The organism is Streptomyces tateyamensis, assembly GCF_003205575.1.
GTDB classification, from domain to species: Bacteria; Actinomycetota; Actinomycetes; order Streptomycetales; family Streptomycetaceae; genus Kitasatospora; species Kitasatospora tateyamensis.
The window spans coordinates 1-48,951 of record NZ_PYBW01000039.1; the positions used below are offsets into that span (position 1 = coordinate 1).

Annotated in this window: 45 protein-coding genes and 4 tRNA genes; 16 read left to right on the forward strand and 33 right to left on the reverse strand. The window is 72.3% G+C overall.

All coding sequences use genetic code 11. From position 1 onward, the window contains the following. Positions 1 to 245 precede the first annotated feature (245 nt). The 4 genes from C7C46_RS12240 to C7C46_RS12255 all read right to left on the reverse strand — a co-directional run bounded on the left by C7C46_RS12240 (position 246) and on the right by C7C46_RS12255 (position 5,344). Entirely contained in the window at positions 246 to 836 is a 591-nt protein-coding gene (locus C7C46_RS12240; RefSeq protein WP_245984368.1) for a hypothetical protein, read from the reverse strand. A 20-nt stretch (positions 837 to 856) separates the two neighbouring features. Beyond that, positions 857 to 1,834 (reverse strand): helix-turn-helix domain-containing protein, encoded by a 978-nt coding sequence (locus C7C46_RS12245; RefSeq protein ID WP_425470059.1) that lies wholly within the window; start codon positions 1,832 to 1,834, stop codon positions 857 to 859. Between the two features lie 356 nt (positions 1,835 to 2,190). After that, on the reverse strand, positions 2,191 to 3,681 hold the full coding sequence (locus C7C46_RS12250) for an aminopeptidase P family protein (RefSeq protein WP_110668953.1): 1,491 nt from the start codon (positions 3,679 to 3,681) through the stop codon (positions 2,191 to 2,193). Positions 3,682 to 3,823: 142 nt separating this feature from the next. Continuing rightward, positions 3,824 to 5,344, reverse strand: coding sequence for a PP2C family protein-serine/threonine phosphatase (locus C7C46_RS12255; protein WP_110668741.1), 1,521 nt, complete (start codon positions 5,342 to 5,344; stop codon positions 3,824 to 3,826). Positions 5,345 to 5,717: 373 nt separating this feature from the next. On the opposite strand from C7C46_RS12255, the gene C7C46_RS12260 reads away from it, so the two are divergent. Further along, positions 5,718 to 6,437, forward strand: coding sequence for a bifunctional DNA primase/polymerase (locus C7C46_RS12260; protein ID WP_110668743.1), 720 nt, complete (start codon positions 5,718 to 5,720; stop codon positions 6,435 to 6,437). Positions 6,438 to 6,735: 298 nt separating this feature from the next. On the opposite strand, the gene C7C46_RS12265 is transcribed toward C7C46_RS12260, so the two are convergent. The 4 genes from C7C46_RS12265 to C7C46_RS12280 all read right to left on the reverse strand — a co-directional run bounded on the left by C7C46_RS12265 (position 6,736) and on the right by C7C46_RS12280 (position 10,932). Continuing rightward, the gene (locus tag C7C46_RS12265) at positions 6,736 to 7,734 is read right to left on the reverse strand and encodes a DUF5926 family protein (RefSeq protein WP_110668745.1); all 999 of its coding nucleotides are present in this window, start codon (positions 7,732 to 7,734) and stop codon (positions 6,736 to 6,738) included. 123 nt (positions 7,735 to 7,857) lie between these two features. Continuing rightward, a complete protein-coding gene (locus tag C7C46_RS12270; RefSeq protein WP_425470055.1) occupies positions 7,858 to 8,448 on the reverse strand; it encodes an ATP-binding protein in 591 nt (196 codons plus the stop codon). A gap of 217 nt (positions 8,449 to 8,665) precedes the next feature. After that, positions 8,666 to 9,502 (reverse strand): glycerophosphodiester phosphodiesterase family protein, encoded by an 837-nt coding sequence (locus tag C7C46_RS12275; protein WP_110668747.1) that lies wholly within the window; start codon positions 9,500 to 9,502, stop codon positions 8,666 to 8,668. A gap of 65 nt (positions 9,503 to 9,567) precedes the next feature. Beyond that, positions 9,568 to 10,932, reverse strand: coding sequence for a purine-cytosine permease family protein (locus C7C46_RS12280; RefSeq protein ID WP_110668957.1), 1,365 nt, complete (start codon positions 10,930 to 10,932; stop codon positions 9,568 to 9,570). Positions 10,933 to 11,312: 380 nt separating this feature from the next. Between C7C46_RS12280 and C7C46_RS12285 the strand changes: the two genes are divergently transcribed. Continuing rightward, positions 11,313 to 13,028, forward strand: a complete 1,716-nt coding sequence (locus C7C46_RS12285; RefSeq protein WP_245984370.1) for a S1C family serine protease — start codon at positions 11,313 to 11,315, stop codon at positions 13,026 to 13,028. A 50-nt stretch (positions 13,029 to 13,078) separates the two neighbouring features. Beyond that, positions 13,079 to 13,166 (forward strand) — tRNA-Ser (locus C7C46_RS12290). 136 nt (positions 13,167 to 13,302) lie between these two features. Here the strand turns inward: C7C46_RS12290 and C7C46_RS12295 are convergent. From C7C46_RS12295 to C7C46_RS12380, 18 genes are all read right to left on the reverse strand, one after another. Continuing rightward, complete coding sequence (locus C7C46_RS12295; RefSeq protein WP_110668751.1) at positions 13,303 to 14,748, reverse strand: tyrosine-type recombinase/integrase; 1,446 nt, start codon at positions 14,746 to 14,748, stop codon at positions 13,303 to 13,305. A gap of 65 nt (positions 14,749 to 14,813) precedes the next feature. Next, positions 14,814 to 15,014, reverse strand: a complete 201-nt coding sequence (locus C7C46_RS12300) for a helix-turn-helix transcriptional regulator (protein WP_110668753.1) — start codon at positions 15,012 to 15,014, stop codon at positions 14,814 to 14,816. 407 nt (positions 15,015 to 15,421) lie between these two features. After that, positions 15,422 to 16,909, reverse strand: a complete 1,488-nt coding sequence (locus C7C46_RS12305) for an ATP-binding protein (RefSeq protein WP_110668755.1) — start codon at positions 16,907 to 16,909, stop codon at positions 15,422 to 15,424. Between the two features lie 3 nt (positions 16,910 to 16,912). Further along, a complete protein-coding gene (locus C7C46_RS12310) occupies positions 16,913 to 17,767 on the reverse strand; it encodes a bifunctional DNA primase/polymerase (RefSeq protein ID WP_110668757.1) in 855 nt (284 codons plus the stop codon). An 84-nt stretch (positions 17,768 to 17,851) separates the two neighbouring features. Then, positions 17,852 to 18,118 (reverse strand): hypothetical protein, encoded by a 267-nt coding sequence (locus C7C46_RS12315; RefSeq protein WP_146259066.1) that lies wholly within the window; start codon positions 18,116 to 18,118, stop codon positions 17,852 to 17,854. Positions 18,119 to 18,295: 177 nt separating this feature from the next. Further along, positions 18,296 to 18,940 (reverse strand): DNA cytosine methyltransferase, encoded by a 645-nt coding sequence (locus C7C46_RS12325; protein WP_245984371.1) that lies wholly within the window; start codon positions 18,938 to 18,940, stop codon positions 18,296 to 18,298. Next, positions 18,937 to 19,581: a DNA cytosine methyltransferase gene (locus C7C46_RS12330; protein ID WP_110668959.1), complete on the reverse strand. Its 645-nt coding sequence runs from the start codon at positions 19,579 to 19,581 to the stop codon at positions 18,937 to 18,939. The genes C7C46_RS12325 and C7C46_RS12330 overlap by 4 nt, the downstream gene beginning before the upstream one ends. A gap of 83 nt (positions 19,582 to 19,664) precedes the next feature. Then, on the reverse strand, positions 19,665 to 19,928 hold the full coding sequence (locus C7C46_RS12335; RefSeq protein WP_110668765.1) for a hypothetical protein: 264 nt from the start codon (positions 19,926 to 19,928) through the stop codon (positions 19,665 to 19,667). Next, positions 19,925 to 20,131 carry a hypothetical protein gene (locus tag C7C46_RS12340; RefSeq protein ID WP_110668768.1) on the reverse strand — a complete coding sequence of 69 codons (207 nt, stop codon included), beginning with the start codon at positions 20,129 to 20,131 and terminating at the stop codon, positions 19,925 to 19,927. Before C7C46_RS12340 ends, C7C46_RS12335 begins: the two co-directional genes overlap by 4 nt. A gap of 17 nt (positions 20,132 to 20,148) precedes the next feature. Then, a complete protein-coding gene (locus tag C7C46_RS12345; RefSeq protein WP_110668770.1) occupies positions 20,149 to 20,337 on the reverse strand; it encodes a hypothetical protein in 189 nt (62 codons plus the stop codon). A gap of 35 nt (positions 20,338 to 20,372) precedes the next feature. After that, positions 20,373 to 20,624 carry a hypothetical protein gene (locus C7C46_RS12350; RefSeq protein ID WP_110668772.1) on the reverse strand — a complete coding sequence of 84 codons (252 nt, stop codon included), beginning with the start codon at positions 20,622 to 20,624 and terminating at the stop codon, positions 20,373 to 20,375. 139 nt (positions 20,625 to 20,763) lie between these two features. Then, positions 20,764 to 23,013, reverse strand: a complete 2,250-nt coding sequence (locus tag C7C46_RS12355; RefSeq protein ID WP_425470056.1) for a cell division protein FtsK — start codon at positions 23,011 to 23,013, stop codon at positions 20,764 to 20,766. A gap of 108 nt (positions 23,014 to 23,121) precedes the next feature. Continuing rightward, on the reverse strand, positions 23,122 to 23,394 hold the full coding sequence (locus tag C7C46_RS12360; protein WP_110668774.1) for a hypothetical protein: 273 nt from the start codon (positions 23,392 to 23,394) through the stop codon (positions 23,122 to 23,124). Positions 23,395 to 23,407: 13 nt separating this feature from the next. Then, the gene (locus C7C46_RS12365; RefSeq protein WP_110668963.1) at positions 23,408 to 23,764 is read right to left on the reverse strand and encodes an RRQRL motif-containing zinc-binding protein; all 357 of its coding nucleotides are present in this window, start codon (positions 23,762 to 23,764) and stop codon (positions 23,408 to 23,410) included. A 44-nt stretch (positions 23,765 to 23,808) separates the two neighbouring features. Beyond that, positions 23,809 to 24,156 (reverse strand): hypothetical protein, encoded by a 348-nt coding sequence (locus C7C46_RS12370; RefSeq protein WP_110668776.1) that lies wholly within the window; start codon positions 24,154 to 24,156, stop codon positions 23,809 to 23,811. Continuing rightward, the gene (locus C7C46_RS12375; protein ID WP_245984372.1) at positions 24,153 to 25,133 is read right to left on the reverse strand and encodes a DUF2637 domain-containing protein; all 981 of its coding nucleotides are present in this window, start codon (positions 25,131 to 25,133) and stop codon (positions 24,153 to 24,155) included. The genes C7C46_RS12370 and C7C46_RS12375 overlap by 4 nt, the downstream gene beginning before the upstream one ends. Before the next feature lie 97 nt (positions 25,134 to 25,230). Beyond that, positions 25,231 to 25,359 carry a hypothetical protein gene (locus C7C46_RS37295; RefSeq protein ID WP_281278538.1) on the reverse strand — a complete coding sequence of 43 codons (129 nt, stop codon included), beginning with the start codon at positions 25,357 to 25,359 and terminating at the stop codon, positions 25,231 to 25,233. Positions 25,360 to 25,489: 130 nt separating this feature from the next. Then, a complete protein-coding gene (locus C7C46_RS12380) occupies positions 25,490 to 25,774 on the reverse strand; it encodes a hypothetical protein (RefSeq protein WP_110668778.1) in 285 nt (94 codons plus the stop codon). Positions 25,775 to 26,281: 507 nt separating this feature from the next. Between C7C46_RS12380 and C7C46_RS12385 the strand changes: the two genes are divergently transcribed. Both C7C46_RS12385 and C7C46_RS12390 read left to right on the forward strand, forming a co-directional pair. After that, the gene (locus C7C46_RS12385) at positions 26,282 to 27,127 is read left to right on the forward strand and encodes a sigma-70 family RNA polymerase sigma factor (RefSeq protein ID WP_110668780.1); all 846 of its coding nucleotides are present in this window, start codon (positions 26,282 to 26,284) and stop codon (positions 27,125 to 27,127) included. A gap of 2 nt (positions 27,128 to 27,129) precedes the next feature. Then, positions 27,130 to 27,936 carry a protein phosphatase 2C domain-containing protein gene (locus C7C46_RS12390; protein ID WP_110668782.1) on the forward strand — a complete coding sequence of 269 codons (807 nt, stop codon included), beginning with the start codon at positions 27,130 to 27,132 and terminating at the stop codon, positions 27,934 to 27,936. 92 nt (positions 27,937 to 28,028) lie between these two features. On the opposite strand, the gene C7C46_RS12395 is transcribed toward C7C46_RS12390, so the two are convergent. From C7C46_RS12395 to C7C46_RS34285, 3 genes are all read right to left on the reverse strand, one after another. Next, entirely contained in the window at positions 28,029 to 28,337 is a 309-nt protein-coding gene (locus C7C46_RS12395) for a hypothetical protein (RefSeq protein WP_110668784.1), read from the reverse strand. A gap of 63 nt (positions 28,338 to 28,400) precedes the next feature. Then, the gene (locus tag C7C46_RS12400; protein WP_110668786.1) at positions 28,401 to 28,802 is read right to left on the reverse strand and encodes a type II toxin-antitoxin system VapC family toxin; all 402 of its coding nucleotides are present in this window, start codon (positions 28,800 to 28,802) and stop codon (positions 28,401 to 28,403) included. After that, a complete protein-coding gene (locus C7C46_RS34285) occupies positions 28,802 to 29,707 on the reverse strand; it encodes a hypothetical protein (protein WP_146259067.1) in 906 nt (301 codons plus the stop codon). The genes C7C46_RS12400 and C7C46_RS34285 overlap by 1 nt, the downstream gene beginning before the upstream one ends. A 606-nt stretch (positions 29,708 to 30,313) precedes the next feature. On the opposite strand from C7C46_RS34285, the gene C7C46_RS12410 reads away from it, so the two are divergent. The 4 genes from C7C46_RS12410 to C7C46_RS12425 all read left to right on the forward strand — a co-directional run bounded on the left by C7C46_RS12410 (position 30,314) and on the right by C7C46_RS12425 (position 35,270). Beyond that, the gene (locus C7C46_RS12410) at positions 30,314 to 31,678 is read left to right on the forward strand and encodes an FAD-binding oxidoreductase (RefSeq protein WP_110668790.1); all 1,365 of its coding nucleotides are present in this window, start codon (positions 30,314 to 30,316) and stop codon (positions 31,676 to 31,678) included. A 280-nt stretch (positions 31,679 to 31,958) separates the two neighbouring features. Next, on the forward strand, positions 31,959 to 32,297 hold the full coding sequence (locus C7C46_RS12415; RefSeq protein ID WP_110668792.1) for a hypothetical protein: 339 nt from the start codon (positions 31,959 to 31,961) through the stop codon (positions 32,295 to 32,297). Positions 32,298 to 32,477: 180 nt separating this feature from the next. Next, positions 32,478 to 33,404, forward strand: coding sequence for a glycoside hydrolase domain-containing protein (locus C7C46_RS12420; protein WP_110668794.1), 927 nt, complete (start codon positions 32,478 to 32,480; stop codon positions 33,402 to 33,404). A 168-nt stretch (positions 33,405 to 33,572) separates the two neighbouring features. Further along, entirely contained in the window at positions 33,573 to 35,270 is a 1,698-nt protein-coding gene (locus tag C7C46_RS12425) for a long-chain fatty acid--CoA ligase (RefSeq protein ID WP_110668796.1), read from the forward strand. Positions 35,271 to 35,332: 62 nt separating this feature from the next. Here C7C46_RS12425 and C7C46_RS34290 read toward each other — a convergent pair whose 3' ends face one another. The 3 genes from C7C46_RS34290 to C7C46_RS12440 form a co-directional block, all read right to left on the reverse strand. Continuing rightward, positions 35,333 to 35,665, reverse strand: a complete 333-nt coding sequence (locus tag C7C46_RS34290) for a PCC domain-containing protein (RefSeq protein ID WP_181442315.1) — start codon at positions 35,663 to 35,665, stop codon at positions 35,333 to 35,335. 634 nt (positions 35,666 to 36,299) lie between these two features. Then, positions 36,300 to 37,730, reverse strand: coding sequence for a recombinase family protein (locus tag C7C46_RS12435; RefSeq protein WP_181442316.1), 1,431 nt, complete (start codon positions 37,728 to 37,730; stop codon positions 36,300 to 36,302). 193 nt (positions 37,731 to 37,923) lie between these two features. Next, on the reverse strand, positions 37,924 to 41,196 hold the full coding sequence (locus C7C46_RS12440; RefSeq protein ID WP_110668800.1) for a hybrid sensor histidine kinase/response regulator: 3,273 nt from the start codon (positions 41,194 to 41,196) through the stop codon (positions 37,924 to 37,926). A 196-nt stretch (positions 41,197 to 41,392) separates the two neighbouring features. Here C7C46_RS12440 and C7C46_RS12445 point away from each other — a divergent pair. The 3 genes from C7C46_RS12445 to C7C46_RS12455 all read left to right on the forward strand — a co-directional run bounded on the left by C7C46_RS12445 (position 41,393) and on the right by C7C46_RS12455 (position 41,926). Next, positions 41,393 to 41,483: transfer RNA gene (locus C7C46_RS12445), tRNA-Ser, on the forward strand. 258 nt (positions 41,484 to 41,741) lie between these two features. Continuing rightward, positions 41,742 to 41,817: transfer RNA gene (locus C7C46_RS12450), tRNA-Arg, on the forward strand. 33 nt (positions 41,818 to 41,850) lie between these two features. Beyond that, positions 41,851 to 41,926: transfer RNA gene (locus tag C7C46_RS12455), tRNA-Arg, on the forward strand. Positions 41,927 to 42,028: 102 nt separating this feature from the next. Here the strand turns inward: C7C46_RS12455 and C7C46_RS12460 are convergent. Next, the gene (locus C7C46_RS12460) at positions 42,029 to 43,324 is read right to left on the reverse strand and encodes an MFS transporter (protein WP_110668803.1); all 1,296 of its coding nucleotides are present in this window, start codon (positions 43,322 to 43,324) and stop codon (positions 42,029 to 42,031) included. 108 nt (positions 43,325 to 43,432) lie between these two features. On the opposite strand from C7C46_RS12460, the gene C7C46_RS12465 reads away from it, so the two are divergent. The 4 genes from C7C46_RS12465 to C7C46_RS34975 form a co-directional block, all read left to right on the forward strand. Next, complete coding sequence (locus tag C7C46_RS12465) at positions 43,433 to 44,062, forward strand: ArsR/SmtB family transcription factor (protein WP_110668805.1); 630 nt, start codon at positions 43,433 to 43,435, stop codon at positions 44,060 to 44,062. Positions 44,063 to 44,217: 155 nt separating this feature from the next. Continuing rightward, the gene (locus C7C46_RS12470; protein ID WP_146259069.1) at positions 44,218 to 46,935 is read left to right on the forward strand and encodes an Ig-like domain-containing protein; all 2,718 of its coding nucleotides are present in this window, start codon (positions 44,218 to 44,220) and stop codon (positions 46,933 to 46,935) included. Positions 46,936 to 47,259: 324 nt separating this feature from the next. Further along, a complete protein-coding gene (locus C7C46_RS12475) occupies positions 47,260 to 48,300 on the forward strand; it encodes an SPFH domain-containing protein (RefSeq protein ID WP_181442317.1) in 1,041 nt (346 codons plus the stop codon). Beyond that, positions 48,297 to 48,951, forward strand: a 655-nt coding sequence (locus C7C46_RS34975; protein ID WP_220040602.1) for a hypothetical protein, incomplete at its 3' end; no start/stop codon positions are given. The genes C7C46_RS12475 and C7C46_RS34975, both read left to right, overlap by 4 nt.

A 48,951-nucleotide genomic window follows, 5' to 3' on the forward strand; every position in this document is an offset into this window, starting at 1 on the left:
CATCAACTGCGGAACGCAGGCCGTCGGCGCTGAGCTCGGCGGCCCGCAGTCCCGACCCGATCACCACCAGGGCCAGCAGGCCGGTGCCGAGCGCCTCGGCGGCGAGTCGGCGGCCGAGCGGAATGCGTAGGATCATTGGCTCATTCTTGGGGCCGCCACAACACGCCACAATGGCCCGGCGGCTGGCGGTAGCTCCAAAAACCTCTCGGCAACCACCGGCGACCCGCTGGTGGGATGGACGTCTGTCAGGGTGGGAGCAAGGGAACGGCCAGTTCCGCCCGCAGCTCGGCCAGGTGCTCGTCCGCGCTCTCGTGCGGGAGGAACTCCACCACGTCGAGGAAGCGGAACAGCACCTGGCTCGGCGTGATGCCGAACTCGTAGTCGGCGAAGCCGACCACCGCACCGCTGCCACCGCGGGCGGCGCCGCGCACCACGTGCTCGGTCAGCTCCGAGCTGCCGTCGGCGCTGCGCCCGCGCCGCGAGTTGGGCCGGGCCAGGTAGGGGCAGACCATCGAGGCGTACAGCATGCAGGCCCGGTGCCCGGGGCCCTCCAGGGTCGGTGCCATGTTCCGGTAGGGGCGTCCTGCCGCGAGCGCCGCCGCGATCGCGGCACTCTCCGAGTCGCCCACCACCCGCCAGACCGGGCCCTTGGGCATCAGTTCGCCGCAGACCGAGCAGAGCCGCCTGCGGGCGCAGTCGGCGCTGCGCCCGTAGTCGGTCAGCGCGAACTGCGGCTGCTCGTCCTGCCACGGCGTGATGGCCGGCACGGGGTAGCCGCGCGGGTCGCGCGGTCGGCTCTGGACGGTGGGCGGCACGGGCACGAGGTCGAAGCGCACTCCCCATGCATACCAGGCCGTCAGGCGACCCGGTTCGCGAAGGTGCGGCGGTAGGCGGTGGGGGAGGTCCGCATGGTCCGGGTGAAGTGGTGCCGGAAGGTGGCCGCGCTCTCGAAGCCGACCGCGGCCGCGATCTCCTCCACCGTGCCGTCCAGCGCCTCCAGCAGCGGCAGGCTGGCGGCGATCCGCTGGTGCACCACCCAGCGCATCGGGCTGGTGCCGTTGCGGGCGGTGAAGTGGCGCAGGTAGGAGCGCTCCGACATCCGGGCGGCCCGGGCCAGCAGCGCCACGGTCAGCGGGGTGGCCAGGTGGTCCAGCGCCCACTGCATGCTGTGCGCGAGGCCGTCGTCCTCCTGGGGCACCTGACGGATCGCCGCCTCGATGAACTGGGCCTGCCCGCCGTCGCGATGCGGCGGCACCACGAACCGGCGGGCCACCGTGTTGGCCACCTTGGCGCCGTGGTCACGGCGGATCAGGTGCAGGCACAGGTCGATCCCGGCCGCGCTGCCCGCGCTGGTGAGCAGCTCGCCGTTGTCCACGTAGAGCACGTCCGGGTTGACCCGCACCGCCGGGTACTGACGGCGCAGCAGCTCCACGTACCGCCAGTGGGTGGTCGCCTCCTGACCGTCCAACAGCCCGGCGGCGGCCAGCGCGAAGGCACCCGAGCAGATCGAGACGATCCGGGCTCCCCGCTCGTGCGCGGTGCGCAGCGCCCGCACCAGCTGGGGCGGGACCTCGCCGCCGAAGGCGTTCGGGACCCCGACCACGACCACGGTGTCGGCCGCGGCCAGCTCTTCCAGGCCGTGCTGTGCGGTGATCGAGAAGCCGCCGACCGCCGCCAGCGGCTCGCCGGGCACCTCAGCACAGACCTTCAGCCCGTACCAGGGCGCCGACAGCAGACCGGCCAGCTCCGGCCGGGCCAGGCCGAACACCTCGACCACCACGCCCAGTTCGAAGGGGGCCATGCCGGCGAAGGCGTACACCGCCACGGTGTGCACCGGCTCCGGCCGGCGGCCGATGGCCACCTCGACCGGGCGCGGGGCGCGCTGCTCTGCCATCGGCTCGGTCCCCTTGGTCATGGCGGCGGGATCTTCGTGAGTGTAGCCGCGGGCGCCGGCGCCTCCGGGGAGCGACCGCGACGCGGACCGGAGCGGCACCGAAGCCGACCGCGGCCGACCGTCCGGAAAAAGTTCTCGACCACCTGCAACCTCTCGGGGACGGCACCCGCAGCCGGCTGACCGCCGACACCTTCGCGCCGCCGACCCGGGCGGAGTGACCCGGCCCCGCGCCGCACGAGGGTGCCCCCGTCCCGGCCGGGACGGGGGCACCCTCGCAGCTGCGGTGCGACGCGGCGTCAGCGGGCCAGCTCGGCCATCCAGGCCTCGACCGCCTCGGAGGTGCGCGGCAGGCCGGCCGAGAGGTTCTCGTTGCCCTCGGCGGTGACCAGGATGTCGTCCTCGATCCGCACGCCGATGCCGCGGTACTCCTCGGGGACGGTCAGGTCGTCCTGCTGGAAGTACAGGCCGGGCTCCACGGTCAGGCACATACCGGGGACCAGCTCGGCGTCCACGTAGTTCTCGCGGCGGGCGTGGGCGCAGTCGTGCACGTCCAGACCGAGCATGTGGCCGGTGCCGTGCAGGGTCCAGCGGCGCTGCAGGCCCAGCTCCAGCACCTTCTCCACGTCGTACACCGAGGCGTCCAGCAGGCCCCAGGCCAGCAGGTGCTCGGCCAGCACCCGCTGGGCGGCGTCGTGGAAGTCGCGGAACCGGCCGCCCGGCCTGACCGCCGCGATGCCCGCCTCCTGGGCCTCGTAGACCGCGTCGTAGATCTTGCGCTGCAGCGGCGAGAAGGTGCCGCTGATCGGCAGGGTTCGGGTCACGTCGGCGGTGTAGAGGGTGTGGGTCTCCACGCCGGCGTCCAGCAGCAGCAGCTCGCCGGGGCGCACCTCGCCGTCGTTGCGCACCCAGTGCAGGGTGGTGGCGTGCGGGCCGGCCGCGCAGATCGAGCCGTAGCCCACGTCGTTGCCCTCGACCCGGGCGCGGCGCCAGAAGGTGCCCTCGATCCAGCGCTCCGAGGTGGCCTGGGCCTGGCTCAGCTCGCGCACCACGTCGGTGAAGCCGTTGACGGTGGCGGCGCAGGCGGCGCGCAGCTGCTCGACCTCCCAGGCGTCCTTGACCAGCCGCAGGCCGCTCAGGAAGACCTTGAGCTCGTCGTCGCGCTCCTCGTCGGTGGTCAGCGCCTCCTGCAGCGCGGCGTCGTAGCCGCGCACCAGGCGGGTGGGCACGGCGGTGTCGGCGGTCAGCTCCTCGACCGCCTTGCGCACGTCCCGGGCCGGCAGGCCGAGCAGCGCCTCGGCCTCGGTCAGGCTGTGGCGCCGGCCGACCCAGAGCTCGCCCTGGCCGTCCAGCCAGAACTCGCCGTTCTCCCGGTCGGACCGGGGCAGCCGGTAGAGCACCGCGTCGTGACCGCCGGCCACCGGGTTGAGCACCAGCAGCGCGTCCTCGGTCTGGTCACCGGTCAGGTGCACGTACTCGCTGGCGGCGCGGAAGGAGTACTCGGTGTCGTTGGCCCGGGTGCGCAGGTTGCCGGCCGGGACCACCAAGCGCTCGCCGGGGAAGGCCGCCGACAGCGCGGCGCGCCGCTGGGCGGCGTAGCCCGACTGCGGCAGCGGCTCGAGGCCGCGCAGCTCGGTGTCGGCCCAGCCGCTCTTCATGGACGCGGCCAGCTCCTCGGAGACCTCGCCGTACAGGCCGTTCTTGCGGCTCTTGATCGGCTTGTCCGCCGGCTCGTCGACGGCGGCCCCCTCGGGGTTCTCCGCCACTGCCGGGGTGCGGTCCTCAGTCACGTTCGTCGCCTCCATGAGGGTGCCCCCGGCCGGAGGCTGGGGGAGATCACTCCTGCCCGGGCGGCCGGATCGCGACCGGCACGGGACAGCTGTCGTCCCATCCTACGGAGCGGTACAAAGCGTTTGTTCGGTACCCGGTGGTTCAGTCGAACCGGGCGGCCAGCATCACCAGGTCGTCGGTCGGGGTCGGCAGCTCGGCGCACAGCTCCTGCAGGTGGGTGCAGAGCCGCTCGGGGTCGTGCCGGACCTCGCGCGGGGCGTCGGCGCAGGCCTTGCGCAGCCGGGTCTGGCCCGCGTGCAGGGTCGGGCCGAGGCGGCGGGCCAGGCCCTCGGTGTAGAGCAGTAGCAGGTCGCCGCGCTCCACGCTCAGCTCCACGCCCGGCGCCTCCCAGCAGCTGAGCACGCCCAGCGGCGCGGAGAGCGAGGTCTCCACGAAGTTGGCGCCGTACCTGGTCACCAGCACCGGCGGGCAGTGGCCGGCCCCGGCCAGGGTGATCCGCCGCTCGCCGGGGTCCACGCAGGCGTAGACGGCGGTGGCGGTCCGGGTCTGCTCGCAGGTCTTGAGCAGCAGCTCCAGGTCGCCCAGCACGGCCACCGGGTCCTCGCCCTCCAGCACCGCGTAGGCCCGCAGCGCCGCCCGGATGCGGCCCATCGCGGTGGCCGCCCCCGGTGCCGAGGCCGGGCCTGCCCCCGGTCCGTCGCCGGCCACCGAGCCGACGGTCAGGCCGAGCGAGCCGTCCGGCAGCGCGATCGCGTCGTACCAGTCGCTGCCCGCCGACTGGTCCAGCCCGGCCGGCTGCCAGCGGGCGGCCAGCCGCAGGCCGGGCGGGTGCGGCAGGTGGTCCGGCAGCAGGCCGCGGCGCAGCAGCGCGGCGGACCGCCGGCCGCGCTCGGCGGCCAGCCGGTCGGCCAGCAGCGGAGCGGCGAACTCGGCGTACCGGCGGGCCAGTTCCTGGTGGTACGCGGTCGGCGCGGTCGGCTCGGCCCAGAACCAGACGGCGGCTGCCAGCGGCCCCTCCTCCTCGGTGGCCAGCGGCAGCGCGTAGCAGGCGCCCAACCCCAGGTCGGCGGCCACCTCGCGGAACCGCGGCGCGACCTGGGGACCGGCGACCAGGTCGTGGTGGAGCACCTGCTCGGGGCGGCCGGCGGTGCGCAGCAGCCCGGCGAACGGGCCCTGCTCGACCGGCACCGTCTCCAGCGCGCCGATCGCCGCGTGGTCCAGCGCCATCGGCACCATCGGCCCGTGCCCGGCGTGGTCGGGCCAGCCGCCGCCGCGCGGGCCGTCGACCGCCGAGGCGGACCCGGGCGGCTCCGCCTCGGCGCCGTCCCGGGCCACCGGGACCAGCAGGGCCCGGCCGGCGCCGAGCAGTTCGGCACCCGAGTCGAGCAGCGTGCGCAGGGTGGCGGTCAGTCCGCGGGCCCGCACCAGCCGGTCGGTGTGCCGGCTCAGCCAGTCCAGGCCGGCCGGGTGGTCGCCCTCGGGCACCGGCGAGGTCGGGGTGGCGGGGGGCCGCGGTTCCAGGACCGGGGGCCGCAGCGGCAGGTCGAGCAGTCGGGCCAGCCGTCCGGCTGACGGGCCGTCACCGGAGTCGGCCCGGCCGTCCCCGTCGCTGCCGATCCCGGGCGTGGTCCCACTCGCACCGGACGGACGTTTGTCACTCATCCCGCGACTCCCAGCAGTGGGGTACCAAGTCGTGTCAAACCACACGCAATGCCCCACTTCTACACAGGACGGTCGTCGCCTGTCCAGGATCAGCCGCCAACCGGATGGCTGGTCCGGTCCGTGGCGTGGAGCAGCCGGGGAACGGGCAGAAGAACCGCAGGAAGCCACGCGTCGGCTGCCGGTCCCCTGCCCGGAGCGTAGGGATCCCCCCACCCGGCAACCCGGCTGACCAGATGTCAGTCACTCTTACGGTGGAACCAGTGGGTGCCGAACAGCGTCCATCTGGTCGCATGAGGGATTCTCGTTGAGCGTGCGGCTCTCCCCGGCCGCGTCAGGTCTTGATCCATCCGGTCGCGGAGAGGAACGAGTGCCCATGCCCGAATCGCGGGAGCCGTCCGGCAGAGCACGCGGCAACCGACAGGCGCTGCTGCAGGCGGCGTTGACCTGCACCGAGCGGTGGCGGTGGCCGGTGGTGCCGGGAGCCGTCTCGGTGGAGCGCCCGGGGGAGGCCTGCCCCGCCGCGGTGCACTGCTCCTGCGGCGCCGAGCAGTGCCCGGTGCCCGCCGCCCACCCGCACGAGGTGCCGCTGTTGGCGGCCACCACCGAGGCGCGGATGGTGCGTTGGTGGTGGCAGCGGCACAGTCCGCAGGCGCCGGTGCTGGTGGCGACCGGGCGTCGGGTCGCGGCGGTCAGCCTGCCGGCCGCGGCGGGGGCCCGGCTGCTCGGCTACCTGGACGCGGTGCGGGTGGTGCCCGGGCCGGTCCTGGCCGGGCCGACCCGCTGGTCGCTGCTGGTGGCGCCGTACGGGTATCCGGAGTTGGCGGAGCTGCTGGCCGAGCAGGAGCGCGGACTGCTGCCGGGCGGCGGGGCCGGGCAGGTGCCGAGCTCGGTGCGGTACCACGGGCCCGGCGGCTACCTGGTGCTGCCGCCCTCGCGGGTGGGGCTCGGTGCGGGCGCGGCGGGGGTGCGCTGGGTGCGCCGGCCGGTGGTGCTGCCCAGCGGCGGGGTGCGGTTGCCGGCGGTGGGCACGCTGCTGGAGGCCTTGGTGGCGGCGGGGTCGGCGGTGCCGGACGGGAGCCGACTGGCCTACTGAGCCGGGCGGTCTGCCGACGGGGCGGCCTGCTGGATCGGGTGGGCGTGCTGGATCCGGTGGGATGTGCCACTGGCAAGCCGGAGCCCGGCAGGAGGTCAACTCCACTGCCGGATATGGAAGATCCGGCCGCTGGCGACGGGGGATGCACCAGCGACCGGACTTTTTAAACAGTAACAAGGATTGGCGGCTTAGCCAAAGCCCCTGGTCGGGCCGGTCCGGGTTTTCCGGCCCCACCGGGTCGATTGTGACCGGAGTCACGTGCCTGCGATCGTATTCAGTCACGCACGGCCAGGAACGGTCAGTTCAGGGTGACCTGACGGCTCACCAGGTTGGCGCGCGCCCGGCGCTCCTCGGCGCTCAGCGGAGCGTCCACCGCCAGCGCGCCCGCCAGCCGCTCCGCGAAGGCGGCGGCCGGCTTCTCGCAGTCGGCGGCGGTCATCGCCACCGGCAGGTCCCAGACCGGCACGGTCAGCCCGTGCGCGCGGAACGAGCCGACCAGCTTGGTCCCCTCGCCCAGCGAGGCCTCGCCGGCCGCGGAGAGCCGGGCCAGCGCGTCCAGCAGCTGCTCCTCGGGGACCGGCATCACCCAGCGCAGGTGGTTCTTGTCCGGGGTGCCGCACCAGTAGGCGCTCGGCACGCTGGTGACCTTCTCGGTCGGGATGGCCGAGGCGTTGGCCCGCTCCAGCGAGGCGGCCACCTCGCCGGTCGCGGACTCGGCGTCCTCCAGCCAGAACTCGAAGCCGGTGTGCACCTCGGGGGCGAACGGCGCGGCGGCGTCCAGCAGGTCCTGCAGGCGCGGGCCCTCGGCGCCCGCGCGGCGGGTGGGCACCGGGTTGCCGGGCTCGGTGGCCAGCGCCGCCACCAGTGCGTCGGCCAGGTCGCGGCTCAGGTCGCCGGAGGAGGACTGGGTCTGCAGGCCCAGCAGGATCGAGCCGTCGGCCCGGCGCAGCGCCGGCCAGGCCAGCGGCAGCACGGTGGCCAGGGTGACCGCGGGCACCTCGCCGACCGCCTGCGCGGCCGCCTGCGGAGTCAGCGTCAGCGGCACCGTCGCGGCCGGCACCAGCTCGCGCAGCGCCACCCAGTCGGCCTCCCCCGGCAGTCCCTCGAACGGGCGGTGCACCAGCTCCTGGACCGCGTGCGCGGCCTGCCGGCCGTGGCAGGCCTTGTAGCGGCGGCCCGAGCCGCACGGGCAGTCCTCGCGGGCGCCGACCACCGGGACCGTGCCGTCGGCGGCCACGGTGGGGGTGGCGGTGCTGCTGGCAGACGTGGGCGACTTCTTGGCAGCCTTCTTGGCCATGGGGCGGCTCTCCCGGAACGGTGGGTCGGTGTGCTCCGGGGCAGCCTAACGAGGTTTCGGCCCTGGTCGAGCCGACCGCGGGCGCCGGGCGACCGGTGCGCCTCGGGGCGGCTACCGGCGGGCTCAGGCCGACCGGGCGTGCTGCGGGGCGGCGGGTTCGGCGTGCTTGCGGCGGTCGGCGGCCAGCGCGGCCCACACCGTCACCTCGCCCGGTGCGTCCCGAACTCCCCAGGCCTGGGCCAGCTTTCCGACAATGCTCAGTCCGCGCCCGCCCCTGGCGGTGAGCGAGGGGCTGGCCGGCAGCGGCCGGGTGCTGGCGCCGCCGTCGGTGACCTCCAGGGTCAGCACCCCGTCGGCGCGCATCTGCCAGCGGACCAGGATTCCGCCCAGGTCCTCGGTGGCGGAATCCATCACTCGGACGCCGTGTTCCGCGGTGGACACCGGAGACTTCGTCAAATCACCCCGCCCACCCCGGAAATCCCCTTCCACCCCCCCTGCGAGAACCAGCAAAGGGGCAAGTGGCCGGGCATACCGGCAGGAATTGCTGAGTAGTTCGGAAAGGATCAGAACCGCATCATCGATGACCGCGTCGGGTACCTCGCGGTCACCCAGATCGCGCCGCAGCCGGCGCCGGGCGGCCCCGACACTGGCTGGGCCGTGCGGCACCGCCATGGTCGATGAAGTCGGCACTTCGCGCGCCACCATCAACGCCACCCCCGGACCTCCTTCAGCGTTTGCCGAGGGATGGATGCCCCGGGGGAATGGCGCGGAAACGGTCTCGGCTGTTCGAGGTGCGTCAATTGTGAAGTCGCCGAAGGATCGCCACCCGCTGTGCTCGACAGGTGATTCCGCGCTCACGCTGCGTCATTCGATCGGGCCTTTTGGAACTGGCGGGATTGTGTCACTGGCGAAACAGCGCCAACTGCGCCGGTCAGCGACCGAGTTGGTCAAGTACCGCGCGCGGGCGGTTGGTGATGATCGCCTCGACCCCGAGCTCCAGGCAGAGTTCGACGTCCTCGGCGCGGTCCACCGTCCACACGTGCACCCGGTGGCCCGCCGCGCGCAGCCGGCGGACCAGCTCCGGCCGGCGCCTGACCAGCTCGATTCCCGGTCCGGCCACCACCGCGCCGGCCGGCAGCCCGGCACCCGGCCACAGCCGCAGCATGGCCGGGTGCTCGAAGAGGAAGACCCGCGGGTACTCGGGCGCGTCGGCCTGCAGACGGCGCAGTGCCACCCCGGAGAAGCTCATCAGGCGCGCGTGCGGCTTGTCGGGCGCGCCCTGCGTGCCGTTGACCGCCCCCGCGACCCCGAAGTGCTTCAGCATGGCGACCAGTTCGGCCTCCACCTGGCCGCGCTGGCGCACCGGGTGCTTGGTCTCGACGGCCAGGTCGACCCGGCGCCCGGCGTCGGCCACCAGGGCCAGCAGGTCGGCCATCCGCAGTACCGGCTGCGGCTCGGGCGCGGCGCCGCCGCTCGCCTTCCAGGAGCCGAAGTCGTAGCGCTCCAGCTCGGCCAGGGTCATGGCGGAGACCACCCGGCGCCCGCCGTCGGAGGTCCGGGCGATGGTCCGGTCGTGGACGCAGACCAGCTGCCCGTCGGCGGTCACCCGCACGTCGCACTCGACCGCGTCCGCGCCCTCGGCCAGGGCCAGCCGGTAGGCGGCCAGGGTGTGCTCGGGCAGCGCCGCGGAGGAGCCGCGGTGGGCGACCACCTGGACCGCCCGAGCGGAGTGGTCGGCCGGGGCAGTGGAGCGGGAGGGCGTCGTCACGTCCCCAACCCTAATCCGGGCAGGTGACGGGCACGCGACGCGCCCTCGAACGCGCGGTTTCCCGGTCAGCGGCCGGCCGGACGCCGGGTCAGGCCCAGCGTGGCAAGCCCCGCGACCAGGAAGGAGAGCAGCGAGGCCCAGGCCCACGGCTGCGGGGTGTAGTGCAGCCAGCCCTGCAGGTGGGTCCAGCCGCTGGTCCACCAGCCGGCGTTCTGGGTCGGCTCGAGGAACTGGTAGACCGCGAAGCCGAGCGCCCACGGCGCCAGCAGCAGCGGCCGGGCCGGGGCCTGCTCGGACAGGTCCCAGCCCTGCCGGCCGCGGCCCAGGAAGAAGTCCACCGCCAGCACCGCGAGCAGCGGCACGAAGACCGAGCCGATCAGGCCGAGGAAGGCGTAGTAGGCGTCGGTGAACTTGGTGATGGCCAGCGCGCCCGCGGTCACCAGCACGCCGATCCCGCCGGTGAGCAGCCGCCGGTCCACCCGGGGCAGGAAGTTGTGCACCGACATCGCGGTCGAGTACACGTTCGCGAAGGACTGGTCCGCCTCGCGCAGCACCAGCACCAGCAGGAACAGCCAGCCGGCCGTCACCCCGGTGAAGGAGGTCAGCACCCGGTCCGGGTCGCCGCCGGACTGCAGCAGCGCGATCAGGCCGAGCAGGTAGCACCAGACCTGGGCCAGCGTGTAGCCGGAGAAGCTGGCCCAGAACGCGGACTTCGCCGAGCGGGCGTGCCGGGTGTAGTCGGCGGCCAGCGGGACGAAGGAGACCGAGACCGCGATGACCGCGTCGGTGGCCGGCAGGAAGCCGCGCCAGTGGCCGGCCCCCGGGTCGGGCACGCCGTGCCGGGCCAGCTGCACGGTCAGGTAGACCATCGCCACCCCGACCGCGACGGTCACGTACTTGCGCAGCGCCGCGATCGCGCCCAGCGGCCAGATGGTCAGCGCCGTGGTCAGGCCGCCGGCCAGCACCACGAAGAGCCAGCGCCAGCCCTCGGTGCCGACCACGGTCTGCGCGCCGGAGGCGATCACTATCAGCTCGAAGACGCCCCAGCCCAGGCACTGCACGATGTTCAGCGCGGTGGGCAGGAAGGAGAGCCGGGTGCCGAACAGCCCGCGCAGCACCGCCATGGCAGGCGCTCCGGTGCGGGCGCCGATCAGCGCCGCCACCGAGAGCATCGCGGTGCCGATCGCGGTGCCGAGCACGACCGCCACCGTGGCGGCGGTGAAGGAGAGTTCGCTGCCGGGGGCGCCGAGCACGGTGGCCGCGCCGGTGAAGCCGATCAGCGAGATGCCCAGATTGGTCCAGAGCGCGAACTGGTCCCTGAAGCCCAGCGTGCGCGGCGGTGCGGTGTCCAGCACCAGCGGTGCCTCGGCCCGGACCGCGGCCGGCTCCGGCGCGGCGGTGGGGACAGGGGAAGGTGGGGCAGCCGTCATGGCGGTACTCCCTACGCCGGCATTACCCGGACAGGTTCCGGCGGTCAGCGCTCCCTCGCCCGTACCGGCGTCCCCGCCATGGCGTACGGTCGACCAGCGCACTCTCAGCCTGGTGGGTCCAAGCTCCCGCGTGTCAGTTCAATGGCAGCGACAGGGTAGCTCGGGGCCCGGATTCCGCCAAGGCGGGGCAGGGCGCCGTCCAGATCGCGGGACACCGTTCGGTCGGATCCGAACGAGTGGCACCGTGACGGGGGGCGACGCTGGGGCCGTACGGTCCGCCTAAGGATTCTTACGAGTTCTTCAGGAGCCCGCTTACGGCAACCAGATCGGACATGGGAAAAACTAGGGGCCAAGGTCCTGGTCAGCAATGGAGGTCGTCCGTGAGCACCGAGCACGAGAGTGGTTCCACCGGGCCGCTGGGGGAGCAGCTCTCCAGCGGTCACGGCGAGCCGGGGGGCACTGCGGCGGTCGGTGGCGAGACGGCTGCGGCCGGGGCGGGTGCCCCGGCCGAGCAGCCGGGGTCGGCGCCCACCGTGGCGTTCGGCCGGGTGAGCGCCCCGGAGCCGGATTCCGCCCCGGAGGCCGCCGCACCGCAGTACGTGGATGCGCCGCCGCCGGTGCTGCCCGCCGCCGCGCCGAGCGCGGCCGAGCAGCCCGCCGCACCGGCCGCGCCGGCCGCACCCGGCTACCTGGACGCGCCGCCGCCGGTTCCCGCCGCGCCGGTCGCCGCCGAGCAGCCGGCCAACCCGTACGCCGCCCCGACGGCGCCGGCCGCCCCGCCGATCACCGCGGGCGTCCCGGCCGGCCCGGCGCCGCTGCCGGGCGAGCACCACCACCCCTTCGGCGCCGGCCACCCGGTCGGCGGCTGGGGCGAGGCGCCGGGCGGTCCCGGCTACCCGGGCGGCCCGGGCTACCCCGGCGGCCCGGCCTTCGCGGGCGAGCCCGGCGGCTACGGCCAGCCGGTCCCGGCCAAGAAGGGCAAGGGCGGCCTGGTCGCGCTGATCGCCGCGGTCGCGCTGGTGGCCGGCCTGGCCGGCGGCGTCTCCGGCGCCGCGCTCAAGGGCGGCTCCTCCTCGAGCGGCGTCAGCCACTCCAGCACCACGGTGACCACCGCGGGCGACAGCAAGGCGGTCAACCGCGCGCCCGACTCAGTGGCCGGCATCGCGGCCAAGGCGCTGCCCAGCACCGTCACCATCAAGGCCCAGGGCTCCCAGGAGTCCGGCACCGGCACCGGCTTCGTCTTCGACACCGAGGGCCACATCCTGACCAACAACCACGTGGTGGCCCCCGCCGCCGGCGGCGGCAAGCTGACCGTCAAGTTCTCCGACGGCAGCAGCTACCCCGCCTCGGTGGTCGGCCAGGCCAAGGGCTACGACGTGGCCGTGATCAAGCTGGACAACCCGCCGTCCGGCAAGCTGATCCCGCTGCCGCTGGGCGACTCCGACCAGGTCGCGGTCGGCGACACCACCATCGCCATCGGCGCCCCCTACGACCTGGAGGGCACCGTCACCTCGGGCATCGTCAGCGCCAAGAACCGCCCGGTGGCCTCCGGTGACGAGACCGGCGCCCAGGTCTCGTACATGAACGCGCTGCAGACCGACGCCTCGATCAACCCGGGCAACTCCGGCGGCCCGCTGCTCAACGCGAGCGGTGCGGTGATCGGGATCAACTCGGCGATCCAGTCCAACTCCTCCGGCGGCTCCGGCCAGGCCGGCAGCATCGGCCTGGGCTTCGCGATCCCGATCAACCAGGCCCAGCGGGTGGCCAAGATGCTGATCCAGACCGGCACCCCGGTCTACGCCACCCTCGGCATCCTGCGCAACGACCAGTACAACGGCGACGGCGCCCAGGTGCAGACCTCCTCGGTCCAGGGCACCCCGGCGGTCACCCCCGGCGGCCCGGCCGACAAGGCCGGCCTCAAGCCCGGCGACGTGATCACCAAGCTGGGCGGTGTGATCATCGACAACGGCCCCGGCCTGGTCTCCACCATCTGGACCCACGCCCCCGGCGACCAGGTCGACGTGGAGTACACCCGCGGCGGCCAGACCATGAAGACCACGGTCACCCTGGGCAGCCGCACCGGCGACACCAACTGACAAACCAGGTGCACCGACCCCCTGCGGACCCGTTAGGCTGACCTCCGCCTGGAGAGCTGCCCGAGCGGCCTAAGGGAACAGTCTTGAAAACTGTCGTGAGGTGACCCCTCACCGTGGGTTCGAATCCCACGCTCTCCGCTGGTGGGGAAAGACCTGATCAGGGCGGGTATCGACCAAGTGCCGATACCCGCCCTTTTCGATTCCTGTGCCAGGGTGTCCCACTGCTTCCCGATGCTGACCAGCGTGTCGGGGCCAGTTCGGGGCCAGGCCCCGGCTACTCCGACGGGGCGTCAGAGGTTCCGGCGGACTCGTTCAGCGCCCGCTCGATCTTCTCGTTGGCCTCGTCCCGCTTGCCGTCCAGCACCTTGGCGTAGAACCGGTAGAGCACAGCAACGCTGTGCCCGGCCCTGCGGGCCACCTCGGTGGGATCGACACCCGAGACCAGCCACAGGGTGATGCCGGCCTTCCGCAGCGCATACGGCACCTCGGCCAACCTCTCGTCCAAGTCCGGCTCGGGCGAGTCGACCGCGTGGGGCCCGTTCACCCGCTCGGGTACCTGTGCCTGCCACCAGGCGTCGCGGATCTTCTTCCACACCGCCGCGTACTCCTTGCTCAGCACCCGGCCCCCCTCGGCCGCCTTGAACACCCGGCCGCCGGCACCGGTGCCGTACGTGGTGAGGTGCTCTCGCAGCATCGCCACGAGCACCGGAGGGATGGGCACGTCGCGGGTGGCCTTCCGGGCTCGCCGCTTGAGCCCGCGTTCGTCGTGGGTCGTTCCGTCGTTGGTCCAGATGGAGCCGACGTTCGGCGAACTTCCGGCGAGCAGCAGGCTGCCCCAGCCGGACTCGGGCAGGGTGCAGTTCCGCTTGCGCAGGTCCGTCACCTCGGCCGGCCGCATGCCCGCGTAGTACATGCAAGCGAAGAACGCCGTGAGGTGGCGGCCACGCGGGCCCACTGTCGGGGCGGTGGCGATCAGCTCCTTGGCCTGGGTCGGGTTGGGGACGTAGCGCCAGTCCACCTCGTCATCCGTCTCCGGCGGGTCCCAGTCGATGAACTGCAAAGGGTTAGCCGCGAGTTGGCGACGCTCCACGCCGTAGCGAAGGCAGTTGTTCAGTACCATCCGCTTGCGGCGGACAGTGTTCGCGGCAGCCTCTTTGCCGTTGAGCATCAGGGTCAGCGCGGTGAGCCCGCTCCGCATCAGGTCAGCGTCTTCCTCCAGCAGACCCATGGGGACGGACTTCCGCTCGATCCATTCGAGCGCGGCGGCAACCTGCTCGGGCGGCTCGGGGAGTCGCTCGGAGAAGTTGAAAGCCCAGCCGGTCAGCGCCCGTCGGAGTACCCGCGGGGCGGGTGCCCCCTTCCGGTCGGTCACCAGCGCCGGCGTGATGGTGGCGAGCGCATCGGCGCGCGTCCCCCGGCTTTTGGCGGACGAGCGGGCCCACTTCATCTCTGCGTACTTCCGGGCGTGCTGATACCACGTGACCTGCTGCTTGGCCTTCTGGATGGCCCGCAGTTCGGAAGCTGGCAGGCCGGACTCCACGTCGAACTGCTCGCCTTTCTTCATGGCGGTTCGCAGCTCGGCCTCACGGCCCTGGGCCAGGGTCTTGGTCGCGAAGCTCTTGGAGTGCCGCTGGGGCCCGACAGTCCAGCGCAGCTCGAACGGCTTCCGGCGGCCGGCGCGCTGGCGAATCTCGTTAATCCGTACCTCGAAGGTGAGCAACCGGGTTCCTCGCAACGAAGAAGGGCCCCGGCGTCTGCCGGGGCCCTGGTGGGATGGGGTGTCGGTCAGGCGGCGGTCGTCCCGCGCGCCGCCCACCACGCGTCCAGCGCGGCACGGGTGCACCGCAGGTGGCCGCTGGGAAGCGGGACCAGTTCGGGGGCCAGGCCCTTAGCGCGCATGCGGTAGAACGCGGAGCGGGAGATGCGGGTCTCGGCGAGCACCTCGTTGAGCGTCAGGTACTCGTGCTGCGTCGGCTTCTTCGGCATTGCGGGACCTTCCTAGCCTGATGTGGTTGCTGTCCGAGCTGGGGATTTCTGCGTCATCGCGTCATCTGCGTCATTCGGGCCTGTGACCTGGGGTTTTGGGTGACGCACCGGTTGGGGTCTGCGTCATCGGTGCGTCATTGGCTGCGTCATCGGTGACGCAGGTGACGCAGGATGACGCAGCGTCCGCCGTCTGCGTCACCGCTGTCCGTGCAGGTCAGGGGTTGTTTTTCGGGCCGGGTGACGCAGGTGACGCAGCGTTTTCCTCTTAAGACAAAAAGAGGGGTGGTTGTTGTAGTTCGGCGCCCCTCACTGAGATGAGAAGGGGCCGCTTCGCGGCGCGCCTCTTGGGCGGCTTCGCCGAAGAGCAAGAGGAGCACCCCGGGCGGCGCCGGTGCTCTTCTTGCCGTTCACGTGCCCTGGTCGGGCAGCGGGGGCTGTTCGTGCGGGGGTGGGACGGCCGGGCGGGTCATTTCGAGGTAGCGGGCTTCCTTCGTGCGGCCGGAGTCGATGAGGACGCCCCGGGCGGCGAGGGTGGGTTGCAGGCGCTTGAGGCGGTCGGCGAGGACCTTTCCGGTGGTCGGCCAGCCCTTGGGCAGCGGTCGGGCCTCCTCGCCGCTGTAGACGCAGCTGAGGCAGGCCAGCCATTCGGTGGAGGTCATGCGCTGGGCCGCGCCGGGGGCGATGGTCTCGGCGTGCGTGAGGACGGTCTGCGCGAGCAGGTCGCCCTCGATCACGTCGTCGTTGAGGTCGTCCAGGCTGGCCCGGTAGGCGGCCAGCGCGCCGAAGCCGGTGGCGGCGTCGAGTTGGGCGCACAGGTGGGCGAAGTCGGCCATGCGCGGATCGGTGGGGGTCTCGGCATGGGCCTTGCGGACCTTGACCGTGAGGTCGAGCAGGGACCCGAGTACGACGGGTAGCACCTCGGCGTACTCCGCCCACAGCTCGGCCTCGGTGCGGCGCACCTTGGGCCGTTCCAGCCGCAGCGGCAGGAGCCGCTCGGCCAGGTCGGGGCGGATGACACCGACGTCGATGCCGGTCAGCAGCAGCGGTCGGCGGTAGCTGGAGCGGTGCACGTCCCCGTCGGTGAACAGGGCCCGCTTCACGGACTCGGCGCCGGTGACGATGCAGCACATGGCGTCCGACAGGTCGGGGCTCATGTGGGAGAGGTTGTCCAGGGCGGTGACCCATCCGGCGGCCACCGCCGCAGTGAGGCTGTCCTCGTCCTTGGGCGGGCGTCGCAGGTCACTGCTCATGCCTTCGACGATCCTGGTCAGCATCCGGCCGGCGGTGGACTTGCCGGCGCCTTGCGGGCCGGTCAGGAATGCTGCCGGTACCGGGACTGACGGGCCGAGGCAGCCGATCAGCCAGGCCAGGGCCAGGCACTCGGCCTGCGCGTTGGCGAAGTTGGTCAACCGAAGGAGCAGGTCGATGCCCTTGCCGTCGGTGTCCCGGGTCGGGAGGGGGAGTTCGCCGGTGAGCTGGGTGCGCTTCCAGCACACCTCGCGCGGGTCGGGGGTGCGGATGTCCCACCCGGTGGGGTGGATCCGCACGGACATGCCGTCGGCGCGGCCCAGGTCCAGCCACGTGGCCCCGTCGAAGCCGGGGGCGACGCGGATGTGGACGGGCTGCACCTGTTCGGACAGTGCGAGTGCTTCGATCAGGTCGAGTGCCTCCTTGAGTGCGGTGCCGTTGAAGACGCCGATGCCGTCGCGGTACAGGCCGACCATCAGTTCCTGGCGGTGGCTGCCGGTGGTGCCCTGGGAGCGGATGGGGCGGGCGACGGGGTGGCCGGTGCGCTGGGCGTAGACGGTGCCGTCGGCGGTGCGGAAGTACCGGAAGTGGGCTTGCGCGTAGTCGGCGATGACCTCGCGCGCCGGGGTCTTCTCGTCCTCAGCCACGGGCTACATCCCCAGTTTCGCGAGGGCGTTGGCCCACGCGTCGGCGCAGTGCCTGGGGGATTCGCCCTTGGCCTGCGCCGCGGCGAACAGCCGGGCGGTGTGGGCCTCGGTCAGGCAGCCGCACCGCCCGTGCGTGGACAGGACCGCGAGGAACGCCCCGAACACGGTGGCGTGCACCGCGCTGGCGGCCTCGCGGATGCGCTGCTCGGCCATCGCGATGCCCCGCTCCAGGTACGTCGGCGTACGGTGCGGGCACCGCCCGCCCCCGGCCGGTGCCGGCACCGTGGCGGTCACCGGGCGGGCTGGGGTGGGGTCCTTCACGATCAGGTCGCGGACGGTGTCCGGCAGGGCGGTCAGGGCGCCGGTGCCGGGGCCGAGCCACCGGGCGTAGGCCATCGTGGACTTGATGTCCACGCCGGGCCGTACCCGGTTGGCGGAGGTCATGGCGCCGCGGTAGAGCCAGTGCTCGCCCCGGGTGGTCGCCACGGTCTGGGTGGCGGGCAGGCTGGCCCGGGCCCACGCGATCGCGGCCGCGTCGTCCAGGTCCACCACGGTCAAGCCGGCGCCGCCGGGGTGGTAGCCGACCGCGGCCGCCTCACGCCACGCCGCCGCCCACTCGCGGGAGGTGATGATCTCGTGGTCGGTGGTGGCGGCGGCCCAGCCGTGGCAGGGGGCCGGGCAGGTGCAGGGGCCGGGGGTCTTCATGTTCGGTCGGCCGCCGCACCGGTTGCCGGTGCAGGCCGGGCAGTTGCCGAACGGCACCTTCCCGGCCCGCAGCGGCAGCACGGGCCAGCCGGAGGCAGCCAGGGAGAGAGCCGCGGTCAGGTGCTCTCCCCGCAGGCGGGTCGCTTGGGTCATGCTGAACATCTCCTGTTCTCACGAGGGCAGGTGAGGCGGAGCGGCCGGGGTTCCTGGCCAGGACGGCCCGGCCGCTCCGCACGGCTAGAACGGGGGCTCGGTGCTGTAGACGGGCTCGCGCCAGCCGAGCCGGCGGGCCACCAGGCGGGGCAGCCGCAGGACCCGCCGCTGCGGGAAGGAGTTCCAGCAGTCGCAGGGGTCGGCGTCGCACTCGCCGAACTCCGGGTCGCCCCAGCAGTAGGCCAGGAAGCCTTCACCACAGCACTGCGGGCAGTTCGGGTTCGGGCGCTGGGTGAGGAGCACGGCGGGCCTGGGGCCGTAGCTGAGGGTCAGGGTCCAGTACAGGTGCACGGGGTTCGTCTCCTGTCGTGGCAGGGGTGGTCTGCTGCGCTTCGGCGCAGACCTTGTGGGAGGGGCGGCGCTGGTCGTCGCGCAGCGGGGTGGGCCTGCCGCACCAGCGGCACGGCAGGTCCCGGGTGTGGTCGAAGTGCCGTGCGTCGCGCCAGTTGAGGAGCGCCACGGCCGGTCCTACGCGGCCACGTGGTCGGGGGCAGTGGCGCCGAGCAGCTCGGCGGCCTGGTGGCCGATGTGCTGGGTGTAGGCAGGCGGGATGGCCTGGCGGGCTTCGAGGTTGCTCATCCAGGTGCAGCCCATGGCGTCGGCGAAGGCGCGTTCGTCCTTGTGGGCGAACGGGATCTGACCGGGGTGGTGGTGGCAGGGGGCGGTGAGTTGGAAGGCGTGCCAGGAGGTCTCGAACAGTCGGTGCCGACGCACGCGCAGACCGAACATGGAGCCGCACAGCAGCAGGTCGGGGCGGACCGGTGAGCCGGGGACGTTTTCCATGACCCACGGCCGCCCGCTCCCGGTGAGCAGGTCCCGGGTGGGGGCGATCAGGTTCGGGTGCTGCTCGGCGCTGCCGCGCCACCTGGTCACGGCGGCATAGTGCTGGCAGGGCGGGGAGGCGTGGACCAGGTCGAAGCGGTGGGCGTGCTGGGCGGCGTACTCCAGCGCGTCCGCTTGGACGAAGGTGAACGGGTAGTTCGGCTGGGGTTCCTTGTCGACGCCGGTCACCTCGAACCCGGCCAGGTGGTAGCCCATGCCGGCACCGCCCGCGCAGCAGAACAGGTCCAGCACGGTCAGGCCGTTCGCTTGGCGGCCCGGGGCGCTGCTCACGCGGCCCATCGGACCTCCAGTCCGGCCGCGGCGGCAGCCTGGCGGCCGATCAGGCGGGTGTAGGCGGGCGGGATGCACTCGCGGATGCCGTCGCGGTTCATCCAGGGGACGGCCATCACCTCGCGGGCCAGGGCGACGCCGGAGAAGTTGCCGACGAACTGCCCGAACCAGCCCTCGGGGACGGGGCGCCCCATCTTGGCCTGCGGCGCGAGGTGGGCCGGGTGCTCCGGGACGGCCAGGACGAGGCCGCCGCCGGTCTCGAAGTAGCGGTGCCGGTAGGTGCGCAGACCGAACATCGCCCCGCACAGCATGACCGGGTCGCGCAGCTCGGGGCGGGCGCCGCCCACGTTCTCGATCACCCACGGCCGCCCGGCCCTGCTGAGGGCGTCGCGGGTGGGGGCGATCAGGTCCGGGTGGGCGTTGCCCTGGATCCGCTGGGCGTCGGAGTAGCCCTGGCACGGCGGGGACGCGTGCACGAAGTCGAACTCCGCGCCGTGCTGGGCGATGAACTCGACTGCGTCCGCGCGGGCGAACGCGAACGGGTACCGGGGCTGCGGGTCCTTGTCGATGCCGAGCACCTCGAACCCGGCCAGGTAGTAGCCCATGCCGGCGCCGCCCTGGCAGCAGTACGCGTCCAGCATCGTCAGGCCGTTCCACGGCCGGGCGGGCAGCCATCCGGCCGCCGGGCGGTCGGCCAAGGCGGCCACGGGACTCTGACGGGCGCTCACGCGGCCCGCCGCGCGGTGATGTCGGTGACGGTGGCGAGGTGCACGGGCGGGGCCGGGGCCACGTCGGGGGCGGGCTCGCGGCCGCCGGGCGGGGTGCCGTCCGCCTCGCCCTGCTGGGCGCGTTGGGCGGCGGACCAGGCGAGCACGTCCCGGTCGGTGGCGGATTCCTTGTCGCCGTCGCGCCAGGACCAGGCGCACCAGCCGCTGGCCAGCAGGGCGACGCCGCCGAACGCGACGGCCGAGATCTCGTCGAAGGTCACGGGGTTCCTCCGGTGCGGGTGGCCAGGGCGATGGCGTCCATGACGGTGGTGCCGAGTTCGGCGCAGCGCTGCTGGATCGCGGCCCAGGAGGCGGGGTCGATGCGCATCAGCGCCGCGAGGGAGGCGGCCGGGTCGTGGTCGGCGGCGGCGGTCAGGGCGTCGGTGAAGTGGGAGGCGGCCAGCGGCCGGATCGTGGGGGCCATGGTGGTCACTCCCTCGGTCAGTGGTGGTTGAGGGCGTGGATGACGGCGGCCAGGAGCTGGTTGACGGGGTGGGACAGGCCGGTGCCGGCGGTCTCGAACCCGGCGAGGAACAGCAGCAGGGCCGCGATGGGGCCCACGCGCTTGGCCCAGATGAGGACGGCGGAGCTGATGCCGAGCAGGACGGGCAGGGCGATGGTGATGTCCATGGGTGGTGCGTCCTTCCGAGCAGCAGGGGTGAGGGTCAGCGGGTGCCGGCGCGCCACGTGCGGTGGGCCAGGTTGTAGAGGTGGCGGCCGATGCGGATGCGCTTGCCGATGCCGCGGCAGCGCCGGCAGGTGCGGCCGCGCTTGGGCCGCCCGTTGCGGTCGGTGCGGACGGCGTAGCCGAAGCCCCGGCACTTGCGGCAGTTGCCGAACGGGCTCGCCGCACACAGCGCCGCGTAACCGAGGGTGACGGCGCTGGTGAGGGCTATAGCGGTGGGTATGAGGGTCACGGAGGGGCTCCCAGACGGGTTTCGGGGCGTTTGCGGGCATGCTTGCTAGCCAATAGGCGGCTGGTCAGCTGCTTTGTGGGTTGCTAGTGGGGCCGCTAGGTCTAGCGGGGGTGGCCGCTAGGCCCAGCGGCCCGCCGGGTCAGCCCGCGTCGCGGTTTCGGTCGCGCTCCGTGACGGCGGCGAGAATGTCGGTGCGGACGATGCCGCGCCGGTTGGCGCCCTTGCCGGCCTCGGTGGCGCCCCAGACCTGGACGGTGCTGATGCCGTAGGGCTTGAGCGCGGTGCCCAGCTGGTCGGGCTTGGCGCGGCCGGTCAGCTCGGCCCACGGCCCGTACACGTCCGGGCGCAGCTCGGCCAGGCGGTCCACCACGGTCTCGGACCAGACCTTCGGCTCGTCCGCGGTGGTGACCGCGAGGATGTCCGCCAGCAGGTCGTGCGAGGGGCCCGCCGGGGTGGGGGTGGTGTCGGTGCCGAGCGCGTACCCGGACAGCAGCCCCGCCCGCTCCCGGGCCACCCGGGCCCGGCCGGCGATGGCTTCGGCGGTCGGCGCGTCGACGTAGACGGAGCGGATGAGCTGGGCGTCCGCGCCCTCGCCGCCGACGTAGTAGGCGATGCCGCGGTCGGTGCGGGTGAAGGTGGTCGCCTTGACGCCGCGCTTGAACGACCCGCTGCCCAGCACCATGTCGTTCTCGGTGTGGCCCATCACCTTCAGGCACAGGCGCAGCACCGCGTTCGCGGAGATGCCGGAGGGGATGGACTTGGCGTCGGGGCGCTGGGTGGCCAGCAGCAGCACGATGCCGGTCGCGGGGCCGCGCTTGACCAGGTCGGTGCAGATCTCCTCGAACTCGCCCCCGTACTTGGGGTGCTCGAACCACACCTGGCACTCGTCCACGCCGATCACGATCGGGTGCAGACCCAGGGTCTTGTTGTTCGCCAAGTCGCTGGTGACCTTGTTCTCCGGGCAGATGTCCCGCGGCAGGGAGCGGATCGCCTTCGTGCGGCGGCGCAGTTCCTCGCGCAGCGCCCACAGGTCGGCGATCGCGTACTCGATGTCCTCCTCGTCGTCGCCGGCCCGGTGACGGTGGCTCACCTGGTTGCCGACCGGGTCCAGGTCACCGGTGCCCTTGAGGTCGTAGGTGTGCAGCTCGGCCCGCGGGTCCAGCGCCGCGATCAGAAGGAGCAGGCGCAGCAGGAACGTCTTGCCCATGCGCGGCACGGCGCCGATGATCCCGGCCATGAACATCAGGATGATGGTGACCCAGGCACCGCGCTGATCGGTGGCGAAGTTCACCGGCTCGAACAGGTCGACCGTGCCTGCCTTGGCCAGTGGCCAGGCGGGCTGCTTGGACTTGGACATGTCCTGGTCCCCCACCCACAGGATGAGCCGGCCCGGGTGCTCGTCGGGCATCGGGGAGGGCCACACCGTCCCCAGCGGGCGTCGCAGGCCGGAGGCGAGGCGCTCGCGGCGGTCCATCACGTCGGCCACGGTCACGCCCTCGGGCAGTTCCACGTCCGCCCGCCAGCCGGGCCCGTCGCGGGTGATCGGGGCGGGGAAGGTGATCGCGGTCCCCTTGGTGCGCGCGGAGGTGATCCCGGCCAGCCCCAGCGCCTCCAGCGCCCGCACCACCATGTCCGAGGTGAGCTTGGGGGCCTTGGCCTTGACGACCGAGCGGGAGATCAGCGGCTCGTCCGCCGGGGCACCGGCCCAGCCCAGCGCCGCCACCACGGCCGCGGCGAGCAGGACCAGGGTGGTCACGTCGGTCATCACCAGCAGCACGATCGTGGCGGCGAGGCCGAACAGCGACCCGAGGAACATCACCAGACCCCGCAGCCGGACCCGGGCGTCCCGCTGGCGGGTGAGCTTCAGGTACATCGCGGCGTCCTCCGTGCGCGCCGCCGCGGCCCGCAGCGGCGCACCCTCGGCATCGGAGGACCAGCGGCCCAGGAACGTGGCCAGGCGGGCCGCACCGCGCGGCGCACGCCCGGCGAGCCTGCCCGCGTACAGCGGGGACCGGACCGCGTGGAACGCCACCGTGTGTCCCACCTGCCGTGTGGCCCAGGTGAGCTGGGTGCGCAGCTCCGTCTTGGACAGCAGCCAGGCGGGCAGGATCGGGCGCCGCACCGGCGGGCCGGGCAGCGGCAGCGGACCAGGGGCGGGCTGGTCGACGTAGAGCGGGCCGGTCCCGTCCTCCTCCTCGTCGTCCGGGACCGGGCCGGGCGCCGTGGTGGCGGGGCGGCGGGCGGTGCGGGCCCGGTCCAGGTCCACCACCCCGGCCGGCACCGCGTCCATCACCGGCTCACCGTCGGTGAACGCGGCCTCCAGCAGCCGGAACAGCTCCTCGTCGGACCCCTCGTCGGGGCCGGGCAGGGGCGATTCGTCGTGGTTCACTTGCAGTCCTTCCACACAGCTCAACAGGTTGGGTGGTGCAGGAAAGGGACCCGGGACGGCCGACCGCGCCGGCAAGCAAGGGGCGGCCGTCCCGGGCCAGGTGCACGGTCAGGGCCGGGGCAGGGCCCGGCACCGCTCGGCGTGGGCCTGCGCCCACTCGCGGGCGGCGCCCTGGTTGGCCTTGAGCGCGGTGGCCGGGCCGCCGATGCAGGTGGCGGAGACGTGGTCGCACTCCTGGGCGTCGCCGCAGCCCAGGCAGGTGGCGGTGAAGTCGACACCGGAGCCGCGGGTGATGTCGACGGTCGCTCCGCCCGCAGTCAGGTAGCGGGCAAGGACACCCTCCGGCCACACGGGGACGGTGTCGGTCTCGGGAATCGTCATGGTCAACGCCCTTTCAGGCAGCGAAGTCGAGCGGTTCGTAGTCGGCAGGGGTCCAGCCGTCTGCGCAGGGCACGCACGTGCCGATCGCGGCGGGCAGGACATAGCCGGCGTCCCGCCCGCAGGCGGGGCACAGGCGGCGGGCGCGGTTCGCGCAGTCGAGCGCGGCGCGTTTGGCCTCGCTCATCGGCCGCACCGGGCGGGCCAGGTCGAGGCGGTACAGGTAGGCGAAGACGGGGGCGCCGCGGCTGAGCCGGGAGCGCCAGCCGACCTGGGCGACCACGTCCTGACCACCCGGCCGCAAGCCCCGGGCGCGCAGTTGGCGGCGCGTCAGCAGCCCCTCAGGGGCGAGCTTGCGCGGGTAGGTGGGCATGCCGCCGTGTCGGGACCCGGACGGGTCCCAGAAGTGGCCGCGGCTCACCGGGCGGTGCCCTCGGGCGTCGGGGGGTCGTAGTCGGCGAACAGCTGGACCCTGACTCCGGCGAACGTGCCGTTGGCGAGCAGCATGCCCGCCCCGGTGCTGGACTCGACCGACCTGACGGCGGCCGGGGCGATACCCACTGCCTGGCGCCACTTCTCGAAGTCCGCCGTGTTCTTGCGGAACGACAGGCACACGCCCCACTTCGGGTCGCGCCACTCGTCGTCGCGGACCCAGTCCAGGGACACCTCGGGGGCTGGCAGGGTCGTGAAGCGCGTCAGCATGCCCAGCAGGGCTCCGGCAGCAGGGATCAGCTCGGCCGTGCTCACGGCGGTGTCGCTGGTCATGATGCGATCTCCTCAAGCTCCTGGGCCGCGGGGAATGCGGCCAGCACGATGTGCGGGTGCTCGGCCTTGGGCAGGTCCTGGTATCGGGCCGCGACCCAGCCGGCCGACCAGCCGGTCAGCTCGACCGCGGTGCGCTGCGGCAGACCGACCTGTCGGGCGGCCAGCACGATGGCCCGCGCCTTGGCTTCCGGGAGCCGTTCGGTGGCGGGGCCGGCCGACAGCAGTTCCTGCCGGACCCGCTCCAGGGCATCGCGCTCACGGCGCTCACGCTCGCTCACCTCACGCTCACGAGCCTCCCGCGCGGCCCGCTCCCGGGCCTCCCGCTGGGCCTGCTCGGCCCGCTCAGCAGCCTCACGGGCCGCAGCCGCGTCGCGCTCGTCACGAGCCAACCGCGCCTCGTGCTCACGCTGCTCACGGGCCAACACGGCTTCGTGCTCGCGGCGCTTCTCCTCGCGCCGCTCGGCCGCTTCCTGCTCGGCCAACCGGTCGGCGCGCGCCTGCCGCTGCCGCTCGGCCGCGAGGCGTTCACGCCGCTCGTGCTCGGCCCGCTCAGCAGCAGCATGGGCGGCCAGCGCAGCGGTGATCGCCCGCCGGTAGGCCAACGCGGCCTCCGCGGTGACGATCAGCAGCAGCGGCGCCACCGCATGGACCACCACGCCCACCGCATCCCGGTGCAGCGCAGACAGACCCACGTTGAGCAGCACCGTCATCACGCCCGTCATCCAGCGCAGCGCCACCGGCCAGGACCCGCCGTGCCCGCCGAGTCGGGCGAGGGTGCTGTCCATCCGGACCACGATCACCACCGCCGCGTCCACCACCAACGGAAGAATCGGCGCCGTCCACCGCCACCCGGGCGGGGTGTGAGCGGACATCAGCGGGGTCACCGTGAGCACGCTGTACAGCACCGCCCCGAACGTGATCACCCACGTCCCGACCGACAGCATCCGCTCGGCCGAGCGGACCTGATCCGGGGTCATCGACACAGTCACCGCGACCACCCCCACCGGCACCGTGAGCGAGCGATGAGCACCCGCACGGCAGCCGTGAGCAGCACCACGGACAGGTGAGCGCCGCTCACGGCCGCCCCCTCTCCCGGGCACGGGCCGCGCGGACCAGACGCCGCTCGGACTCCCCGCTCAGCCCGGCCACCGCCAGCGCCACCCGCGAACGGGCCGCCAACACCAGCCACACCACCGAGGGCATCACCGGACACCCCCGATCGAACCGGCCCGCTCACGCGCCAACCGCGCCGCCTCGGCAGCAGCCGCGGCGGCGGCCCGCGCGGCCTCTGCCGCAGCCTGGGCACGCGCCATGTCCTGTCGCGCCTGCTCGCTCATGCCGCCACCGCCGACCACGCCGGCCGCCGGCCCGACCGCTTGCCGAACGGCAGCGGCGCCGGGGCAAGCTTCATCAGCGCACGGGCGAACTCCGCCGCCTGCGGGTCCTGCTCGGCCAGGTCGGCCAGGATGTCCCGCAGCGCGTCCGTACGCGCCGCCCACTCCTCCGCACTCTCGTCCGGCACGCCGGAGAGCAACTCCGGCTCCAGCCCGAGCCCGAACGCCAGCTCGGTGAACTCCAGCGCCGTGAAAACGCGCTGTCCTGCAACAATCGACTTCACGGGTCTCACCTCTGCGTAGAAGGGGTGTGGCCCAGGGGCCGCCGCGTCTTCCTTGGCCGGAACGCGGTGGCCCCGCTTCTGGGCCTGACTACTCGTCACGAGCAGCCATGCACCCCGACCCGCCGCACAAGGCGGCCGATCGGGGCTCAAAGTCACTCGTTACGCACGGGCTGTAGTCGCAGGTGGCGCTACTAGCCCGCAGTCGCTGTCCTCTTCCGGGGGCGAGCCCCCGTTTGTAGGCGTAGACAGCTGACCTTTCGGTCTCAGCCGTCCGGCATGCCAAGGCGCCGGCTTCCTCGGCCCAGTCCTAGCCAGGCCACTTCACCCTGGACACGGCAGTCAGGCCGGTCATCCATGGGCGCATTTACGCAGCTCAAAGACAGCCCAAGGATCTGCCTAGGGGGGCTTTCCCCTTGGGGTGATACCCAAGGTAGGCAGCAGCCTGCTTGGCGTCAAGTCCCCCTCGCGGTATCTTTGCCATGCCCCCCTAGGCAGCGGAAGGAAGTCATGAACGAGGAGATCGAACGGGTCGCCAAGGTGGTCGCCCCGGTCGCCCGTGCCAAGGCCGCGATTGACCTGATGGCGGACTATCAGGCCCGCGTGGTCGAGCTGTCCCGGATCCGACGGGAGGCCATTGAGGACGCCTCAGCGTCTGGCATGAGTCAGGCCGAGATCGCAGCGCAGTTGGGCGTGAGCCGCGGCAGGGTCGGTCAGCTGGCGGCCTCGGGGCCGCCTCCTGAGCGCGCGTTCTTTGGCATCGGCCCGATGACCGTGGCAGTCGCCGGGAAGGTCGAGGCGGGCAAGTCTGCCGACGAGAACCCGAGCCAGGTTGTGACTAGGGAGGACCTGAACAACTTTGAGCACCTGCGGAAGCTGTTCGGGGGGATGAAGCTCGACGCGGGGTACGAGGTGATCCCGACCTCGGGCATCGTGAGCCTCAATCGAGAACACCTGGTGGTCATCTGTGGTCCTCGACTGTCCCCGATCGTGGCCCAAGTGCTCGAAGGGGATGACCACTTGCGCTTCGCGAAGGACCGGGCCTGGCACCTGGTAGACCTTCACACCAAGACGGAATACCGCTCCCCGCTCGACGAGGACGGGACCGCCGGTGACGTTGGCTACCTCGGTCGCCTGCCCCGTCTCGACGGAAAGGGCACGTTCCTGTACATCGCCGGCATCCATGCCATTGGTGCGAGTGGGGTCGTCCACTACCTGGAGAACCACTTGGGCGAGCTCTACCGTGAGGTGAAGACGCGCCGCTTCTCGACCCTCATCTCCTGCCGGTACGACCCCACGACGCTCGAAGTCCTCGAAAGCTCCCGCGTGACCCCGATCTACCGACACGAAGGCTAGCCATGCGCGTTTCGATCGCCACAGAGCCAGGCGGAGCGGGTCCGAACGAGGATTGGGTGGCCGGGACTCCCAGCCTCGCTGTCGTCCTGGATGGGCTCAGTACGGCCGGCCTAGAGACGGGTTGCCGGCATGGCGTGCCGTGGTACGTCGCCCGCCTCGGTGGCTGCCTCATGGCAGCGTTGGCAGACGCCGATCGGACGCTCAGCGATGGGCTGGCGCTGGCGCTGGCCCAGGTCGCAGCGCTCCACGCCGGGTGCGATCTCGGCAACCCCGGAACGCCCTCGGCGACAGTGTCGGTCTTGCGAGTAGGAAACTCTCGGCTCGACTACCTGGTGCTGGCAGACTCCCCAATCGTGTTCGAGGGGCGCACCGACTACTCCGTCGTGACGGACCTCCGGGTGGACTCCGTCGTACCCGAGCTGCGGGCTGAGACAGAGCGATTCGCCACTGGGACGCCCGAGCACGCGGAGAGTGTCCGCCGGATGGTGACCGCGCAACGGCTCACCCGCAACACGCCTGGCGGCTACTGGGTTGCGGCAGCCTCACCAGAGGCTGCCGAGCACGCGGTAACCGGATCCGTGACCCGCTCCGAGGTCACCGCTGCTGCCGTCATGTCCGACGGGGTGTCACGGCTGGTCACTGAGTATCGGACGGCCTCTTGGGCAGACGCGTTCGCCATCCTGAGAGCAAGTGGCGCAGGGGAGCTGATCGCGGAAGTGCGGAAGGTCGAAGCAACCGATCCGGACGGGAAGCGATGGCCCCGCTTCAAGTCGGGAGACGACGCGGCAATCGCATTCTGTGAGCTCTGACCGGCTTCCCCTGTGATCGCGGCTCGTAGCCATGGCAGGCCGGAGGGGGCGGGCGAGGCCGCCTTGGCAATCTCACCCGCCCCCCTCCGGCCTCACGGCTGGCTGGCCCTGTCAGTGGGCAGAAGGCCGATCGTCGGGGAACCGGCGTCCACAGCATGCAGCGCCTGCACGTCGGCGCGGTCGTGGGCGCCGGCGCCGTCCCGGAGAACGAGGATCACGACCTCACGAGCATCGCAATCCTGGTTGTCGCAGTAGAGCTCGACTCGCCCTGTGTCGCGGTCGTCGTCGTGGTCCGAGAGCATCGCGGTGTTGCTGCCGCAGAAGTAGCACGGCAGCGCCTGACTCGCCCGCTTGACCCGCTGCCGGACCCATGGCTGCTGCCCTGTTTCCCACTCACCCATTGGCGAATTCCCCTACTCGACCTGCGCGCCTGCGGGGCGCACCACCCACCGTAGCGGAGCGGGTCAGGTGATCAGGGATAGGCCAGGGAAATTTCGGAAGTGCCGTCCATTCCCGGTCAGAAGCGGGGCATCGTAGTAGATGGATGTCGCTGCGATCCACAAATCATTATTCTGATTCACCTGACCGAGCGGGTGCCCGAGTGACTGCGCTTGGCTCTTCAATTTTCCCCAGAGGCGTGCCATCTCGGTGTCATAGGGGGCCACTAGGTATCGACGGATTGCCTCTTCCAGGGCTGCAACCTTTCGCTCCCCCCAGCCAGCCTTAGAGGCCCCGAAGTAGACCTCTGCAACTGTAGTGAAAGAGAGAGTGGGAATCGTGCCGGAGAGGTGGGCCTGATAGCCGTCGATATCTGTACCCTGAAGGAGGCGCGAGAAGACGTCAGTGTCAACAACTACGTACTTCACTACCCATCCTCACGGGCCGACGAGATGGCTGCCAGGAAAGAATCAAAGTCATCGATTGGTTCGATGGAGAGATCGCTAATCGAGTCCACTGGTGCGACCATCTGCTCTGCGGCTAGCCTGTCAAGGCTCGGGGTGGTCGGGTGTCCCACTGGACTGATCTCCGAGATTCGAAGCACTCGGATCGTGGATTCATCTGGTTGCAGCTCAGCAACACCGTGTGCCATGACCAGTTCGTCCATGCAGTCCAGGACCGTGTCTCGCAGCTCTGCACCGAAGCCGCACTGGATGCTTCCGGCATAGGTATCGATTCGACAAAGCAACGACGCCGGGGAGAAGTCACCCATCTGAAGTCGGCCGACCACTGTGGCTTCGCTCTCTACAGGTGAGAGTGAGACCATCTTCAGCGCGGTCCTAAGGTCCGAGTCGAAAGCGAATTCCCTAACTACGGGCGAGGAGACGGAAATTCGGGAGATGCTCCTCTGATTGATTCCCCCAGTTAGCGACCGGAGACCGTTCAGGACCTGCGGGGTAAATCCGTCGGGCACTACTCCGGGATGCTGGTGTAGTGCCCTAATTCCATCCGCCAGGGTAGTGAAGGAATCTCTTAGGAGGTCGTCTCCGGCAAGCGAAGTCTGGCCAGTGCGGGCAATCTTCATGATGGCTGAGCCGGGTTCGAATCCCACGAAGTCCAATCGAACCGCGTCGACAATTTCACGCGGGCGTCGACCTGACTTTATCTGCGAGCCGCTAATTGACAGTGCAAGTCGCTCCAGCGTGGCTTGCAGCTCGCTGGCGATTCTCGCTAGTTCGGCGAGTGGGATTCGTCCACCGTCCGTTGAAGGTCCCACTGCGCAGAGGGTCACATTGAAGGACGCTTGATCACCCGGATTGAAGGAATTCAACATCCACACCTCCTCGCTAGATCCAGAGCTGCGCAACTAGCCCGAACTCTACTCGGAGCCCGGCTGAGCAACTAGTTATGCTGACGGGCGTCACCCTTCCGTGACCAGTGGGCGGCGGCCGAGAACAGGCGTGCGAACAAACCTGCGGAGGAACGGGGGCTTCGCTCTGGCGCGTTCTTGAGTCTGCGTTGCAGGTCAAGGCGTTTGCCCGGAAGCTGCGCTGGTGGACCGCCGTCGAGAGCATGCTTCCGAACCGCTGCATAGCCTGCTGACACCGCTTGGGCAGCGAGTGCTTCCCGACGGTCCGGGGCCAGGCCGGGGCCACTGCTATCGTCGGAGGCCAGTAGACCCGTAGCGGAGCAGGTCAGGGCACCAGCAAGCCGGAACTTGCCTTCCCCCTTGAAAACTGTCGTGAGGTGACCCCTCACCGTGGGTTCGAATCCCACGCTCTCCGCTGGTGGGGAAAGACCTGATCAGGGCGGGTATCGGCTACATGCCGATACCCGCCCTCGTCGGTTCCGGGGCCGGGGCGGGCCGGGTCGGCGGCGGACGGCCGTGTGGCAGCCTGGAGCGGTTGGCCACGCCCGCTGTGCCGTACGGAGGTTGCACATGGAGGAGTTGACGCGCCGTCTGGCGGCCGGGCTGCCGGCCGGGGCGGTGGTGGTGGACCCGGACGTGACGGCGGCGTACCGCCACGACATGGCGGGCTTCTGCGCGGCGGGCGACCCGGCCTGCCTGGTCTTCCCGCAGACCGTGGAGCAGGTGCAGCACGTGCTGCGCACCGCGAGCGAGCTGCGGGTGCCGGTGGTCCCGCAGGGGGCGCGGACCGGGCTGTCCGGCGGGGCGAACGCGGTGGCCGGGTGCGTGCTGCTGTCGCTGGTGAAGATGGACCGGATCCTGGAGCTGGACCCGGTGAACCGGATCGCGGTGGTGGAGCCCGGGGTGGTCAACGCGGTGCTCTCCCGGGCGGCGGCCGAGCACGGGCTGGCCTACCCGCCGGACCCGTCCAGCTGGGAATCCTGCACCATCGGCGGCAACATCGGCACCGGGGCCGGCGGGCTGTGCTGCGTGAAGTACGGGGTGACCGCCGAGTACGTGCTGGGCCTGGACGTGGTGCTGGCCGACGGGCGGCTGTTGCGCACCGGTCGGCGCACCGCCAAGGGGGTGGCCGGCTACGACCTGACCCGGCTGTTCGTCGGCTCCGAGGGGACCCTGGGCGTGGTGGTGGGCGCGGTGCTGGCGCTGCGGCCCGCGCCCGCGCCGCAGCTGGTGCTGGCGGCGGAGTTCCCGAGCACGGCGGCGGCCTGCGCCGCGGTGAACGCGGTGACCACGGCGGGCTTCACACCCTCGCTGATGGAGCTGATGGACAGTGTGATGATCCGCGCCGTCAACCAGTTGGCCCGGATGGGGCTGCCGGAGGCCACCAAGGCCCTGCTGCTGGTGGCCTTCGACGGGCCCGAGCAGCGGGCCGAGCTGGCGCGGGTGGGGGAGCTGTGCCGGGCGGCGGGCGCCACCGAGGTGGTCCCGGCCGAGGACCAGGCCGAGTCGGACCTGCTGCTGCAGGCCCGCCGGCTGGCGCTGACCGCGATGGACACGCTGGGCACCACGATGGTGGACGACGTGGCGGTGCCCCGGTCCCGGATGGCCGAGATGCTGGACGGGGTGGCGGCGATCGGCGAGCGGTGCGGGCTGACCGTCGGGGTCTGCTGCCACGCCGGGGACGGCAACACCCACCCGATCGTGGCCTTCGACGCCGCCGACCCGGAGCAGGTGGTCCGGGCCCGGGAGTCCTTCGAGGCGATCATGGCGCTGGGGCTGGAGCTGGGCGGCACGATCACCGGGGAGCACGGGGTCGGGCTGCTGAAGCGGGAGTGGCTGGCGCGCGAGCTGGGGGAGACCCAGCTGGAACTGCAAAAGCAGATGAAAGGATTGTTCGACCCGCTGGGAATCCTCAATCCCGGCAAGCTTTTCTAGCCATTCCCCCGGGTGGCGCGGTGGGGTGGCGCGGCCCGGTGCAGTGAATTCCGCCGCGGGGCGGCGGGCCCGCTGGCCGAACTCCGACCTGTGGATATCGGTCGTTCCGGCCCCGGGGTTTAGCGCCTGGGCATCACGCGTTCGAGGTAATCGACGCTGCGGGTCTGGCGGACGGGCGGTCGGATGCGGAGTCTTGTTCTCGGCGTCGCAGCCCGCAGGGGTTCGTCTGGCCGCGAACTCCCGCACCAGTTATTCCACTTCCAGATTCTTGGGGGATTCCATGGCTCGTATCCGTACCGCCCGCACTGCCCGCACGGTCGCCGCGCTGGCCGCCGTTCCGCTCGCCGCAGCCCTGCTGATCGGTGGCGCCGGCGCCGCCTTCGCGGACAACGGGGCCGGTGCCGGCGGCGGCTCGAACGCCTCGGTCGTCTCCAACCTCGGCTCCGGCAACATCTTCGGCTCGGTGGACGGCAACTCCAACTGGACCCAGCAGGTGGCCACCGGCAGCGGTGCCTCCAACCAGAACAACACCCTCGCCTCGAAGGACAACTCCGGGTTCATCTTCGCGGACCAGTCCAACAAGAACGTCGACATCTACTTCGCGCCCGTGATCAAGTAGCGGGCACCCGACAGGCCCGGGCGGCGGAAAGGGTCACCGCGCTCCGGATCCAGTGGGCGGCACTCCGGTGCCGCCCACTGGTGTTCCTGCCGGTGGTCCGCCTACGGCGTCCGGGTGAGCTGACGGCGCGTCGAGCCGGCCGTGCCTCGGCGCACCCTGACGGCGGGTCAGGCTCGGAGGATGGTCCGCTACCTGCGTTCGACGGCGATCTCGGCCTCCGCCCTGGTGCTGCTGCTGGCCACGGACGCGGCCGGCGGGGCGGGCCCCGCGCCGGTCATCGCGCCCGCCCCGGTGGCCGCGGTACTGCCGGGCGCCGCGCCCGCCGCCGCACCACCGCCGCTGGTCCGGGCGCTGCCGCCGACCGTGCTGCCGGACCAGGGGCGGGCCAAGCTGGCCGCCGAGCCGCAGACGGTCTTCACCGGAAGCGGCTTCGACGCCTGCAGCGCACCCTCGCTGGACGCGATGCGGGCCTGGCGCGGCGCCTCGCCGTACGGGGCGATCGGGATCTACACCAGCGGCCGGCAGCGGGCCTGCGCCCAGACCCGGCTGACCCGCGACTGGGTCCGCCAGGTGCGGGCGCTGGGCTGGCGGCTGCTGCCCACCCACGTCGGGCGCCAGGCACCGTGCTTCGCCGGAGACCACAAGCCGGACCGGATCGACCCGGCGAAGGCGGTGCAGCAGGGCCGGGAGGAGGCGGCGGAGGCGGTACGCGCGGCCAGGGCGCTGGGGCTGGGGCCGGGCAGCCCGCTCTACCTGGACATCGAGGCGTACAAGCCGGGCGATCCCGGGTGCGCCAAGGCGGTGATCGACTTCACCGTGGGCTGGACCCAGGCGCTGCACGGGGCCGGGTACTTCGCCGGCTACTACTCCAGCCTGGACTCCGGCGTCGCCGACCTGGTCGCCGCCGCCCGGGCCGGCGCGGGCCCGCTGCCGGACGCCGTCTGGTACGCCCGCTGGGACGGCAAGCCGGCCACCGACGCCCTGCCCGCCACCCTGTGGACCGAGCACCGCCGCGCCCACCAGCACGTCGGCGACCGCCAGGAGAAGTACGCCGGCCTCCAACTGACCATCGACGCCGACCAGCTCGACACCCTGGTGGCGCGGTAGGCCCCGGTGCGGCGGTCGAGCGGCCCGGTTGAGCTACTCGTCTCATTTCCGCGACGACCTGCTGACACCGACGGCCCACCCGGTCCAGAATCGGCACCGCGCCGGGTGCTACCCGCAGGTAGCAACTCGGCCGCGCAGGCAGGAAAGCCCGGTCAAGGAGGACCTCGCGTGTTCAGCACCATGCAGGACGTACCGCTCACCGTCGCCCGGATCCTGGAGCACGGAGCGAGCTTCCACGGCCGGGCGACCGTGACCACCTGGGACGGCGAGGGTCCCCGGGTCCGCACCTTCGCCGAGGTCGGCGCCCGCGCCGCACAGCTGGCCCACGCGCTCCGCGACGAGCTGGGCGTCACCCCCGACCGGCTGGTCGGCACCCTGATGTGGAACAACGCCGACCACCTGGAGGCCTACCTGGCCGTCCCGTCGATGGGCTCGGTGCTGCACACCCTCAACCTGCGGCTGCCCGCCGCCCAACTGGCCTTCATCGTCAACCACGCGGCCGACCACGCGATCGTGGTCTCCGGCAGCGTGCTGCCGCTGCTGGCCGGAGTGCTGGACCAGCTCGCGCCCACCCTCAGGCACATCGTGGTCTCCGGCCCGGGCGACCTGTCGCTGCTGGCCGGCTTCGCGGGCGGGGTGCACGAGTACGAGGCGCTGATCGCCGGCCGGCCCACCGAGTACCCGTGGCAGGACGAGCTCGACGAGCGCAGCCCCGCGATGATCTGCTACACCTCCGGGACCACCGGCGACCCCAAGGGCGTGGTCTACAGCCACCGCTCGATCTACCTGCACTGCCTGCAGGTCAACTCGGCCGCCACCTTCGGCCTGACCCAGCAGGACACCGCGCTGCCGGTGGTGCCGATGTTCCACGTCGGCGCCTGGGGCATCCCGCACGCCGCCTTCATGTCGGGCGCCAACCTGCTGATGCCGGACCGGTTCCTGCAGCCGCAGCCGCTGGCCGCGATGATCGAGCGGGTCCGACCCACCGTCAGCGCCGCCGTGCCGACCATCTGGAACGGCCTGCTGGACGAGCTGGACCACCCGACCGGCCGCGAGCAGGCCTACGACGTCTCCTCGCTGCGCCAGGTGGTGATCGGCGGCTCGGCCTGTCCGCCCGCCCTGATGCGCGCCTTCCAGGAGCGGCACGGCATCCGGGTGGTGCACGCCTGGGGGATGACCGAGACCTCCCCGCTGGGCACCTTCGGCCTGCCGCCGGCCGGGCTGGACGAGGAGCGCGAGTGGGAGTACCGGGCGATGCAGGGCGTCTTCCCGGCCTCGGTGCAGGCCCGCCTGAGCGGCCCGAACGGCGAGCGGATGCCGCACGACGGGGTGGCCGCCGGCGAGCTGGAGGTGCGCGGCCCGTGGATCGCCGGCGCCTACTACGGCGGCGCGGGCCAGGAGCCGGAGCGCCCCGAGGACAAGTTCACCGAGGACGGCTGGCTGCGCACCGGCGACGTCGGCACCATCACCCCCGACGGCTTCCTGACCCTGACCGACCGGGCCAAGGACGTGATCAAGTCCGGCGGCGAGTGGATCTCCTCGGTGGAGCTGGAGAACCACCTGATGGCCCATCCGGAGGTGGCCGAGGCCGCGGTGGTCGCGGTGCCGGACGAGAAGTGGGGCGAGCGACCGCTGGCCACAGTGGTGCTGCGCCCGGGAGCCGCCGTCGACCTGCGCGGCCTGCGCGCCTTCCTGGCCGGGCGGGTGGCCGCCTGGCAGCTCCCCGAGCGCTGGGCGCTGATCCCCGCGGTGCCGAAGACCAGCGTGGGCAAGTTCGACAAGAAGGTGATTCGTGAATGGCATAAGTCTGGCAAGCTGACCGTCATTTGGGAAGACGGCAAGGCCAGCAAGGGTGAGCAGGGCTGAGAGAGTCCTCACAGCGCCTTGAGTCCTACGGCCCCGCCCTCCAGGGCGGGGCTTTCGGCTTCTCAGAGCTGCTGGAGGTACACGTGAAGGCTGTACGGTCCGCCGACCTCCGCTGCGTCCAGGTGGCCCGCCACGGCCTGCCCGCCCTCCAGGCCGCATGTCACGTGGATGTTCACCACGCCGTCCCGGATCTCACCGTTCCCTGCGACCTCCGCCAGACGGCCAGAGGTGCGAACCGCTTCCCTGGGGTTGTCGGCCTTCATGTTGGCGACCGTGAACGACCGTGCTGCGCCCACGACTGAGACGACGGCCGCGTTCGTGATGCCACGCTCCTTCGCGATGGTCGCCAGCGCCTCTATCGCGTCGCCCTTGTCGCCCAGGATGATCAGTTCCACGGTCGCTCTCCGTTCAGCCCCAACCCAATGGCCCGCAGGTTCTCCCTGCTGGACTCCGTACGCAGAGCCCCCACAAGAAGGGCCCTGGCGGCCCCTGAGCCGCCCTCCACAGCCTCTCCCAGGAACACCGCCGCACACCAGCGGTTCGAGACGTCATGGGGGTCGTGGAGCAGTTGGCCGAGACTGCGGACTTCGGCTGCCGGGGCAGCACGTGCCGTGTAGCGCGAAGCGTCGGGCCAGGACAGCTTGAAAGCCCGTCGGGTGAAGCAGCGCATGCAGCGCTGTCGGGTCTCGTCATCACGGCTCATGGACTGCTCGTCCCTAGGCATTCACCCTGGGCGGGCCTCACGGCACGCTCTATGGACCGCTACAGGTATTCCTGTCGGTCGTTGTCAGCCAGCCTGCCGACGAAGCAGGCCTGCGGTTGCTGCAAGCGCACCGCGTCCACGGCCGCAAGCGGTTTGCGGGCCCTACGCCCCACCAGTCCGAGCGCGTGGCGGTGCCGCTTGAGCAGCTGCGCCGTGCGCCGAAGCGTGACGAGCAATGGGCTGCTGATCTGTTCCGGATTTACGGGTACAGTGCAAAGCCGAAGGGCCACCCTGCGTAGGGTAGCCCTTCGGAGGTGTCAATAGCTTTATGCCCAGACTATTTCCAGAAGCTCAGGGTTGAACTTCCTAGCACCTTTGCCGACGGGATGGACAATCACGGCCTTGACGTGCTTCATGATGACCGCCTTCTGGCGTTCAATGGGCAGCCTCTCGAAGTCGTCGGACAGATTGACGGTATCCTGGGCCCGCGCCTTCTCCACCACGAACCAATTCCGGTCCCGCTTGAGCTGCTCCTGCTCCTTTTCGAGAGGCTCAAGCAGGGCGATCAGGGTTGAGGCTGTGATCTTGTTGCTTCGCCTGGCTTCCAGATACTCGGCTTTCTCTGCCTCGATCTCGGCCAGGCGGGCCTCACCCGGAAAGGTTTCCGGCATCTCCGCATGAGGTGCGGCCAGCAACGCTGCCTGTGCATCATGCACCAGCGTGGTGATCCACGAATCCAGCGCTTCGCCCTGGCGACTCACCTTGCCGCAACCGCCCTCCGATTTGGTCGGACAGGCGTAGGAGAAGGCGCTTCTCTTGCTGCCAGGGATGTAGTCGGACCTCCGCTTCGGGACCATCCGTGTTCCGCACTCGGCGCAGCGCACCACACCAGTCAGCAAGTAGCGGTAGCCATTGGTGTTCCCCTCGTTTCGGAATTTCTCACTGCGCTCCGCGAGGACCTCACGTACTGCGCTCACGCGCTCCGGCGTGGTGATGGAGGCCCACTCGGCAATGACGGGGTTACCGTCCTTCCCGTAGTGGATTTCGCCCTTCACCGCCCGGTAGCCGCAGAGGCGCCAGTTGGTCAGGATCGCCTTCACGGCGGTCCGGGAGATGGGCTTGACGCTCTCCCGTGCTGTCTTCACCCCCAGGGCCTGCCAGCTCCTTGTGATGGTGGAGAGCCGCGTTCCCGCCAACAGGTCGTCATGAGCCTTGAGGATCAGTTCTGCCTCGTCCTGCTTCACAGTCACCCGGTCGTCGTTCCAGCCGAACGCCCGGTGGCTCCCACCGTTCTTGCCCGCGTCGGCAAGCTCCCGGTGCTTGCGTGCGATACGCCGAGAGGCGTCCGCTGATGCCTTGTTGGCCATCGTGACCATGACCCGGGCCATCGTCCGGCCGTCGGTGGTGGACAGGTCGTAGTCCTGCGTGACGGTCCCGAAGACAAGCTTCGGGTTGTCCTCGAAGATGCCGATCAGGCGCTCAAGGTCCATCGGCTGACGCATCAGTCGGTCAAGGTCGTAGGCGACCACACCGTCAAGCGCACCGGACTTCAGATCGATCAACAGCCGCTCGAACTCAGGCCGAGTGACGTTCTTCTTGTAGGCCGACACGTCGTTGTCGATGTAGTCGCGGACGATCTCCCAGCCGACACGGGCGGCCGCGTAGTACGTGTAGTCCTCGCGCTGGCGGTCAACCCCCAGCTCGTCGCCGTCCTTGTCCAGGCTGATCCGGGCGTACCCGCCGATCCGCTTCGTCACCGTCGCGGCCCTCCCCTGATCCGTGCGCGTTCCACTCCGCAGAGTAGCCGAACCTCGGTGGATCATGACACTCCTTGAAGAAGGTGATCCGCGCCGACTACACGGCGGACCAGCTCGAGGTGATCGTCCTCGGCAAGGAGTGATCAGGTGACCGCCTTCGGCAAGGAGTGATCCGGCGGCGGAGCCGCCCACCTCACTGGTGGGCGGCCTCGCTCAGTGAGCCGATCCGGCCGAGCAGGTCCACGATGCGTTCCTGGACGTCCGCGCTGGTGGACCGCTCGGCCAGGAAGAGGACCGTCTCGCCGGTGCGCAGGCGGGGCAGCTCGGCCGGGTCCAGGTCCACCGAGGTGTAGACGACCAGCGGGGTGCGGTGCAGGCGGTCGTTGGCGCGCAGCCAGTCCAGCAGCCCCGCCCGGCGCCGCTTGATCTGCAGCAGGTCCATCACCACCAGGTTGGGCTGCACGCTCGGCGCCTTGGAGACCGCGTCGTTCTCCGACTCGGCGTGCTCCACGTGCATCCCGCGCCGTTCCAGACTGCTGGTCAGCGCCGCCGCGATGTCCGGGTCGCCCTCCACCAGCAGCACCCGGGCGGCGTGGTGCTCGCTGTCCTTGGGTGCCAGCGCGCGCAGCAGCACCGCCGGGTCCGCGCCGTACGCGGCGTCCCGGGTGGCCTGGCCGAGGCCCGCGGTGACGAGCACCGGCACCCGGCTGTTCAGCGCCGCGGTGCGCAGCGACTGCAGCGCGGTGCGGGTGATCGGCCCGGTCAGTGGGTCCACGAAGAGCGCCGCCGGGAAGGCGGCCACCTGCGCGTCCACCTCCTCGCGGGAGCGCACTATCACCGGGCGGTAGCCGCGGTCCTGCAGCGCCTGCTTGGTGGACGGGTCGGGCTCGGGCCAGACCAGCAGCCGGCGCGGCCGGCCGTCGGCGGTCGGGCTGACCGTCGCCGGGTAGTCCGTGGCGGGGTAGTCGGGGTACTCGGGCACCCGGGTGCCGGCGGACGGAGTCGACTCGTCCTGGCCGGTCAGCCGGGGCAGCCCGCCGTCACCCGGATCCGACGGTCCGTCAGCCGCGGCGGGCACCGCTGCCGGGGCGGGGTCCAGTTCGGCCATCGGACGCGGCGGCGTGCGCGGTCCCTGCGGCGCGGGGACGGCCGGGGTCGGAACCACCGGTGCCGGGTAGGCGGCGGGCAGCGTGCCCGTGAAGCCGCCGGGGCGCGGCGGGGTGAGCTCGGCCAGCCCGCTGCCGACCGGCAGTTGCTGCGGCAGCGGCAGCGCCGCGGGCGGGGCGGACGGCAGCGGCGGCGAGACCGGGGTCGGCGCACCGGCCGGCACCAGCTCGGCGGCCTGGCTGCCGGCACCGGGCTGATCGGTCCGGGTGGGCTCGATCGCCATCGGTCCGCCGGTGGCGTCGGGGCCGGGGTCGGCGGCGCCGGGCAGGCCGAGCCGGCGGCGCCGGCCGGTGGGCGGCTGCGGCTCGGGCGCCTGGACGGGCGGCAGTGGGGCGCTGGGCAGCGCGTGCTCCAGGCCAGGGTAGACCGGGACGGCCGGGTCGAGCAGACCGGGCAGGCCGGGCAGCGCCGGGTCGGTGGCGGGCACCTGCGGGCGCTCGGGCAGCGCGCGGCGCCGGCCGGACGGTTTCTCGCCCTCGCCCGCGGCCGGTTCGGCGCCGGCCGGCTCCGTGGGAGCGGGGCCGAGCGCGATCGGGCCGCGCCGCTCGGCGCCGTCCTGGTCGGACCGGCCGTCCTGCGCCCGCTCGGCCGACCCGGCCGGCCGGGCGGCCCGGCGCCGGCCGGTCCGCTCCGGTGCCTCCGCGGCGGGAGCGGCGGCGGCTGACCGCTCGGCAGCAGCTGACGCCCCGTCGGCCGCGGGCGCCCCGGCCAGACCGGGCAGGTCCGGCAGGACCGCGGTGTCGGTCTCCTTGGGCACGTGCCGGCCCTCGCCGGCGGCCGCGCGCTCGGCGGCGGCCCGGGCCGCGTCCTCGTCCAGCGGCAGTTCGACCACGTAGGTGGTGCCGGCCTGGCCGGGCAGTTCGTGCGGCTGCAGGACGCCGCCGTGCCGCTCGACCAGCGCGCGGGCCATCGGCACCTTCACCCGGTCGCCGCCGCGGCCGGGGCCGCGCACCTCGATCCGGGCCACGTCGCCGCGCTGTGCGGCGGCCAGCACCACCATCGGCGGCTCACCGGTGTCGGTGGCCACCGAGCCGGTCAGCGCGACGCCGCTGACGTCGGCGACCAGGTAGGCCAGCGCCTGGGCCAGCTTCTCGTGGTCGGCGGTCACGTCCACCGCGGCGGCGTGCACCGAGAAGCGCAGCCGCCCGGGGCCGACCAGCTGGCCGGCGTACTCCACCGCCCGGGCGACCAGCTTGTCCAGCGAGGTGCGGGCCCGGTTGAGCTCCTCGGCGCCGGCCTCGCCGACCGTCTGGTGCGCCAGCACGCCCTCGATCAGCATGCCGAACCGGCGGCAGTCGTCGGCCAGCGCGCGCAGCATCCAGTTGGCCTCCGGCCACAGCTGCCCGGCCGGGTCGGCGGCCAGCCGATCGATCCGGCCGCGCAGCGCCTCCAGCGCGGTGGACACCTCGCCCTCCAGCACCGCGGTCAGGTGCTCCGCCTTCGCGGTCAGCGCCAGTTCCTTGGTCCGGTCGGTGAAGGTCATCACCGCGCCGACCAACTGCTCGCCGTCGCGCACCGGAGCGGTCGTCAGGTCGACGGTGACCGGACGGCCGTCCTTGCGCCACAGGGTGGCGCCGCGCACCCGGTGCTTGCGGCCCGAGGTGAGGGTGTCCAGCAGCGCCGACTCCTCGGCGGCCAGCGGCGTGCCGTCGGCCCGCGAGTGCTGGACCAGCGGGTGCAGTTCGCGCCCGCCCAGCTCGCTGGCCCGGAAGTCCAGGATGTGCGCGGCGGCCGGGTTGACCAGGACCACCCGGCCCTCCAGGTCGACGCCCAGCACGCCCTCGGCGGCCGCCCGCAGGATCATCTCGGTCTGCTTGTGCTGGCGGCGCAGCTCCGCCTCCACGCCCAGCCGGCCGGTCAGGTCTCGGACCAGGAGCAGCAGCAGGTCGTTGGCCGAGCTGGCCCGCGGTCCGCCCTCGCGGTACGGGTCGTAGGGGACCAGCGGGGAGAGGGTGAGGCCGCGGCTCTCGCTGTCGTCGGCGAAGTCGTTGCCGGAGACCTCGACCGGGAAGGTGCTGCCGTCGGTGCGGCGGGCGGTCATCCGGACCGGCTTGGCGGCTTCCGCAAGGTCCTTGGGGGCCGGGCGCATCGAGCCGGGGATCCGGCTCGGGTCGAAGTCCGGCAGCAGGTCGAGCACGCCGCGGCCGACCAGAGAAGTGCCCTGGGTCTGCAGCGCGCGGACCGCTGCTTCGTTCGCGTCCACCACCGTGCCGTTGCTGTTGACCAGCAGCAACGCATCGGGCAGGGCATCGAGTATCGCGGCGAGGCGAGCAGCGCCTCGGATCGGCCTGCTGCTCACGTCGACGGTCTCCTCACGACTCACGACTGCGGTCCGTGGTGCGGACCGGGCTGCCTCCGGGGGTTGGAGTATCCCATTGTTTTTGCCGAGAGGACGACCCGCCTAGTAACGTAACCAGTGGTTGGTGCCGGAGCCCAGAGCTGTGGCATCATCACTGGCACGTGGAGTGCACCGGGGACGGTGCAGTCCGGGTGATGGAGGCTTCGCCTAGTCCGGTCTATGGCGCCGCACTGCTAATGCGGTTTGGGCCTTAAAGCCCATCGAGGGTTCAAATCCCTCAGCCTCCGCCCTCAGGGCCCCACCGACTCCGGTCGGTGGGGCCCTTGGCGTTTCCGGGTACCAGGACGGGCGGGCGGGTGCCTGTCCGGGATGGTCCGGGCGGTCCGGGCCGGCCGAGGTCGACCGGCGTCGCTCCGACCCGGTCCGGGCGGCGTTTCCGAGGCCAGGCAAGCCGGGGCGGACCCGTCGGAACTTATCGATTTCACCCCAGGTCGGCGGTCATGTAATGTTGTCCCCGCAACGCCCGCCGGTCCGCCGGCAGGCAAGCGCTCATAGCTCAACGGATAGAGCACTTGACTACGGATCAAGAGGTTGCAGGTTCGAATCCTGCTGAGCGCACCAACCTACCGCTCGCGGTCCCTCGGGGCCGTCCGAGCGCTCATAGCTCAACGGATAGAGCACTTGACTACGGATCAAGAGGTTGCAGGTTCGAATCCTGCTGAGCGCACCAACCGAAGGCCCCCCGGTGGCGGGGGGCCTTCGTCGTTTCCTGACGCTTCCTCAGTCCAGTAGGTCAGTCCCGTAGGTCTGTCCGATATGTCCGTCCGGCAGGTCAGCCCGGCCAGCGGGCGGCACGCAGGGCCCGGCTGCAGCTGGCGGGCAGCAGGCCCAGGGCCAGCGCGCCGGCCAGCATCAGCAGCGTGGTCGCGGGGGAGAAGCGGTCCAGCAGCAGCCCGACCGCCAGGGTGCCGGCCGGGACGCCCGCCAGCATGGTGGTCATGGTGACGGCGATCACCCGGCCGCGCAGTTCGTCCGGGACCTGGCGGAAGATCAGCACGTCGATCATCACCCGCAGTGCGGGCATCGCCAGGTTCATCGCCGCCAGCACCAGGAACACGGTCACGGGGCCGCCGGGCAGCAGCAGGCCGACGGTGAGCGGCACGCAGAGCCAGGAGGCCGCCAGCAGCAGTCGGCCCGGGCCGGCCAGCCGGTGCAGCCGGCCCACCAGGAAGGCGCCGGCGATCGCGCCGACCGCCTCGCCGGCCAGCACCAGGCCGATCGCGGTGCTGCCGGTGCCCCGGTCGCGCAGCAGCACGATCACCGCCAGGGTCATGGCGCTGCCCGCCACGTTGAGCGGCAGCGCCGCACCCAGCGTGGCGCGCAGCAGCGGGCTCGCGAGCAGCACCCGGGCGCCCGCCCAGAGGTTCCCGTCGCCCGCCTGCCGGCGGTGCCCGGCCGGCCGGCCGTCGAAGCGGACCGCCAGCGTGGCGAAGAAGGAGAACAGCGAGCCGAGCGCGGTGCCCAGCACCGGGACGACCCGGCCGAGCGAGAAGAGCAGCCCGGCCAGCGGCGGCCCGAGCAGCGCGGCACCGCTGCCGCGCAGCTCCTCCTGGGTCAGCGCCTGCCCCAACTGCTCGGGCGGCACCACGGCGCGGACCGCGAGCGGGCGGACCGGTCCGCCGTAGGCGGTCGCGGCGCCGACCACGGCGGCCACCAGCAGCAGGTGAGCGACGGCGAGGCGGCCGAGCAGTTGGGCCGCGACCACGCCGGCGGTGGCGAGGAAGCGGATGCCGTCGGCGGCCAGCAGCACCCGCCGCCGGTCGTGCCGGTCGGCCACCGCACCGCCGTGCAGGCCGCACAGGACGGTGGCGCCCAACTGCACCGCACCGAAGGCGCCGGCCAGCGCGGCGGAGCCGGTGCGGGCGAGGAGCAGCAGCGGGAAGGCCGTGTCGGCGAGCCGGGCACCGAGCACCGAGGCGGCGGCACCGGTCCAGAGCAGTTGGAAGCGGCGGTTGCGAGCGAGAGGGAGGGGTGGGGTGAGTGAGCTGGGTGAGGTGGATGGGGATTGAGGTGCTGGCGGGGTCGGAGTCGGTGCCGGGGTCGGGGCCGGGGTCAGGGCGTCACTCATTTCTCCCCCAGTAAGCGTTCACTGATACGTGAATGGTTAATGATGAGGTGAATGATTGCCGATGGGTGAGCATGACCACAAGGCCTGAACACCTGCCAGACTGACGGGATGCGCGAGAGAGCCGAAGAACGCCTGGTAGACGATGTGGCGACGCTCAAGGCGCTGGCCGACCCGGTCCGGCTGGCGATCCTCGGGGCGTTGAACCGGCACGATCCGCAGCCGCTGTCCGCCAAGGAGTTGGCCACCGAGTTGGACGAGCCGCAGACGAAGCTCTACCGGCACCTCAAGGCGCTGGAAAAGGTCGCGCTGATCGAGGTGGCCGGCACCAGGCTGGTCTCGGGCATCGTGGAGAGCCGCTACCGGGTGTGCCAGCGCGCGCTGCGGCTGAGCGCCGGCATCTTCGCGGAGGACTCGGCGCAGCGGCCCGAGGCGCTGGCTGCGCTGCTGGCCGGACTGGACTCGTTCCGCCGCGACTTCGAGCGGGCCGTGCGGTCCGGCCGGATGGACCTGACCCGCCCCGACCAGGGTGGTGCCCCGGGAGTGTTCCGGAACAGCGTGCTCCGGCTGACCCCCGAGCGCGCCGCCCGGCTCCGCGTCGAGCTGCGCGAACTGCTGGAGCGGGCCGCGGCGGACGAGGTGGCCTCCGACGGGCCGGGCGGGACGGGAGAGCCGGGTGAGCCGGGTGAGCCGGTGGTGGACGTGAAGCTGCTCGCGCTGATGTACACCGAGAAGGACTGACGGCTCGTCACCCTGGCGGCGGGGTGGGGGTGTGGGCATGGGCGGGCTCGGTGCGGCCGGACGGGTGGACTGTGGGGCGGCGCGCCGGGCGGTGCCGATCGCGCAGCGGTAGATCGTGATTACTTCTTGTCACATCGTGTGCACAGGAGGATCTCATGACCGCGAGATCGCCACGGACCATCCGCCCCCGTCCCCGGCGGACCCGACGGCCGGTCGTGGTCGCGGCGGCCCTGGCAGCCGGTCTGACGTTCGGTTGGCTGCCGACCGTCTCGCAGGCGCAGCAGTCCCCGGACAGTTGGACCGCGGACCGGCACGCCGTGCTGCGTTCCGGCCTGACCGTCGACCTCGGCTTCGCCCCCGCCCCCGGAGTGAGCGTGCAGGCCGCCAGCGGCAAGCTGGGCGACGGCGGCTACGCGGACGGCCTGCACAGCGGCGCGCCCGCCGAGAGCTTCCGGGCCGTCCAGTCCCGCCCGCAGGCCGACGGCACCTGGCGCACCATGGGCACCCTGCAGCTCACCTTCTCCCGCCCCGTGCGCAACCCCCGACTGCACGTCAGCGGCCTGGCCGGTGGCAGTGGCGGTAGCGGGGGCAGCGGCGGACCCGGTGCGGCGCTGCGGCTCAGCGTCACCGGCGGCACCCCCGCCGGCCCCGTGCTCACCGCCCGCACCCCTTGGAAGGGTTGGACGGTGGCCGACGGCACCCTCGGCCCGACCGCCCAGGACGGCAGCACCGACGCCACCGTGGACCGGTCCGGCAGCGTGGAGCTGGACGGCACCTTCGACACCGCCACGCTGCGGGTCGAGCGCCGCGACACCATGCCGGCCGGCAGTACCGCCGCCGTCCCGGTGCTCGACCAGGCCTTCACGGTCAGCCTGGACGAGGCGCTGGGCAGCGCCCCGGCGGGCTACGGCAACGCCTCGCACGTGATCTCCGACCTGTTCCTCGGCAGTGACGCGGTCTCCCCGGTCCCCACCGCCGGCCTGGCGCACCGGACCGGCGCCGGCACCCCGCTTCCCGCGCCGCCGGAGATCCAGCCCGGTCGGGTCGAGCACACCGCCAACGACCCGACCCTGGACTTCCCGAAGGACGCGGCGATCGGCCGCTTCTACGACCTCACCGTGCCGGTCAGCCCCGGCCAGTCGCCCGCCACCCTGGCCGGCTGGATCGACTTCCGCCGGGACGGCACCTTCGACGCCGCCGAGCGGGCCCAGGTGGACATCAACCCCGGTGCCGGCAGCGCCACCCTGGAGTGGATCGTGCCGCCGGACGTTGCGGCCGGCCAGACCTGGGCCCGGCTGCGGATCGCCCGCGACCCCGCCCAGGTGGTCTCGCCGAACGGCTTCGCGGACGCCGGCGAGGTCGAGGACCAGCTGGTGGACCTTCAGGTGGGCGCGGCCAAGCCGGAGATCAGCAGTCCCGTGCCTGGCAGCTCGGTCGGCGACCCCAAGCCGCAGTTCTCCGGCGACAGCGGGGTGTCCGGCGCCACCGTGTCGGTCCAGGAGGGCGGGGTGACGCTCTGCCAGGCCAACGTGGGCCGCGACGGGGCGTGGAGCTGCGGCGCCGGACAGGCGCTGCCCCAGGGCGACCACACGGTGCGGCCGAGCGAGACCACCAGCGGCGGTCTGACGCTGCAGGGGGACCCGGTGCGTTTCACGGTGACCACCACGCCGCCCGCCCCACCGGTGTTCACGGTGCCCGAGTACACCAACGACCCCGGTCTGCTGCTCACCGGGACCGGCGCGCCCGGGTCCACGGTCACGGTGACCGAGGCGGCGAGCGAGCTGTGCCGGACCGCGGTGCGGGCGGACCGGAGCTGGTCCTGCCTGCCGGTGGAGGAGTTGGCTGAGGGAAGCCACCTGCTCACCGCGACGGCGGCGGACCCGGCTGGCAACCGCACGGCGGGCAAGCCGGTCACCCTGATCGTGCGGACCGTGCCCCCCGCCAAGCCGGTGCTGACGGTGCCCGGTCCGGGCGAGCAACTGCACCTGCTGCGCCCCCGGTTGGCCGGGCGCGGCGATCCGGGCAGCTCGGTGACCGTGGTCGCGGGCGGGGACGGGGCGCTGTGCTCCGCGGTGGTCGCGGTGGACGGCAGCTGGACCTGCAACGCCCAGCGGGACCTGGCGGCGGGCGAGCAGCTGCTCACCCCGACGGCGGTGGACCGCGCCGGGAACGTGGCCCAGGGCGAGGCGGTCCGGGTGGTGGTGGCGGGTGGGGTGAGCCCGTCCGCCACGGGTGGGGTGAGCCCGGCTCCCACGGGTGGGGCGAGCCCGTCGGCCACGGGTGGGGCGAGCCCAGCTCCCACGGGTGGGGCGAGCCCGTCCAGTTCGGGGAGCGCCAGCCCTGCGGGAGTGGCCAGCCCCTCCGCCACGGGAGTGGCGAGCCCTGCGGAGGGGGCCAGCCCGTCCCCTGCGGGAGTGGTGAACCCCGGTGCCTCAGGCAGCGCCAGCCCCACGGGAGTGGCCAGCCCGCCCCCCACGGGAGCGGCCGGCCCCTCCGCCACCGGAGTGGCGAGCGCCGACCCCCCGGTGCCGGTGCTCGAGGACGCCCCCGTGCCCATTCGGGTACCGACCGTGCGCGCGATCTACGCCCTCCAGAAGTCGGCCCCTGCGACTTTCCCCTCCAGTGACCCAGGCTCCAACACGGCCTCCAGCCCCGCCTCCCCTGGCCACACCACGCCACCCGACGAGCCCGCCGGAGCCTCCTCCTCGCAAGCGCTCGCGCCGCCGCCGGGTGATCCGGCGGCCGGGCGGCCGGGGGACCTGGGTGGCTGGCGCGCCGTCACCTGCGGGGTGTTCCTGATCCTGACCGGCCTGACCCTGGTCACCCGCCGGGTGCTGGCCCAGGGGCACGGGAGCCGGCGGCGTCCGCGCTGAGCCCGCCGATCCGGATCCCGGGGTGCCTCCGTTCGGGGTACCCGGGGCCGGATCTGGCGCACCGTCAGTGAGCTGGGCTTTTACTGCCGACGAGGCGTCAGATGCAGCCGACACGCCGACAGGTAAATGTCGCACTTGTCCCTTTATGTACTTAGCCTGACTCTGCACCGCCCGTCAGACCCGGGCCGACAGCTACCTGACTCAGCGACCCGGAGGATCCCCGTGGACGTCCCCGCCGACCACCCCGCAGTTCCCGTCCTGGCGGGAGCCACCCCGCTCCCCAAGGCTGAGAAGCCGATCCCGGCGCCCGCCCATCCACAGGCTGTGGATACTCGCGCCGAAGTGGCGGCCCGCCGGCCCCCGAAGGCCGACCCGGGGCTGCGCGAGCGGTCGGCGCTGGTGCTGCCCGGCTGGGTCGCGCTGCTGGCGCTGCTGTTCGCGCTCGGCTCGATCGCGGTGGTGCTGGTGCGGGTCGGGGTGCTCCCGCAGCTCGAACTGCCGGGGCTGCCGGACCTGCGCACCGGGGCGGTCCGCGAGGCCGGCGCCGCCGCGGTGACCGACTGGGCGCTGGCCGCGGTGACCGGCGCAGCCCTGGTGGCCCTGGTCGCGCTGGCCGGCCTGCTGGCCAACTCCGGGGGCGACACCCGGGTGCTCAGCCGGTGGGGCCGCTACCAGGGCACGGTCCGGCGCACCGGCCTGTCCTGGGTGAACCCGCTGCTGCGCCGCCGCCGGGTGGACGTGCGGCTGCGGCACTGGCGCAGCGAGCCGGTCCAGGTCACCGACCGCACCGGAACTCCGATCGTGGTCCGGCTGCTGGTGGTCTGGCGGATCAGGGACACCGCCCGTGCGGTGTTCGGCGTCCGCGACCACGAGGTCTACCTGCGCGAGCAGATCCACGCGGTGCTCACCCGGGTGGCCAGCACGCTGCCGTGCGACAGCAACGCGGCCCCCGGCCCGGCGCTGCGCGACGGCCAGTGGTTCGCCGACGAGCTCTCCCGCTCGCTGGCCGCCGAGGTGCTGCCGGCCGGGCTGGAGGTCTACTCGGCGCAGCCGCTGGCGCTGGAGTACGCGCCGGAGGTGGCGGAGTCGATGCGCCGGCGGCGGCTCGCCGACCTGGACGCGGGACTGCGCACGGTGCTGGTGGACGACGCGGTGGAGGCGGCCGCGCTGGCGGTGCGGCGGCTGGAACGGGCCACCGCCCAGGAACTGGACGAGGCGGCGCGCAGCGCTCTGATGGAGCAACTGCTGGTCGCCTTCGTCGCACCGGCGGGGGTGACGAGCGCCGTCCCGGCGCCCGCGGCCCGGTCGGTCAGCCGCAGTGGCGGCAGCAGGAACGGGGCGGGAAAGGAAGGGAACCGAGCATGAAGATAGCCAGCGACCCGGCACTGATCGGGTTTCAGGAGCGGATCGGGGAACCGACGGCGCAGCACCGCTGCGGGTGCCCGTACTGCGCCCGGCGGGTGACCGCCCGAGCGTGTCGTCCGACCAGGCGGTCGGGCCGGATATCCACCCTGCAGCTCACCGTCCGGAGCACCTGCCTGGCCACCACGGTGCTGGCGGGCGCCGGGGTCGCGGGCCTGTCCCTCGGCGCGGGTACGGCCCGCGCGGACTCCGCCCCCAGCCACGCTGGTTGGGACGGTTCGGTGTACTGGTTCCAGAACGAGTCGGGTGAGTGGCGGTACACCAAGTACTACGACACCTACGTGGCCCGTACCCAGAAGGCAGGCAGCTCCGGCAGCTCCGGCGTGAAGCAGGGCTGGGACGGTTCGGTCTACTGGTTCCAGAACGAGTCGGGTGAGTGGCGGTACACCAAGTACTACGACACGTACGTGGCCCGCACGCAGAAGGCGGACAGCTCCGGCAGCTCTGACAGCTCCGGCATGAAGCAGGGCTTTGACGGTTCGGTCTACTGGTTCCAGAACGAGTCGGGTGAGTGGCGGTACACCAAGTACTACGACACCTACCTGGCCCGCACCCAGCAGGTGAGCAGCGCCAACAGCTCGGGCAGCTCCGGCA

Coding starts and splice junctions, on each gene's coding strand:
- C7C46_RS12255 (WP_110668741.1), bottom strand. CDS start 5,344: ATGAGTGACAAACGTCCGTCCGGTGCGAGTGGGACCACGCCCGGGATC.
- C7C46_RS12260 (WP_110668743.1), top strand. CDS start 5,718: ATGCCCGAATCGCGGGAGCCGTCCGGCAGAGCACGCGGCAACCGACAG.
- C7C46_RS12265 (WP_110668745.1), bottom strand. CDS start 7,734: ATGGCCAAGAAGGCTGCCAAGAAGTCGCCCACGTCTGCCAGCAGCACC.
- C7C46_RS12280 (WP_110668957.1), bottom strand. CDS start 10,932: ATGACGGCTGCCCCACCTTCCCCTGTCCCCACCGCCGCGCCGGAGCCG.
- C7C46_RS12300 (WP_110668753.1), bottom strand. CDS start 15,014: ATGCCGAAGAAGCCGACGCAGCACGAGTACCTGACGCTCAACGAGGTG.
- C7C46_RS12310 (WP_110668757.1), bottom strand. CDS start 17,767: ATGACCCAAGCGACCCGCCTGCGGGGAGAGCACCTGACCGCGGCTCTC.
- C7C46_RS12330 (WP_110668959.1), bottom strand. CDS start 19,581: ATGCTGGACGCGTACTGCTGCCAGGGCGGCGCCGGCATGGGCTACTAC.
- C7C46_RS12340 (WP_110668768.1), bottom strand. CDS start 20,131: ATGGCCCCCACGATCCGGCCGCTGGCCGCCTCCCACTTCACCGACGCC.
- C7C46_RS12345 (WP_110668770.1), bottom strand. CDS start 20,337: ATGGACATCACCATCGCCCTGCCCGTCCTGCTCGGCATCAGCTCCGCC.
- C7C46_RS12360 (WP_110668774.1), bottom strand. CDS start 23,394: ATGACGATTCCCGAGACCGACACCGTCCCCGTGTGGCCGGAGGGTGTC.
- C7C46_RS12365 (WP_110668963.1), bottom strand. CDS start 23,764: ATGCCCACCTACCCGCGCAAGCTCGCCCCTGAGGGGCTGCTGACGCGC.
- C7C46_RS12370 (WP_110668776.1), bottom strand. CDS start 24,156: ATGACCAGCGACACCGCCGTGAGCACGGCCGAGCTGATCCCTGCTGCC.
- C7C46_RS12375 (WP_245984372.1), bottom strand. CDS start 25,133: ATGACCCCGGATCAGGTCCGCTCGGCCGAGCGGATGCTGTCGGTCGGG.
- C7C46_RS37295 (WP_281278538.1), bottom strand. CDS start 25,359: ATGCCCTCGGTGGTGTGGCTGGTGTTGGCGGCCCGTTCGCGGGTGGCG.
- C7C46_RS12385 (WP_110668780.1), top strand. CDS start 26,282: ATGAACGAGGAGATCGAACGGGTCGCCAAGGTGGTCGCCCCGGTCGCC.
- C7C46_RS12390 (WP_110668782.1), top strand. CDS start 27,130: ATGCGCGTTTCGATCGCCACAGAGCCAGGCGGAGCGGGTCCGAACGAG.
- C7C46_RS12395 (WP_110668784.1), bottom strand. CDS start 28,337: ATGGGTGAGTGGGAAACAGGGCAGCAGCCATGGGTCCGGCAGCGGGTC.
- C7C46_RS34285 (WP_146259067.1), bottom strand. CDS start 29,707: ATGTTGAATTCCTTCAATCCGGGTGATCAAGCGTCCTTCAATGTGACC.
- C7C46_RS12410 (WP_110668790.1), top strand. CDS start 30,314: ATGGAGGAGTTGACGCGCCGTCTGGCGGCCGGGCTGCCGGCCGGGGCG.
- C7C46_RS12415 (WP_110668792.1), top strand. CDS start 31,959: ATGGCTCGTATCCGTACCGCCCGCACTGCCCGCACGGTCGCCGCGCTG.
- C7C46_RS12420 (WP_110668794.1), top strand. CDS start 32,478: ATGGTCCGCTACCTGCGTTCGACGGCGATCTCGGCCTCCGCCCTGGTG.
- C7C46_RS12460 (WP_110668803.1), bottom strand. CDS start 43,324: ATGAGTGACGCCCTGACCCCGGCCCCGACCCCGGCACCGACTCCGACC.
- C7C46_RS12465 (WP_110668805.1), top strand. CDS start 43,433: ATGCGCGAGAGAGCCGAAGAACGCCTGGTAGACGATGTGGCGACGCTC.
- C7C46_RS12470 (WP_146259069.1), top strand. CDS start 44,218: ATGACCGCGAGATCGCCACGGACCATCCGCCCCCGTCCCCGGCGGACC.